We start from the raw sequence: 57,671 nt of genomic DNA, 5'->3' as shown, positions 1-57,671 counted from the left end.
GCTTCAAAAATAACCTTGTTGAGGTTATCGAAGCAGAAGATATCGGTAAATTACCAGACCAGAACTTAGCAGAAGTGCTTGAGAACATTACGGGTATTCAGATTACTCGTGAAGCGGGTGTTGGTACAGGCGTACAAATTCGTGGTACCGATGCTAACCGAACAGAAATAAACGGTGTTTCAACAGTTGGTTCTGGTGCAGGTCGAAGCGGTATTGACTTTGAAGACGTATCAGCCGCTATTATTGCTGGTTTGGAAGTGACTAAGTCGCCAGACGCAAAAACTATTGAAGGCTCAGTGGGTGGTACGATTAACCTGAAGACAATTCGCCCCTTACAGCTTAATGAACAGCTTGCAGCGTTTCGAGTTCAAGGCGAGAACAGTAGCTTAACAACTGATAGCAACTTTCAACCTCGTATCTCGGGGACGTTTGGCGATAACTGGGATACCGACCACGGTACCATTGGTGTTGTAATAAGTGGTAGTTATGCCCAGCAAGACGTAACGGCATTTCGTCCTCGCGCAGATAGAGATAATATAGTGCGCTCTGATAGCGATTTTCAAAGTGCGCAGTCTTTCGACTTTTTGCCTATCCAATTCTTTGTTCAAGACTACGATAACTTTGAATACGAAACTAAAAACCTAGTGGGTACTATTGAATGGGCGCCGAACGACAACACTAAGTTTTTCTTTGACGCCATTATTAATGATCAAGAACGTCTGCAAGAAAGTTCTCGTGTTCAAGCTTCTGGTGTAAGTAATCTACGTCAAATTTCGGTTCCAGATGAATTTGAAACGATTGATTTTGGCTCTTTAGGTGGCACCGATCTGGGGTCAATAGAAGCAGCGCTACGTGGTGTCATACCGGTCAACTTAGACCATGACGACGACGATCCAAATTTACGCTTTTCAAGTGATACTAATTCACGTGTAACAAAAAGCGAAATTTTTCGCTTAGGTGGTGAATGGCAAGGCGAAAAGTGGAGTGTATTTGCGGAAGTGGCATCCACAACATCGGATACAACAACGCCAAGCTTTAATACAACGCTTAACTTTATCAACCCGAATGCGCCGTTAGATGCCGGTGGCGGTAACGATAACTCCGTTCCTTTTGCTTATGATCTTACCGGTGGCGCATTGACGTTTGGTATTGCTGAAGGCGCTGAGTATGCTCCAACTGTTGAACAATTACTTGATCCAAACAATGTAGTGCTTCGTGATGTGAATATTGGTCGTGATTCTACCGAAAACTTTGAAGATGCATTTCGCGTAGACTTCACTTATTTCGTAGACACCATGATAACGTCAGTCGATTTTGGTTACCGCTACAACAAATCAGGCAGCAAGCGTGAAGATATCGGTACCAGCGTTGGCTTGCGAACAATGGAAGACAGTCCTCGAGGCAGCTTGTTTAGCGACTTACTGGTTGCTGGGCCTGACAACTTCAACGATGCAGACGGACGTGAGCTTTATGTTAGCGACTTTTTGCTGATAGACCCAGAGCAAGTATCGTCTGACCCTGACGCAGTGCTAGCTACGCTTCAAGCTGCAATGGAAGCACATGGCTCGACACGCTCGTTAAGCGCGCCTACGGCGAGCTCTTCAGGCTTCTTTGATATTGAAGAGGAAACCCATGCATTATATGCACAGGCTAACTTTGAATATGAGATGTTCCGCGGTAACTTTGGTGTTCGTTATTTGCAAACAGATGTGACATCTGTGGGTAATTCAATAACCGAAGACGATGCAGGAAACGAGTTGGTTTCTCGTGTAACTAACACGGGTGATTACGACTTCATTCTTCCTCGCTTCAACTTGGTAGCAGATGTTACTGATGACGTAGTATTAAGATTTGGTGCCGGTAAAGATATTCGTCGTCCTGATTATAATGATTTATCAACCTCGGTAACTTACAGCACCAGTCCTAATCCATTCGTTGCAATTGGTAACCCAAACCTATCGCCTGAAGAAGTCATCTCATATGACTTAGCGGCTGAATGGTATTTCGCAGAAGCCAGTGTTTTTAGCGTAGGCATCTTTCATAAAACCCGTAAAGATCTGTTCGTAGATCAGATTGAGACTCCTGTTGAGGATCCTATAACAGGTTATCGCGACCTAACTGACCCTTGTGAGGGTGGCGGTATCTTCAATCCAATTGCTGATATCAATGTATTTGGTCCAGACCTTGGTACAGGTGTTTGTGTAGGTACAGAAACTAAAGTAAATGACACCGCCGAAACTACCCAGAAAGGTATCGAGTTCGCGGTTCAATATGATTTATCTGGCTTTGAAAGCGAGTTAGGGTGGGCTTCAGGTTTTGGTGTTCTTGCTAACTATACAATACAAGAGTTTTCTGGTGGAGAGCTGGAAAACACTGCCACTAATAGAGCTGGTCAAGTATTCGCTGCAACCACAGGAAGCGACGAAGAAGTTACTAGAGTTCAAGGCTTATTAAACCTTTCAGAGAACGCTTACAACATTACGCTTTACTACGAGAAGTTTGGTTTATCTGCTCGTATGCGCTACACATGGCGTGAAGCTTACCGCACTGATGACTTCGGTAGTACGTCTAGCTTCCCGTGGGGTTTCCCAGCGGTACAGGCTGACCGTGGTCAGTTGAACGCAAGTGTGACTTACGATGTTAACGAAAACCTTAATATTGGTGTTGAGGCGGTGAACATTACTGAGTCTGAAGTAGAGCAGTACTGTGTTAATGAAGGCTCGCTATTGTGTTTCCAAGGTCTGACTGACCGAAGAATCACTGTTGGTGCGAACTATCGTTTCTAAATTGTAAAACAACTGCCGTGACAAGCGGCAGTAACTACACCCTGGATCACAAAGTGTGGTTGTGATGTGTGCATTAGCCCTAACGCCAGTTAGGGCTTTTTTTGTTTTTAAAGCTCTTGCATAGCCCCTATTCACCTATTGTTAAACGCTTCATTCCGATTAGGTACCTGTTCAAAGAAGGTTTATTGGAAGTCTCATATTATTATTGAGTCAGGCGTTTTCAATACTTCATAAAAACCATAAGCTGTTGGTTGAGCATTCCAACATCCGCTTTAAGCTCTCTAGAGAACAGGCCCAACAAGCGCAAAGGTTTGCTAGGAGTATTGATACTTATCACATACAAAAAAGGCACCGCGAATTACGCTGGTGCCTTTCAATAAAGCTAGTTAAACCATATTTGGCTTAAGCTTATTGACCTTTAATTTCGGTAAGGCCATTATAAGTAGCAGCGTCACCTAGCGCTTCCTCTATGCGAAGAAGTTGGTTGTACTTAGCAACACGGTCAGAGCGACATAGTGAGCCTGTCTTAATTTGGCCCGCCGCTGTACCTACTGCTAGGTCAGCAATAGTAGCATCTTCAGTTTCGCCAGAACGGTGAGAGATTACCGCTGTAAAGCCAGCGTCCTTCGCCATTTTAATTGCGTTAAGGGTTTCAGTAAGTGAACCGATTTGGTTGAACTTGATAAGGATTGAGTTACCAATACCGTTATCGATACCGCGCTTAAGAATCTTAGTGTTAGTAACAAATAAGTCGTCGCCAACTAGCTGTACTTTGTCACCAATCTTCTTAGTTAGGCTTGCCCAGCCGTCCCAGTCGCTTTCGTCTAGGCCGTCTTCAATTGATACAATTGGGTACTGTGCAGAAAGGTCTGCAAGATAGTCGCCAAACGCTTCTGAATCGAAGCTCTTGTCTTCGCCAGATAATACGTATTTGCCATCTTTGTAGAATTCAGACGCCGCACAGTCTAGTGCTAGCGTGATGTCTTCATTCATTTTGTAGCCAGCATTTTCAACGGCTTCAACGATAACAGCAAGCGCTTCAGCGTTTGAGCTAAGGTTAGGGGCAAAACCACCTTCGTCGCCAACTGCTGTGTTAAGGCCTTTAGCAGAAAGTACTTTCTTAAGAGCGTGGAAGATTTCAGCGCCCATACGTAGTGCTTCTTTGAAGCTCTTCGCGCCAACTGGCTGCACCATGAACTCTTGAATATCTACGTTGTTGTCAGCGTGCTCACCACCGTTGATGATGTTCATCATAGGTACTGGCATAGAGTATTGGCCAGATGTACCGTTTAGGTCTGCAATGTGCTCATAAAGCGCTACGCCTTTTTCCGCCGCAGCCGCTTTAGCTACAGCAAGAGATACTGCAAGAATTGCGTTTGCACCAAGTGTTTCTTTGTTTTCTGTGCCATCAAGGTCAATCATGATGCCGTCGATATCAGCTTGTGCTAGAGCATCTTTGCCGATAAGTGCAGGCGCGATGGTATCGTTAACTGCTGCAACTGCCTTTGTTACACCTTTACCTAGGTAACGAGACTTGTCGCCGTCGCGTAGTTCTAGTGCTTCGCGGCTACCAGTAGAGGCACCAGATGGTGCAGCAGCTCGGCCCATTACGCCCGATTCTAAATATACGTCTGCTTCTACAGTAGGGTTACCGCGTGAATCTAAGATTTCGCGTCCGATAATGCGACTAATTTTCGCCATGTTTTTTCCTCAACAATTGAATGGGGCGCAACGGGAGAGAGCGCCCCTTTTATTAGAAATTAGTGATTTTCTTTCTGGTATTTTCCTGCCGCAGCAACGAAACCAGTAAACAGTGGGTGTCCATCCCGAGGAGTTGATGTGAACTCAGGGTGGAATTGGCCCGCAATGAACCATGGATGATCAGGGATTTCCACCACTTCTACAAGTCGCTTGTCAGTGGACAAACCACTTACCTTTAATCCCGCCGCTTCAATTTGGTCGCGCAGGTTGTTATTTACTTCGTAACGGTGACGGTGACGCTCATAAATCTCGGCATTGCCGTACATCTCGTGAACTTTTGTACCTTCGATAAGGTGGCAAAGCTGGCTACCTAAGCGCATAGTGCCGCCCAAATCAGACGTTTCGGTACGTACTTCAGTGGTACCCGCAGCGTCTAACCACTCGGTAATAAGACCCACAACAGGATAAGGTGTGTCTGGATTAAATTCAGTACTGTTCGCGTTTTCCATACCTGCCACATTACGTGCATATTCGATAAGCGCGACTTGCATACCTAAACAAATGCCTAAGTAAGGCACCTTGTTTTCACGGGCATAACGGGCTGCTGCGATTTTACCTTCAATACCGCGTTCACCGAAGCCGCCAGGTACTAAGATAGCATCTAACTGCTCTAGGATTTGTGTACCTTTGCTTTCCACATCTTGTGAGTCGATGTGATGAATGTTCACGGTAAGACGGTTTTTAAGACCAGCGTGCTTAAGCGCTTCATTAACCGACTTATAAGCGTCTGGCAATTCAACGTACTTGCCGATCATTCCGATATTTACTTCAGCCGTTGGGTTAGACTCTGCGTAAAGTACTTGTTCCCATTCTGATAGATCGGCTTCATTGCACTCAAGACCAAAGCGGTCTACAACCAGCTGGTCCATACCTTGCGCTTTAAGTGCAGCAGGAATACGGTAAATGCTGTCTACGTCTTTTAGTGAAATAACGGCTTTATCAGCAACGTTTGTGAACAGCGCTATTTTAGAACGTTCGCTGGCTGGTAATGCACCTACTGAACGGCACACAAGAATGTCTGGCTGAATACCAATAGAACGCAACTCTTTTACCGAGTGCTGCGTAGGCTTAGTTTTGACTTCGCCTGACGCTGGCATATAGGGCACTAGCGTTAAATGCATGAACATAGCGCGTTCACGGCCCACTTCTGTACCAAGCTGGCGAATTGCTTCCAAGAACGGTTGTGACTCGATGTCACCAACGGTTCCGCCCACTTCAACGATAGCTACATCATGACCTTCAGCGCCTTCAATTACGCGGCGCTTAATTTCGTTTGTGATGTGAGGGATCACCTGAATAGTCGCACCTAAGTAATCACCGCGACGTTCGCGCTTAAGTACTTCTTCATACACACGACCAGTAGTGAAGTTGTTGCGCTTTGTCATGCGAGTGCGAATAAAACGCTCGTAGTGACCAAGATCCAGATCGGTCTCGGCGCCGTCATCAGTAACAAATACTTCACCATGCTGGATAGGGCTCATAGTGCCAGGATCGACATTGATGTAAGGGTCGAGTTTTAACATGGTTACGGTGAGACCGCGAGCTTCCAGAATTGCGGCCAGCGATGCTGCAGCAATACCTTTACCTAGCGATGAAACTACACCACCTGTGACGAAAATATAATTTGTCATGCGAAACCTAGAACGTTTGGGTTGTATGGTAAATATAGGCTGAGTTTAGAACAAAACCAGCTACACTTTGGACGGGGCGATAGTATACGCAAAATCATGTGGGCAGACAATCAATTTGCCCACATGATGCGCAATTTATACGCGCTTAAGCTTGGTTTAAGACTGGCTTAGGCGCTTAAGTGTGTAAATAAGGTCTAGCGCTTGGCGCGGTGATAGCTCATCGGGCGATAAGTTTTCAAGTGTCTCTACTACTGGATGCGGTTTATCGGGAAATAGCATTTCTGCTTGGCCTTTAGTATTTGACGTGGCATTACCTGAGACGCTGGTTTTACTTAAACCTTTTGACGAACTCTTTGGTATAGAAGACTCACCGTTGGCTTTCTCTGACCCACTTTCGGTGCTGGTCATAAGATGTGAAGATTCTAATACGGCAAGCTTCTGCTGCGCTGCTTTTATTACCGCTTTAGGAACGCCTGCAAGCTGGGCGACCTGTAAACCGAAGCTTTTGCTCGCTGCGCCCTCTGATACCGTATGCATAAAGCGAATAGTATCTTCAAATTCCATCGCATCTAAATGCACGTTTACCACGCCACTTTGCGTTTCTGGGAGTTCAGTCAGTTCGAAATAATGTGTAGCAAAAAGCGTATAAGCGTTTAGCTGCTTTGCCAAGTAACTTGCGCAGGCCCAAGCTAGTGATAATCCATCATAGGTACTTGTGCCGCGACCAATCTCATCCATTAATACTAGCGAGTTTTCAGTGGCATTGTTTAGAATGTTCGCTGTTTCTGTCATCTCAACCATAAAGGTAGAGCGGCCTGAGGCTAAGTCATCTGATGCACCAATTCGGGTGAAGATGCGATCCAGCTTGCCAATGTGGGCGTTTTCTGCAGGCACAAAACTGCCAATACAGGCCAATAATGCAATGAGCGCGGTTTGGCGCATGTAGGTCGATTTACCGCCCATGTTCGGGCCGGTAATAATCAGCATGCGGCGCTCAGTGTCTAGCTGAAGCGGGTTGGCGATGAAAGGGTCTTTCATTACGTTCTCAACCACAGGGTGGCGACCAGCTTCATAAGTAAGCGCGCATTCTTGGCTTAAATGAGGTCGATACCAATCAAGGGAGACTGCACGTTCGGCAAAACAGCACAGCACGTCAAGCTTGGCAAGCGCTGCGGCGGTTTCAATTAAATTATTCAAGTGCGGTGCAAAGTTGTCGAATAAGGCTTCATAAAGCTGCTTTTCAAGAGCAAGCGCAGCGCCTTGGCTGCTTAATACTTTATCTTCGTGCTCTTTAAGTTCGGGCGTAATATAACGTTCAGTGTTTTTAAGCGTTTGTCTTCGAATATATTCAGCGGGCGCTAGAGCACTGTTCGCCCGGCTAATTTCAATAAAGAACCCGTGAACTTTGTTATAGCCCACTTTTAGCGTAGAAATGCCCGTGCGCTCGCGCTCACGTTGCTCCATCGCGTCTAGGTAGTCAGTAGCGCCTTGTGATAACTTGCGCAATTCATCAAGTTCGGCGTTATAGCCCTCGGCAATCACGCCGCCATCCCGTATTACCACTGGCGGATTATCGATAATGGCATCGTTTAATAAGGCTTGAAGCTCTGGGTAAGTGCCAATGGTTTCGCTGATACTTCTAATTTGCCCTGTATCGAACCGAGCTAAGGCATCTTGTAAATCAGGCAGCGCGTTAAATGCATTTTTCAGGCGAGCAAAGTCACGAGGGCGCGCAGAACGAAGGGCTAAGCGGGCCATAATACGCTCTATATCACCAATGTGTTTTAGCGCTAGTCGAATATCTTCAGGGTCGTCGATAATGAAAGTTTCAACAGCATCAAGACGGCTGTGCAGTTCATGCTGATCGGTTAAAGGCGAATGAATAACGCGCTGTAGCATACGGCTACCCATGGCGGTGGTAGTGGTATCCATCACGCTGAACAGGGTATTTTCCTGTCCACCCGATAAATTATGAGTAAGCTCTAAATTTTTGCGGGTGGCGGCATCAAGCTGCACACGGCTATCTTGCTGCTCGGTTTGAATGCGTCGTATATGTGGCAATGCCATGCGCTGAGTATCTTTGACATACTGTAAAACACATCCTGCTGCGCCTAGGCCTTTTGTTATACCTTTTACTCCAAAGCCGTCTAACGTTTTGGTTTCAAACTGAGCATTTAGCTGTTCGGTGGCAGTATCGATGTCGAATTCCCACTCAGGGCGGCGTCTAAGCCCTTTACGATTTTCAACCAGAGCTAAACTTTCAAACCCTTCAGGGTAAAGGAGTTCTGCCGGGCTAACGCGCTGAATCTCTGCCAATAGGCCTTCATCACTATCACTTTCGAAAATAACGAACCTGCCACTGGTGACATCTAATGTGGCTAAACCATAATGCATACTATGACCGCACACCGCCGCAAGAATATTGTCGCGACGCTCTTCTAGCAGCGCTTCGTCGGTTACTGTACCAGGCGTAACAATGCGCTGTACCGCGCGTTCCACAGGGCCTTTACTAGTAGCAGGGTCGCCAACCTGTTCACAAATGGCAACCGACTCGCCCATTTTGACTAAGCGCGAGAGGTAGCTCTCCACTGCATGGTAGGGCACACCTGCCATAGGGATAGGCTCGCCGCCAGACTTCCCTCTTGCGGTTAGCGATATATCCAGTAATTCCGCAGCTTTTTTGGCATCGTCGTAAAACAACTCGTAAAAGTCGCCCATGCGATAAAATAATAAAATATTCGGATGCTGCGCCTTAATAGTTAGGTACTGGCGCATCATAGGAGTATGTGATTCCAAAAAATGCCTCTGCGAATTTGTTGCTGGGTTTAATGCCTGTTGAGGGGAATAGATGATAAACTCACGCCCACTAAGATCAAGCGAAGATCTGATAAAGCACAACAGGTGTAACTAGGTATATCCAAATGAGCACAACATTTTCAACTGATTCGACGGTAAACACCAGCCCTTTAGCGCTTGATAGCGCATTATCTGTGCAAGTTCAGGCACTCGGAGATGCACTTAGAGCAAAAGGTTGGAGTGTATCTAGCGCTGAATCGTGCACCGGTGGTGGTATTGCCTTTGCTTTCACCAGTGTTTCGGGAAGCTCTGACTGGTTTAATCAATCATGGGTGACGTACTCAAATGATGCGAAGCAAAGCCTACTAGGCGTTACCGATCAAACGCTTTTAAAGCATGGTGCAGTGTCGAAGCAAACGGTAAAAGAAATGGCAGACGGTGTGCACCGCAATAGTGGCGCACAGCTAGTTGTGACGGTGAGCGGAATTGCCGGTCCTGGCGGTGGCAGCGAAGAAAAGCCAGTGGGTACTGTGTGGTTTGGCTTTTTATGTGATCAGCAAGAAGAACAAATTAAAAAGGTGTTTAGTGGTGATAGAGACGAAGTGCGAGAGCATGCTATTACTTTTGCCATAACGCACTTAGTTAGAATGTTGAGCGAAATTTAAAAACACTGGTTGAAACTGTATGCTTGTACAGTATAGAATGTGATCATTATTTGGTAATTTCATTTAATAAATGGAAGACATCAAAAAAGAATTTAACCGCAAATCCTAGAGGATACATACGTGGACGATAACAAATCAAAAGCTTTAACCGCCGCAGTTGGTCAAATTGAAAAGCAATTTGGTAAAGGCGCAATTATGCGCTTGGGCGACAACCAAGCCATGGATATTGAAGCGATTTCTACTGGCTCACTAACCATTGATATCGCTCTAGGTATAGGTGGTTTACCTTGTGGCCGTGTAGTCGAAATTTACGGTCCTGAATCATCAGGTAAAACAACGCTAACGCTTCAGGTTATTGCTGAAGCTCAGAAGAAGGGTAAAACCTGTGCCTTCGTAGATGCCGAGCACGCCCTAGACCCTGTTTACGCTGAAAAACTAGGCGTAAACATTGACGAACTATTAGTTTCTCAGCCTGACACAGGTGAGCAAGCACTAGAGATTTGCGACATGCTAGTACGTTCAGGTGCGGTAGACGTTGTTATTGTTGACTCGGTAGCAGCGCTTACACCTAAAGCGGAAATTGAAGGTGACATGGGTGATTCTCACGTTGGTCTTCAGGCCCGTCTAATGTCACAAGCACTGCGTAAGCTTACAGGTAATATCAAGCGCTCAAATACACTGTGTATCTTCATTAACCAAATTCGTATGAAAATTGGTGTAATGTTTGGTAACCCAGAAACCACAACTGGTGGTAACGCACTTAAGTTCTACTCATCTGTTCGTCTAGACATCCGCCGTATTGGCGCAGTTAAAGAAGGCGATGAGGTAGTCGGTAATGAAACTCGCGTGAAAGTAGTGAAGAACAAAGTCGCGCCTCCGTTTAAGCAAGCTGAGTTTATGATCCGCTATGGTGAAGGTATCAGTAAAGAAGCTGAGCTAATCGACCTTGGTGTTAAGCAGAAGCTTGTTGATAAAGCCGGTGCTTGGTACAGCTACAAGGGTGATCGTATTGGTCAAGGTAAAGCAAACGTAATGAAGTACCTTAAAGAACACCCTGAAACAGCTAATGAGATCGAAGCAAAAATCCGTCAAGAATTATTGCTTTCTAAAACCATGCAGGCTGAAGAAGCATTGCCACAGGGCGAAGACGACGTACTTCCTGAATAAGATAGCTTCTACAAGCATGCTAAAAACCCACCGAGAGGTGGGTTTTTTTATGTCTTTGCTAAGGGTTATATTAAGAAATATTCACTAACACTTAATATCCGGTTGAAACTTGTACAAAAAATAAAAACAGGGAATGCTGTAATAAAGTACGATAAGCGAAGACTACAAAGAAAGGTTGGCTTTTGGTGTATTTCCAAGGTTCAACGTTTTGGAATATAAAAAAGGCAAATTTGCGGCTACAGCAAAGTAAGCCTCAAACAATAATTAATATTGATAATAGCTTACAACAAGAGGGAAAGGGAATGATTGAAATATCAGGTCTCGCTAAACGCTTTACGGTGGAAAACCCGAAAAAGCTTAGCGAACAAGAGAAGAAGGACCCGCGTTTAAAAGGGCGTTATTTTCAGTCAGTAAGGGATGTGTCTTTTACTTGCGAAAAAGGTCAGGTTCTTGGACTGTTAGGGCCTAACGGCGCAGGTAAAACCACTACATTGCGTATGCTTTCAACAGCGCTTAAACCTGACAGCGGTAAAGTGCTTATAGGTGGCGAGGACGTACTTTCTAACCCCAATATTGCACGAAAGAAAATTGGTTTCCTTTCCAGTTCAACAGGTCTCTATGGCCGTTTAAGTGGGCGTGAGAATATTAGCTACTTCGGTGAGCTACATGGCATTTCAAAAAATGTGATTAATGCACGTATTGAAGAGTTAGCTGACTTGCTCGATATGCAAACCTTCCTTGATAGAAGAGCTGAGAATTTCTCATCAGGCATGAAACAAAAAGTGTCGATTGCCCGTGCGGTTATTCACGAGCCAGAGTTGGTTGTTCTCGATGAGCCCACAACTGGCCTCGATATTATGGCCACTAGTACGGTTATGGAGTTCATTCAACGTCTTAAGAATAAAGGTACACCGGTAATTTTCTCTACCCACCACCTCGACGAAGTACAAGCTCTTTGTGACAAAGTAACAGTCATTAATCAAGGAGAAACAGTATTTAACGATTCACTGGCTGCCTTTAGTGCACTTTCTGGTAATGGCGGAGAGGCTGGACAAATGCATAAGAGCTTCCTAAAAACACTTTCAATGGATTCTGAGGAGATGGGCAATGTGGTTAATCTTTAAAAAGGAGTTCAAAGAGCTATTACGGGATAAAAAAACCATCATATTTATGATTGGTTTACCACTTTTATTATTCCCTGCCATCTTTGGGGTGGCATTCTTTTTTATGAGTTCAGCGGCGGACAAAGCGGAAAACGCGGTGTTGAAATACGCGATTGTTGGCGAAACCTATGCACCGGAAATTGTACAGTCTTTTAATGATGCCTCTGATAAATTCGAGCCAGTTACGATTGGCGATGAGACTGACTATGCCAAACTCATTAAAGACGAAACGTTAGACTTCGTGTTGGTTATACCAGAGAGTTTTGACAGTGACGTATTAAATTCAGGGCAACATAAGATTCAGCTTTATTTAAACGATGCAGGCCTTAACAAAGTTATGGGGCGTGTTTCCGACATAATTGATGAATATACCGATGCATTTCAGCAAAGTGCGTTTGCACAGCTAAACCTCGATGAAACTCAGCAGGAGGCTTTACTAAAGCCAATCAAAATAGAAAAGCAAAATGTGGCGGATGATCGCGAAGTGTGGGGTGAACGCTTAGGCGGTATGTTGCCCTACTTCATTTTTATTTTGTGTTTACAGGGCGCAATGGCACCAGCAGCAGATTTAGGAGCAGGTGAAAAAGAACGTGGTACTTTAGAAACCCTGCTTATATCGCCAATGGATCGTCACAAGTTGGTATTAGGTAAGTTCTTTACGGTAGCCACCGCAGGCATTGTTACCGCGCTAATAACGGTGTCTTCCATGGCCATATGGGGTCTAGTGCTATCCCAAGGCATGGCTGTTGAATTTGTCGTTGAAATTATGTCAATGATAGGTCTTGTAGACTTCTTGCTAATTTTCTTGATGTTAGTACCTGTAGTGGCAGTTTTTGCGGCAGTATTATTATCGCTATCGATCTACGCTCGCTCATTTAAAGAAGCGCAAAGCTACATGGGGTCACTAATTATGGTAGTTATTTTCCCTGTAATCATTGCGATGATGCCGGGGGTAGAGCTTAAAGGAGGCTGGGTTTGGGTACCGCTTACTAACGTTGCCCTTGCCATGAAAGAGCTGTTCAAAGGCACCATGGACTACTTTGCACTATTTGGCATATTCACGTCTACGGCGGTGATTGCGACAGGTCTAATTTTCTTTTGTATCCATTGGTTCAATAAAGAAAAAGTCCTGTTTAGATAAGCTCACAAACATCAATTTAATACCAAAAGAGCTCGCTTAAATCGGGCTCTTTTATTTTAAAGAGGAACGGTGCACAGTAATGAACTTACCTTTAACAATCACTTATGAAAAAGAAAAGGGCAGTTTGGCGATATAAATGGTTGTTTTTTATCCTCACACTTCAAAATCCACTCGTTTGATAATACCTTCCCACCCAGGGGGGATTTTCCCCTGCAATACATATGAGTAAGCAAGAAGTTCAGCAATGACGAAATACAGTGACTCGGGTATGTCTTGCCCTACATCTAACGTGGTAAGAACTTCACTTAAATACGGGTCTTCATGAATAAGTATCCCAGTTTCTTCAGCCATGGCGATTATCGCCTCAGCTAAGTCTCCATAGCCTTTAGATACTACTTTCGGCGCGTTTTTCTTGTCACCGCCATCGTATTTTAGGCCAATAGCGCGTTTTGTCTTTTGAGAATCAGTCATACACCTTCTACCTAAACCCTAGTTTCAAATATCTGGTGAGGGCGTGTGTTTAACGTTTCAGGGATATGGCCTCGCTGGTAACTTGTATTTTCAACCACAAGCCCGAGAGAGGAAAGGCGCTTATGCAGATAGGGTAGCGTATCACCAATACGCCTAAGCACTTCATCGTTCGATGCGTATAAATCTAAAGTAATCGTGCTTTTATCAATCTTTGACTTCGCCAATACTTGCCCGCTATCTCCAATGTCCAGCTTCATCGTGATATTCCAAAGCGAGCGTTGGCCCGCCTTTGCTTGTTTATCGTTTTGCCCACCCTGGTCACGCTTTATTAAGAGCTCGGGCGGACTGTGGTGTTGTGAAAGCGACGGTAAAACGTAATAGAAACTATCTTGTCCTTGAATGCGAGAGTCGACACTTGCTACTTTGCTTTGCTGATGACTGCTAAGCAAGGTTTTAAGTTGAGAAAGCAACTGCTGGCGCCCGTCTAACTGGTTCATGTCTTGGCTAACGCGACTTGGTTGCGTGGTCACTCCCATATTCGATAGCGTTTTTGAAACGATAGAGTTGGGAGCATCTATTTGGGTTTTTAAGCTAGGCTGTTTTTGCATGGCTCGGCCTGCTAACGCCAACTGAACTAACGCAACCATGCCTTGTACGAAGCTTGATGAACTTACAGGCGACGTTAAATTAATCGGAGTAGTTACCAAGGCTTGTGTTGAGATAAGCTGCTGCAAGCGTTGAGATAAACCCTGGTCGTTCATGTCTTGTGAGAGTTTTTTAGGTCCGTTATTAACGTCGTTGGTAGCATTTACGCTCTCTCCCATGAAGCTTTCGCTTGCTTTAACGCCAGCAAGAGGCTTATCGGTGTCTGAAATAATAGGGGGAGCATCTGCGCCCTTACTTTGAATTGCCGTCAACTGCTGAGCAAAACTACTTAGTAAATTATTTGATAACCCTTTTGCTTGTGCGCTTAGAGACTGAGCTAGGGAGGCGAGTGATACAAAGGATGGCTTACTTCCACTATCCCTTCCTTGCATTCCCATCGTTTCTTCTGACCCATTGGTCTTAGATTGTTTAGCCGCTTTTGCCGCCGCCATCAATTGCTCTATAGTAGGCTTGGGAGGCCCGATAAAGTCACCATTAACCGCTCTGGCTTGCGAAGGTTTGGCGTTAAGCGCATCAAGGCCTTTTAGCTGCTGCAATATCTTATCAATATGCTGTACTTCAGGTGTCTTGGTCGCACGGGCATCTTGCAATAACTTTCCGTTCTCAACAATAGTGACAAGTTGGCTTAACGCTTGGTTTGTATTGCCCGTTTGACTGAGTAAGACTCGAGAAAGGGCGGTGATTGCCCTGTGCACATCCGAGCCTTTTAGTGATGTGGGGGCTTCTTTATCAATATGTGCGCCAGTAGATGTAATACTACCAGCACCTCTATCTAATCCTGTTTCTGTCCCTTTTGCGGTTACTGTGGGAAGTTGTGACAGATCGAATTTGTTTACCTGTTCTGCCTTTAAAGAAGGAATAGATATAGAAGGCGCGCTGCTCTGAGGCAAGTTTATTTGGACTAGCGGGCTTTGTTGCGCTGTACGTATCGAAAGCTTGTTATCAATCAAGGTTAGCGCAGATACAGCTTTTAGAGCGTCCGGTTTGGTATCTGAACTTTTTATTACAGCATTAAGGCTTGGAGGGTTATTGGAATTGCGCTCAATTGCCACGCCACCTTGTTTAATCGAACTCGCAATAACCTGCTGTTGTAAATTTGCACTTACATTTTTATGTGTAATAGTGGCTAAATTACTGGCGTTAACTCTTGGAGCATTGCCTGATTTTGAGAGTTCCTGAGAAATCTGGAGTGTGATACCGCCATTACTTTCTCGATTTAGCCTTAAGACAACTTGCTGTCCAAGCAACTTTTGCAGTGCGGTTTTAGCTGCACTATCAAGCTTTTCAGTGCTTATGTCGCTAAGTGGCAGGACGTCGTTTTTTGAAGTAGTAAGTAGAAGCTGCCCGAAGTTCTCGCTTTTTGTTGAAATAGCGAGTTCTCCTTTAAGGGTCACTGCAGCATTATTTGCAGCGAGCGCCTTTGCAACAGCACTGAACAAATCTGCTTTATCCGGGGCCGTTAATACCACGTTCTGTTGCGACAAACTTGTGGTAAGCAACACAGCACGCTGAGCACCAGGTTTTTCGGCCAGAGTACTTTGAGGTAAAAGAGCAAGCTGCGCATTGCTAATTGCTTGCTTTGACAGTTTTGCATCTATCTCGGCAGGTAGGGCAACATTAAGTGCTTGTGCAGCTGAAGTTGCGCTACTTGATGAGTTGCTATTTACCGGGGCGCTTATTGCTAATACCCGTTCGGGCAAACGTTCAACTATTACTTTAGCGGCATTATCTAACGCGGCTGCCTGAGACAATGCGGCATTAGTAATAGCGGGAGACGAACTTCCTTTTTGCCCTTGAGCCGCAGCGTTTACACTTCCTGCTTGTGATAAGGATGCAGAACCAGAGCCTGAAGGTGGATTCGAAGCGGCTGCCAATAGTGATGATAATGGTGTTGTCATGATTGTGATATCGGCACGGTGGCGCTTTTCCTTACTATTTTAAGTATAGCAAAGCTATTAAGGGCTGTTTTCCTATTAACGCAGGAGCACCAATAGCACAGAGAAAAACTCCCCATTAAAGGCAAGATAACCTAAGTGAAAATGCCTTTGTCGTTGAAGTAAATCATATTTAATTGGAATTCGCGACTGCGAAAAAGCGTTCATGTGGTAGACTAGCGCCATTTTTTATAACCTCTTCTGAACGTTGGAGTAGCTAGGCAGTGTTAGAGGCGCGCGGGTTAACATGCAGCAAACGAGACAGGACCCTATTTGAAGGGCTTTCACTGGTTGTCGATTCCAGTGAGTTGCTGTATTTACGCGGGTCTAACGGTGCAGGGAAAACCAGCTTGCTGCGAATTTTAACAGGGCTGAGTTCGCCCGATGCAGGCGCAGTACTGTACAACGGAGTGGACATTTCAGAGGACAAGGCAGGCTACTACCACGACCTTTTTTATCTCGGTCACAAAAGCGGTACTAACGGCAGCCTTTCTGCCTTAGATAATCTATCGTTCTGGTTAGCTCAGCACAAGGTTTCGGTGCCTGATAACACGCTTTTTGACGTGTTAGAGAAAGTGGGATTGGTTGGACTTGAAGATGTGCCTGTAAGGTACTTATCGGCCGGTCAGCAGCGTCGTGTGGCGCTATCAAGACTATGGCTAAAACCAGCAAAGGTGTGGATATTGGATGAACCGTTTACAGCGCTTGATGTAAAAGGGGTTAACTTACTTGAAACGAGTATGAAAGAGCACGTGAGTAACGGCGGTCTTATTATCACTACGTCACATCAATCTTTGTCGAACGCAGCTGGCGAACACCGTGTATTCGATTTGGAGTACCGCTTTTAATGTCACTTTACAAAGGTATTTTTAAGCGCGACATGCACATCGCTTTTAAGCAAAAAGCGGAATTGGTGCAGCCACTCATGTTTTTAACCATGGTAGTGACTTTGTTTCCGTTAGGCGTTAGCCCGTCTCCCGATACCCTACAGCGCATAGGGCCAGGGGTAATTTGGATTGCCGCCATACTGTCCTCTTTAATGGCGATGGAAAGGCTTTTTCGCGATGACTTTCAAGACGGTTCGTTAGAGCAATACATGCTTTCTGGCATGGCGTTACCGGCGGTAAGCGCGGTAAAAGTAACCGTACACTGGTTGGTTAGTTTCGTGCCCTTATTTTTGCTTTCGCCCTTATTAGCGATGTTTTTAAATTTGACAGTGGATATGTATATCGCGCTTGTTTTAACTTTGCTGCTGGGCACGCCGCTACTTTCTTTGATTGGCGCGATTGCGGTAGGACTTACCGTTGGATTGCAGAAGGGCGGAGTACTTTTAGCGCTGTTACTGATCCCTGTCTTCATTCCTTTACTGATATTTGCCACGTCGGCTGTTGATTCTGCCGCACTGCAATTACCTTATCATGCGCAACTTGCTATTATTGCCGCCATGCTTTTATTGGCTGCGGCATTGGCACCGTTTGCCATCGCGTATTCTTTAAAAGTGAGTCAAAACTAATGTGGAAGTGGTTACACCCCTACGCAAAAACAGAGCGTGCTTACCAGCTTTGTTTAACTTTACAGCCTTGGTTTTGGGTTGGTGCTTTAGTGTGCTTGAGCATAGGCACTGTATGGGGGCTTGCCTTTGCGCCCCAAGATTATCAGCAAGGTGATTCGTTTCGTATTATTTACATCCATGTACCAAGCGCTATTTTGTCTATGGGAACCTATGTTGCTATGGCAATTGCAGCCCTGGTAGGTATGGTTTGGCAGTGGCGTACTGCTTATATGAGCATGATTGCCATGGCGCCCATTGGTGCAGTGATGACCTTTATCGCTCTGTTCACCGGTGCGGCTTGGGGTAAACCCATGTGGGGAGCTTGGTGGGTGTGGGATGCACGCTTGACGTCAGAGCTTATTCTACTTTTCTTGTACATGGGGGTTATTGCCCTTTACGGTGCATTTGAGGACAAACAGCAGGCTGGTAAAGCCGCAGGTGTAATGGCACTTGTTGGCGTTGTAAATATTCCCATTATTCACTACTCAGTAGAGTGGTGGAACACGTTACATCAAGGTGCGACAATCAGTAAGTTTGACAACCCTTCGATTGCGCCTGAAATGTTGTGGCCGCTGTTAATTAGCTTACTGGGTTTTGCTTTCTTTATTGGTGCTGTAACCACAGTGCGTTTACGTAATGAAATTGTATTACGAGAAATGCACAGGCCTTGGGTACAAGCGTTGGCAATGAAAGCAATGTCAAAGCAGCAAAGCGATGCGGCAAGTACATTTGTGAAAGAGGGCAATTAAGATGCAGTTTGAGTCTTTTGCCGATTTTTTAGCTATGGGTGGCTATGCGTTTTACGTATGGCTGTCGTTTGGCGTTACTTTTGTGGCAATGGCCATTATCGCCGTACAAAGTTTCATTAAGCACCGCGGCCTTTTAAAGCAAGTGGTGGTAGAAAAAGAACGCAAAGCGCGCATTAAAAAAGCGCGACAGCAACAGCAAGACAATGCCTAGTTTAACGTTAAGAGTGAACTTAGCATTTATTTGCGTTTTTATCGTTTATTAGTTTTTCGAAGTGAGAGTTGCATGAACCCGAGACGAAAGCAGCGATTGACCGTAGTAGGAATTATCGGTTTTTTAGTAGTAAGTGCAATTGGATTGATGCTTTACGCTCTAAACGACAGTATTGACCTTTTTTATACGCCTAGCGAAATTATTGAAGGCAAAAATGGACAAAAACCACAAGTAGGCCAGCGTCTTCGTATAGGCGGTATGGTGGTTCCTGGCAGTGTGAAACGGGATCAGGAAAGCTTAGCGGTGAGCTTCGACTTAATCGATACCGGTCCAACGGTTACCGTGACTTACAACGGAATTCTGCCTGATTTGTTCCGCGAAGGGCAGGGCATTGTGGCAACGGGGGTACTTACTGGAGAGAGCAGTATTAAAGCGCAGGAAGTACTAGCGAAACATGATGAAGAATACATGCCACCTGAATTGGCTGAAAAAATGAAAGGCATTAAACACGTTAAGCCAGACAATATGCCTTCCTACGAGTCGTCTAACGGCACTGGAGGCAAATAATCTATGGTGCCTGAGATTGGAAATATTGCGCTGACGCTTGCGCTAGTGCTCTCTATTTTATTGGCGGTTTATCCGTTATGGGGTGCTCACCGTCAGCATGAAACGTTAATGGCTACGGCCAAGCCGTTAGCCATTGGCCTGTTTACTTTTACACTTATTGCCTATGTCTGCTTGACCTATGCGTTCGTTACCGATGATTTCAGCGTGGCTTACGTTGCGCAGCATTCAAATAGCCGGCTTCCTATCTATTATAAAATTACCGCAGTGTGGGGCGGTCATGAAGGTTCATTCCTACTGTGGGTCTTGATGCTTTCAATCTGGACCGTGGCAGTGGCCATATTTAGTAAGGGAATACCTCTTGCTATGGTTGCTAGAGTACTGTCGGTATTAGGCATGGTAGGCATTGGTTTTTATTTATTTATGCTGCTTACCTCAAACCCTTTTAACAGCATGCTGCCGTTTTTCCCTGTAGACGGGCGAGATCTTAATCCGCTGCTGCAAGATTTTGGTATGATCATTCACCCGCCTATGCTCTATATGGGCTATGTAGGCTTTTCTGTCGCTTTCGCTTTTGCTATTTCAGCACTTATCTCGGGTCAGTTAGATTCAACCTGGGCGCGTTGGTCAAGGCCGTGGGTGATCTCAGCGTGGGCGTTTCTGACTGTAGGCATTGCGTTAGGGAGCTGGTGGGCGTATTACGAACTTGGCTGGGGCGGCTGGTGGTTCTGGGACCCAGTAGAGAATGCTTCTTTCATGCCTTGGTTGGTAGGTACGGCCCATATGCACTCGCTGGCAGTGACCGAAAAGCGAAAGGCGTTTAAATCTTGGACAGTGCTGCTTGCAATTGCCGCATTTAGTTTGAGTTTATTAGGTACCTTTTTAGTACGTTCTGGGGTCATCGTTTCGGTGCACTCGTTTGCAAGCGATCCTACTCGAGGCTTGTTCATTTTAGGCATATTGATTGTACTTAGCGGTTTTGGATTGCTGCTTTATGCCATGCGCGCGGCTTCGCTTAAAAGCCCAGGACGTTACCAAGCTTTTTCTCGTGAAGTGCTGTTAATGGGCAACAATGTTTTTCTGTGTGCAGCAACATTGGTTGTTCTTCTTGGTACGCTACTGCCTCTTGTTCACAAAGAGTTAGGCTTAGGCAGTATCTCCGTAGGCGCCCCGTTCTTTAACCAAATGTTCACCTTATTGATTGTGCCCTTTGTATTGATACTAGGGCTTGGTCCACTAACGCGCTGGAAGCAGCAAAAAGCCAGCGAACTGCAAAAACAACTGTTGGTTGCAGGTGGAATAGCACTAAGTGCAGGTGTACTAGTGAACTTTGCCTACGACGAACCAACTTACATGGGTATGTTGGGTATGGTGTTGGTGTTTTGGATCCTCGTCACCACAGTGCAAGAAGTGATGCAGCGTTTAACAGCTATGCCTTCACGTAATGCTGATAATGCGTCAGTAATAGCTAAACTTCGCAAGCTTACGCCAAGCCACTGGGGCATGGTGTTAGGGCATGTGGGCTTCGCTATTTGTATCATTGGTATTACTCTTGTTTCAAACTACGAAATGGAGCGGGATGTGCGCATGGATATTGGCGATACCGTTTCTCTAGGTGGTTATGATTTTAACTTCAAAGACGTACGTAAAGTGCAAGGGCCGAATTTTGAAGCGGACAAAGGCGTATTCGACGTTTATCAAGACGGCGAATTAATAGCGCATCTAGAGCCTGAGAAACGTTTGTACATTGTGCAGCGCATGCCGATGACGGAAGCGGCTATTCATTCAAACCTAGCACGAGACTTATTTATTGCTATGGGGGAACCGTTAGATAACGGTGCTTGGGCCATTCGTATTTACATTAAACCGTTTGTTATCTGGCTATGGGCTGGCGCGGTAGTAATGGCGATAGGCGGCATTTTCTCCATTAGTGACAAGCGTTATCGTATGGCTAAAATTAAGAAGATCAAACGTGTATTCGTTGGTAAAAATGACAATGATGCAGTGCAGTCTCACGGTCAAGTATCAGATACACCAAACTCGTCAGTGAAAGGAGGCGCATAATGAAAAAAGCTCCACTTGTTGCCATTCCATTGGTGCTGTTTTCTTTACTGGTTATTTTCCTGTTTAAAGGGCTTTTTTCTGACCCTAGAGAGTTAGACTCTCAGGTTCAAGACAAAACGTTACCTTCATTCTCACTGCCAGACCTCATGCAGCCAGATGTAACCTATACCCCAGAAGATTTAAAAGGAAAGGTGACTATCTTAAATGTATGGGGGGTATGGTGTGTGACTTGCGCTGTCGAAATGCCGTACCTTACTCAGCTTAAGAATGAGCAAAATGTTCACATTGTAGGGTTGTATTTCGACCAAGATTTAGACCCAGACTTTGGCACAAAAACACTCAGTCGCGTTCAGCAAGAAGTCACCGACATGCTCAGCCGCTATGGCAACCCTTACGCTTACAATATTTTCGATGTTTATCGCGATACCTCCCTTGACCTTGGCGTTACCGGTGCGCCTGAGCACTTTGTGATTGATGCTGAGGGCATTATTCGCATGCACCACATAGGCGACATTAATGAGCGCGTGTGGAACTCAAAAGTTGGGCCGCTTTATAACAAGCTAGTTGCTGAAGCATCTGGCAAAGTAAGTGAAGATAGAAAAGTGGACGTCGATGCTGTAATGAGTGATGTCCAAAGTGTTCAAGGAGGAGAGTGATAATGTTACCTAGAAATGCTACTCATCTTCGTTGTAGAGCCTATAGCGCTAGTACAGATGAGCGTAGTGCTCACGGTAAAACTTTCAACTTTTCCGTTTTCAAAACGCTAGTGGCTAGAGTTCTTGCCTTTTTGCTGATACTTGGCGCTTTCTCGGTACACGCCGCTGAAGATAAATTTACCTTCGATACTTCAGCACAACGTGAGAGCTTTTTAAAACTTACCGCTGAACTGCGTTGCCCAATGTGTCAAAACCAAAATATTGCAGATAGCGACGCCATGATTGCCCACGACATGCGCCGAAAAGTATACACCCTACTCAAACAGGGCAAAACGGAGCAGGAAGTCATTGAATTCATGAAGTCGCGCTATGGCGACTTTGTGCATTACCAACCGCCTGTTACGGCTGCGACATTGTGGCTTTGGGCTGGCCCAGTATTGTTTATTTTCATTGCCTTGTTGGTTGTAATTCGCCGAAAATCGGTAACGCCACCTGAAGATATGGCCGCTAAGTTAGCCAAAGCGGATGAAATGTTGGAGCGAGAGAAAGAATGAGTTGGTCTGAGTTTTATATTATTGTTTCAGGCTTAATCACGCTTGTTCTTTTAATTGTCGCTTTCCCATGGCTGCGCAATAAAAATCATGCAAAACAAGACAGTTTGAGCAATACGCAAATTGTGAAGCAGCGCCTTGCCGAACTTGACCGCGAGGTGCAAGAAGGGCTTATTAGTGAGCACGACAAGCGCCAGGCGGTTGATGAACTTAAACTGGCACTTGTGGATGAAAGTGCATTTCACCAACACAAAACCGGTAACGCTAAATTGCCACTGTTAATAGGTGGTCTACTTGCAGTTGTATGCGGAACAATTGTGTATTCGCAAGTGAACCAGATGGAGCGTGTGGCTCAGGCAAATGAAGCAATTGAAGCGCTACCCGAGCTAAGTCAACAGCTTGCTAGCGGTAACGCGAATAACCTGACCCAACGAGATATTGCTAGTCTTGCTCTTGCCATACGCCAGCGCTTGAGAGAAGAGCCCGAAGACGATACTGGCTGGATGTATTTCGGCAGATTGATGTTGAGTGTTGGGCAAGAAGTGCAGGCTATTGAAGCTATAGATAAAGCAGTTAGTTTGGCGCCTACTAATTCAGGTAACCGCATTACGCTAGCTCAAGCTTTGATGACCACGGGTGATGTAAATAACTTGGAACGCGCGCAATCTATCTTATTAGGCTTGCTTAATGATAACCCTGAGAATGATAATCTCGCGCTTATGATGGCAGTGGTTTCTGCTCAACTTGGTGATCTTAATAATACTCGTCGTTTTTATCAGCAAGTTGAAGGCAAACTGCCAGCAGATAGCGATATGGCCCAGCGTTTAATTGCGCGTATAAAAGAGCTAGAGGGAAATACCAGCGAAATGGTAGCGATACAACGCTCTGATGCAGAACCTGTGGATGATACAGGTGCACAGGGCGATATCAAGGAAGCCGTTGCTGGTTTTACTATTACCGTTAATTTGTCTGATGACGCCAAAGCTAGCGCGCCTAAAGAAGGCTTTTTAATTGTGTTTGCTCAAGATGCTAACTCAGATAATAGAATGCCCGCTGCAGTGGCTAAGTTGCCAATAGAAGACTTTCCGGTTTCTGTAACATTAACTACCGAGAACGCTATGATGCCGCAATTTACACTTGCTGCGCTTTCTGATGTAGTGGTTACCGCAAGGCTATCGAAAGATGGCAATGTGGCGGTAGCTCAAGGGGAATGGCAAGGTAGTGTAAATTCGAGTGTTATTGCCAATGAAATTTCTTCACTAAGCATTATTATTGATAAGGAATTATAAGTATGGATTTGTCTAAATCGCTCGCTACTGGGTTGATTATTGCCGCAAGTTTTTTAGGTGGCTGTGCGAGCAACCATGCTCAGGAGCAGGCGCAGTCTCAATCGCAAAATTCTAGGACAAATGCTGCTGTAGTAGATACATCCGATCCACGAGATCCGCTTGAACCAGTAAACCGCGAGATTTGGGATTTTAACTGGGATGTATTGGATGCATATATTCTTCGTCCTATTACAGTTACTTATGTAACCGTAATGCCTCAGCCTGCACGCACCGGCTTAGTCAACATTACGGATAACCTTCAAGAGCCTGCAAACTTTTTAAATAATATGTTTCAAGGCAAGGTAGATGATGGTCTAGACAGCCTAGCTCGTTTCCTGATTAATACTACGGTGGGCTTAGTCGGCACCTTCGACGTCGCATCAAAAATCGGTATTGAACGTAAGCGGGAACAATTTGGTGAAACCCTAGCCGTGTGGGGCTTAGATACTGGGCCTTTCTTAATGTTGCCATTTTTAGGCCCAAGCGATCTGCGAAGCTTCACCGGTGACTATGTTGACGGTTTTGCATTTCCAATGTCGCTACTTGAAGGCTCTGTAAACTTCGCTCGTATTGGTATTTCAGTACTTGAAACAAGAGCTCAATTACTTGATCAAGAAGCACAGCTTGAGCAATCCGTTGACGATTATGCGTTCGTTAAAAATGCTTATTTTGAGAATCTTGAATTTCGCGTTACTGACGGAAAAAGTGGTGACAAAGCGCTAGATGAAGAGCAGTTAGATGATTTTGCAGATTTCGAAGCTATGCTGGAAGGCAACGATTTTGATAGCTATGAAGAGCCGTCTGAAGAGTTAGACGATGAAGCTGCTGATGACGCTACCAAGCTAAACGATGCGCCGGTTGAAAGTGATGAAAAACCTCAGGACACGAAAGAAGCGGGTAAATCAAAAGACGGTAACTAGTTTAAACAGGCTTAAGGATTGAGAGTATCTTTAGCGTTATTTTTCAATAGAGCCTATATTACTATTACAAAAAAGCCATGCTTTCACAGCATGGCTTTTTTTTGCCTTTTACGTTATTTGGCTACGTGCCTGTAAAGGACAAGGCTTATAAAAGGCTAATTAGTCCTTAGGGTAACCCATCGGGTTTTGTGACTGCCAGTTCCATGTGTCTGCACACATGTCTTCTAAGCCCTTTTCAGCATGCCAGTTAAGCTCTGTGGCTGCTTTAGTAGGGTCGGCGTAACAGGCGGCGACATCGCCGCTTCTGCGAGGAGCTATTTTATAAGGAACAGTTTTGCCCGAGCCTTTTTCAAACGCCTTAATCATTTCGATAACTGAATAGCCCTGTCCTGTACCTAGGTTGTACTTATCCAAGCCCATATTAAGGTTCAGTCGATCAAGTGCTTTTAAGTGACCGTTGGCAAGATCTACTACATGGATGTAGTCGCGTACGCCTGTACCGTCGACAGTATCGTAGTCGTCACCAAATACGCTTAGCTGTTCGAGTTTACCGGTAGCTACCTGAGAAATATAAGGCATTAGGTTGTTTGGAATACCATTAGGATCTTCACCAATTTGGCCCGACTCGTGCGCGCCAACCGGGTTAAAGTAGCGTAGTAAAACAATGTTCCAGTCACTATCCGATACATAAAGATCGCTAAGCATATGTTCAACCATAAGCTTAGACATACCGTAAGGGTTAGTCGGTTGACCTGTCGCCATATCTTCTTGTAGCGGAAGCGATGCTGGGTCGCCGTAAACCGTAGCAGATGAGCTAAACACAATATTCTTTACGTTGTGCTTCTGCATAGCTTTACATAGCGTTAGCGTTCCGTACACGTTGTTTTCGTAATACGAAAGTGGTTTTTGCACAGACTCACCTACCGCTTTTAGGCCGGCAAAGTGAATGACTGCAGAAACACTGTGCTCGCTGAAAATATCATCTAGCACTGCGGTATCGCGAATATCGCCTTGTACAAAAGTAACCGATTTACCTGTTAGCGCTTCAACGCGACGCAGTGATTCAGCACTTGAATTGGCTAGGTTATCCAGTACGACAACGCCGTAGTTTTGTTCAAGTAACTGTAGAACTGTGTGGCTACCTATATAGCCTGCACCACCAGTGACTAAGATGGTCTTCATGCATTCTCCTTGCTAGACGGTTGCGCAATGTATTTAGCGCAGATGGAATATTGAAAAGGTTTTATAACCAATGGATAAACTAAAAATACCACAAAAGCCCACAGTAACGAGGTCCAATTAGACGCGGTTTGAAGAATAAGGGCAAATACGGGAACAATAACGAGTAACTTTAGAACATTCAGTAAAGTCTTCTCTGGAACAGAAAGTCGTTTAGCTGCCTGGTCGAGCAATTTAACACGCTCTGTTAAGGGAAGACCTTGTAAGGCAGGAATGTCTCTAGTAGAAAAATAAAACTTCATAGGTTTACTCAAAGCCCTTATTACGAAACCTTTAATAAAAAACCGCCGGAACGTCACGTTGCGGCGGTTATTGTAGGGTAATTGGTCAGCACTTAAAACATGCTAACAATAAATTACGCCTTTTCTTCAATGCCTGCTTTTTCCCAGAAACGAGACTTAAAGCTCATTAAACCAATGACGATAGCAATAGCAATGCTAAATAGGGCAATTTGAAGATACAGGTCAGGCATTTGCTCAACCTTCTCAGGGTCGAAGTTACCTGAAAGTAGGCCAGCAATGATGTTACCGATAGAGTAAGTTAGAACGAATACGCCCATCATTTGACCTGCAAAACGCTTAGGCGAAAGTTTGCTTACTGCACTTAATGCTACTGGGCTCAAGCACAGTTCACCAACCGTGTGCAAGAAGTAAGTAGTAACAAGCCACATAGGCGCCACTTTAAGGCCTTGAGCAGCGTATTGCGACGCCATAAACATTACCAAGAAACCCGATGCCATAATAACGATACCTATGGCACATTTGATGGTGTACGACGGGTCAATCATTCGCTTAGCAAGGTTAATCCATAGTGCCGCGAAGAAAGGCGACAAAATGATAATAAATAGCGAGTTAGAAAGTTGGAACCATACGGTAGGGATTGCGTTGACACCGAATATTGATGTAATCAGAGAGCCGCTTTCAAGCACACGGTCTGTGTAATTCTGCGCAAAAAGGTTTAGTGAAGAGCCTGCTTGCTCAAAACCAGACCAGAAACATGCAGATGCAACACACACTAAAAACAGCGCCCACATGCGCTTTTTCTCGTTGTCGCTTAATTGTCCTTTGAAATAAATAAAACCAAAGTAAGCGAAGAAAATAACGGTAAATACAACGGCAACTTGTTGAGCAAGAGCTACAGGCTCAATAACAATGGTGCCCATATGCGCTAGCACAATAACCACGACTGCTATCGCAACAACTGCCCATACGCCCATCCATGCGCGCTGCTTAGCCGCACCTTGATAAGGGTTCGCAGGGGCAATAGAGTCGGCCGACAACGAACGGTTGCTGAAGTAATATTGAATTAGGCCGATTGCCATACCAATAGCAGCGGCGCCAAACGCATAGTGCCAGCCTGCATTTTCTCTTAAAATTCCAGTAACAAAGTAGGCAATAAGAGAACCGATGTTGATGCCCATATAGTATAGTGCGTAGCCACTATCGCGACGGTCATCGTCCTCACCATATTGTTGGCCTACCATGGCTGAAATGTTGGGTTTAAGTAAACCGGTACCTGTAGCAACTAAAATAAGTCCTACAAAGAACAAGTTTTGAAGGTCAATCGCTAGTACGACGTGACCTAGAAATATAATAATACCGCCGTACCATACGGCGCTTCTGCCACCAATTAGACGGTCAGCTAACCAACCGCCAGGTAAACCTAAAAAGTATACCGCACCTGTGTATAGGCCGTAGATCGCGCCAGCAGTTGCGACGGTTAAGCCCAAACCTTGTGTTTGTAAACTCGCAGTCATAAAAAGAACAAGTAGCGCGCGCATACCGTAGTAACTCATGCGCTCCCACATTTCTGTAAAGAATAGCGTTCTTAGGCCCCCTGGATGGCCGAAAAAGCTAGTATCGTTAGATGGTTTCATAATTATATTTTAATTCCATATTGCTTATGGTTGTTATTGTAGAGCACTTATAGGATAGGCTCTTTGATATTAGTCCGTAAGGCGGATAGCTTCTTATACTAGAGCTTGCTTAAAGACACAAGATTTGGGCGACAAACTTCATTAAAGCAGTGTCAATCGACTAAGCCTTGAACGACTTAGCCAATTGAACTATTAACGTACTTAGATTACCGAAGCGCTATAACTCGCGGATGGTAGCAACGACAATTCTGACAATTCCATATATCAATAATAGCGAAACGCCAAATAAAACGAGGTTGTAAATAACCGTGGGGTAAGCATTATCATCCGGAAGGGTAGGCGACTCTACCGTGACCAAATGTTGTAGCTTTTGGTACGCTTCTACGCGGGCATTTTCTAGAGTAATAAGCGATGAAGAATACGCTTGAATAGCAAGCTGGAGCTGTACTTGGAGATTACTGTATTGCGCCATAAGTTCACTTACTGAAAGAGCTTCACTTTCCCCTTCGGCAGTGCTAATTCGTTCTTTCTGCTTTTCTACTTCTTTTTGCAGTGCGGCTATTTCACGTTTGATGTTAATAACTTCAGGTGCAACGTTAGACATCATGGTGGACATAGTGCTTAGCTCAGCTTTTTTCTGAGCTAGTGTAGCTTGGAGCGAAAATGCTATCTGTTGAAAAGCAGCACCTTCAGCAGTCGGGTCTAGAACATTGTATTCAGCCTGAAAACCCAAAATTTCAGTCTTGGCTTGTTGAAGCTTTTGTTCAACAATTTCATGTTCGCCTTTAGCAAAGGTAAGCTTTGATTTCGCCAAATTATTATTGATGTTATTAATAAACTCTTCTGCTTTATCAACAATAGCTTGGTTGATTATTTGCGCATATTCGGCGTCAAAGGCACGGGTTCGCAAACTAATTACAGAAGACGCTGAGTCTACGCTAACTTCAATATGGTCCAAATAAAACTGATAAAAATCTTCCTGTTTGTGTGACGACGATAGGCCACTAAACATATCGGCTTTGTCTGACATGTAATGCTCTCGAAGGCCGATGGTTTTATCGAGATATTTAATCATGTCTGCTGATTGGATATAGGCTTCCACTAGCTGACTTTCTGTACCTCCTGATGCGCCAGATACTCCGGCTGCCATCAATAGAGAAGACGGGTCAAAACTGCTGCCACCATCGCTAGATTTAACAATAAGCTGGCTTTTACTTTCGTATTGAGGCGCAGCCCATAAGACAAGATACGCGGCGTAAAGCACCCACGGAAGTACAAGCAACAGCATTTTGTGTTTGCTTAGAAGGGCATTGAGCTGTGTAAGAGATTTTTCCACTGTGATTTGAACCTATTTAAGTGATTTCTTATTGTCTGCATCCTGCGTATAAACGTCGATGCCTTCTTCGAGATCGTGATAATAAGTGAGTTTACCATCGTCAATGATGACGGCAGAGGTACAGAACTCGCGAATTTGGTCAAGCTCATGGCTAACCATAATAACGCCTGCCTGCTCACTTTTTTCCTTAAGCGATAAACGCGCTTTCTTTCTAAAAAGCGGATCGCCAACAGAGGTCGCTTCATCGATAAGGTAAATATCGAAATTTATATTCATACAGCACGCAAATACTAACTTGGCTCGCATACCTGAAGAGTAGGTGCGCACAGGAAGGTCAAAGCGTTTACCTAACTCAGCAAATTGCTGAACCTTTTCTTCATATTCAAGGAGGGATTTAACGTTATTGATCCGTCCCACAAAGCGCGTGTTTTCACGCCCGGTCATTTGCGGGTGCACACCCGTTTGCAGAGCCACCGGCCATGACATAGATTTGTTTGTTAAAACCCGGCCTTTGTCCGGGTATTCACTTTTGGCCAGCATGCGAAATAGGGTGGACTTACCCGCGCCATTTTTACCTAGAATCGCGACATTATTCTCGGTTGGAAAATCAAAGTTTAGATTTTTAAAAATATACTGAGGTCCCATTTTACTGGGATAGCTCTTGGTTAAATTTTCAATTCTGATCATCGAGATAGCACCTTCTTCCAAGTGATGTGGTACATCGAAAGGCTAAGGAATAAGGCAACCGTTGTTACTTCTAAAATATAGCTCAACTCAACACCATGTTGTCCGTATGATTCGAAGCAGGCGAACCTTGCTAGTTCGTTAAAATGGACTAAAGGGTTCCAAGTTAGATAAGGCCATACCTCTTCAGGTACATCTCGTAGGCTGAAAAATACGCAGGAAATGAATAGTAGAGGCCTAGAGAGCATAGATTTAATTTTATCTACCTCGGGAACAAATGCGCTAGCGATGGCAAATATTATTCCAACGGCAACACCGAAAATCCATAGTAATGTGAAGAGAAATATGAGGAGCAATGGATCATTGAGCACAAATGTTTCATCTAGTAGATATAGAGCAATGTACAAAAGAAAAATAACTGTAGTTTTTATAATTAATTCTAGAAACCCTGCTGTTAAAATTGCAGCAAAGGGCTGCACTTGCCTGAAAGCGTAGAGTGGTTTATTTCTTCTTATTGAAGTAGACACTCCATTCATACAGGACGTAAAAGTTTGCAGCCCCATCAATCCAATCATCATAAATATAAAAAGTGGGATTGAGTGAACATCTCCGTCGTGTAAAAGGCTTCGAAAAAATGAAAGAGCAAATATGAAAATGAAAGGCTCGAGGAATGCCCACCCCAAACCAAACTTATCGTTAAATTTACTTTGAAGTTCGCGCAGGAAAAGCGCAAAAATTACGCCTCTCCATGCATAGAGCTGGTCTTTAAAGGTTACCATGCTTAGTCAGTAGCTACGTTAGCTGCAATGGCAATTTGATAAACAATTTGGGTAATGTCTTTAACCGCTTGTAATAGCTTGGTATCAATTGCCGGCAGTACGATGATTTGGTCCCCTGGCTCAAGCTTGCTGTCATCGCTTGAAAGGAACGAATCACCCAAACTAGTGAAGGTAACGTTACCGTTTTTACGAACAATAAGAATACGTTCGTCTTCAGCGCGCTCAGTAAAGCCGCCAGCCCAAGCTACGTAATCTTCTGTTGTAGCATCAGGGTTAAATACCACAGATTGAGGCAGCAGTACTTCACCACCTACATGTATCAAATCAGTCACTTCAGGAATAACGATAGTGTCGTTAGGCTCAAGAAGAATATTTGCTATATCACCATTTTCGGATACAACAACACGGCCTTGAGGCTCAACTTGCCTTGCACGAGCAATAAAGTCTGCGACAAGTTGCGCTTCTTGTGCGCGTATAGCGCCTTCACCAGTCGAGCTTATTGGTGCGGTATACATGCTTCTCTCAAGACGCTGCAAACCTTCTTCAATAATTTCTTTTTGCTTAACCGCAACACTTTCTCTTAGTAGATAGATATTTTGTGTATCGGAAAGCGTAGTGTCTGCTTCAATATGATCAAGCACATCGAGTAGGCGCGCACCTTTATCAACCATAATTTGCGATGCGCCAGCGAAGGCGCCAGCAACATTAATTCGATAAATCTGCGGTTCGTGATCGGCAATGTACTCAACAGTATCGCCTGGGCTTAGTTCTAAAGACGCGAACTCTTTTAAATCTAAATAACGAGCGAACTGCTTATTATTGCGAACACCTGATACAGACGCATGTGATGCGAACTCTCCGGGGCGTGCAAAGTAACTAACCACACCACCGTTTAATTCTTCATTTAAAAATTCAAAGGTAAAACTGTTACGCGCTCCGGTTTCAACTACAATAGTGTTGCCAATTGGGTGCACTAGAATGGTGTCTCCGTCTTTGAAGGATACTTCAGGAAGCTTTCCACTTCTAAAAAAAGCATATAAATCTGATGTCGCTACAACTTTGCCGTTGCGAACAACATCTATTTGTCTAAAGCTACCACGTTGAAAGTCGATGCCGCCTGCGCGTTTCAAATAATACAACACGCTATCTGAGGCGAGGCCTGCGTACTGTCCTGGACGTAATACTGGACCAGACACAAAAATAGACACAGGTGTTGAAGTGAGAAGGTTCACGTAAACATTCACATCGTTAGTGTAGACCTGTCTAATTTTGGCGGTAACTGTTTGGTTTACGCTGCCTGCTGGTGTATTAGCTACGCGGATAGGGCCGATATTTGGTATAAAAATATTGCCTTGGTTGTCTACCGTTACTACATCAGAAAAGTTAACCGCTCCCCACAGCCAAATGTTTATTTTATCGCCCGGGGCCACTAAGTAATTGTCGTTCAAGCCTGAACTACGCTCAGATTCAAAACCACCAATAAACAAATTCGCTGCAAATGGCGGGTTTTCCATTGGGGCCTGCGCCGGAAAAACCGTCTCGATAGTTGGCTCTCCAGGCAAATTCACTCCATTTCTTGGTTGAGTAGAAAATTGTCCCATAGAACTAGCGGAGCCTGTTGCGCCAGGTAAAGTTCGTTGTGTTGAGATGCTTAGGGGAGAGACTGATTGAGCAACCCCTCCGCTTTGTGATTGTTGAGCCCTTTCTCTAAGCTGTTGTAGTTGCTCAACACTTTGAGCGGAAACTGGCTGTAAAAGCAGGCTACCAATTATTGCAGTGCATGCTGTCAGCGACAGAGTTTTTAATGTGTTTTTTACGTCCATAAACTTCATTTAATTATTCACCTTGCGCGGTAGCGGAAACAACAAGAGGAGAAACTACTCTCCATTGACCATCCCGCTGGCAAGTTGTTACTTTACGCTGTGCTACATCGGAAACGGAGTCACCGTCTTGTAAAGAAAAGCGAATACACTTGTTGCCGGTTGCAGAAACATAGTGCTTGATGGCTTCGTATTCATAACCATCAAAACGTATAGAAAAAGATTCCTTAGTATTGAAATAGATATTGGCTTTTGGAATATTTATTGCAAGCTCTTTATCTGGCGCTAAAGAATAGGCAAGAGAAGAATGTACTAAGGGTATGTCAGCTTTAGTTTCTGTGGGTGAGTTAGTGCACCCGGCTGCGCTCACGGTTAGTACGAACGGCAAAATTAGACGTGTGAATTGTTTGAACATTAGCTTTCATATCCATATAGCAATTTCGCGCTAGGATAACATAAGTTTAAAAAAAAGCATGTCTGCTATCGTAGAAGCGACATGGTTTGAGACATCAAACTGACCGTTTTTTTAATTGCAGGTTCAAAATTATTAGGAATTTTATAATTCACTGGAATAAAGATGGGCGCTGTTCGTTAAATTTCGGTATTTCGGTTTGTAGGCTGGTTGAAACGTATTCACTCAATGAAATTCGTATTAATCGCACTTAAGAAATGTTTTGCAACGTTATTTTTTATGATTAGGCTGGTTACTTAAACAAATGTTTTATATCATATGGTGGTTTTCTACCCGCATAATTATAACAAGAAGCCCTCACCGCGCAGGAAGAAATGGAAGTTGTAAAAAAATGGAATCAACATTGAGCTTTTTAAACAAATTTACAAGTGCATCGGTTATGCTCAAGAATCAAAGAGCGCTAGTAACCGGTGACAAGAGGTTGAGTGTTTTATGCTAGCGTACTTGCAGTTCGTCCCTCTTTTTACTGCATTTTTCGTAGCCCTGATTCTTTTAGTGGTGATGACGCCTTTAGCGCATCAGTTCGGCCTGGTTGATCAACCAACATCTAGAAAACGTCATGCCGGAATAGTCCCTCTAACTGGTGGTGTAGCGATATTCATGGCGGTACTTGTGGCTAGTGTTGCCACTGACGTATGGATGAAAAATAACCCTTTGTTTTTTACTGCGTCGGCTTTTGTGGTCTTGCTCGGCATGCTCGACGATCGTTTTGATCTAAGCGCGAAAGGTCGCCTTATGTGCCAATTTGGGGTGGCAGCTATTATGGCGTGGAGCGCGCAAAATTATATTACCTCGTTAGGTAACATCTTCGGCACTGGCGAGGTTCTGCTAGATCTTGGCGGTTATTTCTTTACTATCATTTGTGTAGTTGGTGTTATCAATGCCTTTAACATGATTGATGGTATTGACGGCCTCGCAGGTGGTATGAGCCTAGTTATACTGCTCACTGTGGCTGGTTTTCTGATTGCCACGGGTAACGGCGCATCAATTATGGAGCCGCTTATTATTGTTGCCGCTATCGTTCCTTTCCTTGCTTTTAATTTGAGTTGGAAAGGGTTTAAAGGTAACAAAATATTCATGGGTGATGCAGGGAGTATGTTCGTCGGCCTTACCATCGTATGGCTACTCGTTGACCATACTCAAGGTGAGACAGCTGCATTTAGGCCCATTACGGCGGTGTGGCTAGTTGGGCTTCCATTAATGGATATGGCCGCAATCATGTATCGCCGAGCCCGTAAAGGACAGTCAATGCTGAAACCTGACAGACAGCACCTTCACAACATCTTCATGCGAGCTGGATTAAGCAGCAGAAAGTCTCTGGTTGCCATATTGTGCCTTGGTGCGTGTTATTGCTTGATTGGTATTTTAGGCGAAGTTTATCAAGTCCCTGAAGCGCTCATGTTTTATGGCTTCATAGCGCTTTTGGTTGTTTATAGTCTTGTGATTCAACACATATGGAGTGTACTTCGCTTCATTAAACGGATAACGTCTTAGATTAGTCAAAATCCGTAGCAGGTTGATTAAAATCTCTGTAACATACATCCTAAAATAGAGGCGCATAAGAGCGCTTTTATTTTCTCTGTTACTTTATTTGCTGGTAAAATTCTTGATAAATCAATTCTCTATTCTTCACAACAAAAACAAAAAAAAGCACGTTGAATCGATTGTTGCAATGGCGGTTTATCAAGCGGACAATGCAAATTGGCTTAAAGAGTCTATTGAAAGTATAACGAGCCAAACCTATTCCAATTTTCTTTTCGTGATTGTTATTGACGGGCCCGTTCCGGACTCTATTACGCGAGCACTTCAAGACGCGGCGAAAAGCGATGATAGGATTGTAATAGCGCAAAATAGCCAAAATATCGGGCTTGCAAGTAGTATGAATTCTGCCATTGATTTTGGCATTCAGTACAACCCCTCTTTTTTTGTAAGAATGGACGCAGACGATATCTCTGAAGCTCATCGCCTTTTGCGTCAAATTACTTACTTAAAAAAACATAGCAATATCTCTGTACTTGGCTCGGCACTTACCGAAATAAATGAAAGCGGGAAAAAGGTTGGAGCGCGAGTAATGCCGGCGTCGCACAGGCAAATCACGCGAATATTGCCTAGGCGATGCTCACTTAATCATCCGACGGTGGTAATTCGTTATAACGTGTTTCATGATGGTCACAGATACGACGGCGAGTTACTTAACACACAAGACTATTTTTTCTGGATTACGCTTGCTTCTCAGGGGTACATATTCAGAAACTTGAAAGATCGCTTATTAAAGTTCAGAAGAGTAAACAACTTCTATAAGCGTCGCGGCCTAAGTAAGTCTCTCAATGAATTTAAGGCACGAATTTATGCGATAACCAAGCTCAAGCAGTTTTCGCTATATAATTTTTTCTATGCTTGCGGTGTATTAATGTTGCGCATAATGCCGGGGAAAATGGTTAAGCTCGCTTATAAACTCGACCGACATTTGTTAGAGAGGTTTGGTAAGCATTGAATACAGGTATTGTCATAATACTTTATAATCCAGATGCAAGGCACGTTTGTGAACTAGTAAAGGCTTTCCGTGCCCCTAATTGGCATATGGTATTAGTTGATAACTCTGCCGTTCCTGACGAGCGTTTTAGCTCGGCTGATACAACTTATATTCATTGTGAAATGAATGTGGGTATTGCTAAAGCCCAAAACTTAGGTTTAAAAACGCTTTTTGATAAGGACATTGAATACGCTTTTTTACTAGACCAAGATAGTTTGTTTTCACCTGCCATTGCTGATGAACTACTAAAGCAGTTCATTACCTTGGAAAAAAAACACCCAATCGCTGCTATAGGTCCATCTATTTACTGCCAATTTTCCGATTGTATTGATCAAGGCGTCCTGCAAAAAGGTAAGAAGGTCTCCGATAATTTAAAGGAAGTAAAACAAATTATTGCTTCTGGCATGCTCCTGTCTAGGCATGCTTTCGAGCGAGTAGGGGAAAAAGAGAGCGCACTTTTTATCGATGGCGTCGATCACGAATGGTGTTGGCGAGCACGCTCAAAAGGTATGGTCATTTATCAGTCTTTAAGCGCATGCATGCCTCACCGTCAAGGTGATGACAGGGTGAAAGTTTGTGGCATTACCTTTAAACAAGGCGCTCCCATTAGGCTTTACTATCAGTTTCGAAACGTACTGATTCTTGCGCGACGTCGTTATGTTCCGCTTTATTGGAAGCTTCGTCATCTTTGTGCAATACCCTTGAGGTATGCTGTAAATCGCTTTTGTTTTCAGCAAGGAAGTCAAAGAGGGCAGTATATGCGGGCAGGGCTTAAAGATGGTGTTATGTGTCGCTTTGGTTCCATACAACGAGATAAAGACGTCTAAGAGCGTCGGTCATTAGCAACGTTTAGCTCGGTAAAGTGAGTGCGATGTTAAAAAAACTGCGTTTAGCTATTTCACTACTTTGGTGCGTTGGATATTATTTATCCCAAATTTTGTGCATTAATAAGTAAAAAATAGCTCTAATGCCCATTTATAAGACATAAATGCTCTAAAAGGGTAATTGGAACATCGATTGCATTACTCTTTTGTATAACAGCAAATATAGATAAGCTTAAGAAATAACTGACGGCAAGACGCCGACTTGAGCAAGAAACTAGGATTTTAAAAAAGGATATTAACTTATGAGTCAGGTTAAAAAAGCGGTAATTCCTGTAGCTGGTCTTGGAACGAGAATGCTTCCGGCAACGAAAGCTATCCCTAAAGAGATGTTGCCTGTGGTTGATAAGCCACTAATTCAATACGTTGTTAGCGAATGTGTTGCAGCTGGTTTGAAAGAAATTATCTTAGTAACCCATGCTAGTAAGAACAGCATTGAAAATCACTTTGATACTTCATTTGAGCTTGAAGCAACGTTAGAAAAACGTGTGAAACGTCAGCTTTTAGAAGAAGTTCAGTCTATTTGTCCAAAAGACGTAACCATTATGCATATCCGTCAAGGTGTCGCGAATGGTCTTGGGCACGCCGTACTTTGTGCGCGTCCGCTCATTGGTGATGCCCCGTTTGCTGTAGTACTTCCTGACGTAATTATTGATGATGCAGCAAGTAACCCCAAGAAAGACAATCTTGCTGACATGGTTGCGAAGTTCAACACAAGCCGCGTGAGCCAAGTTATGGTTGAACAGGTGCCAGATGAAGATATCTCTAAGTTTGGTATTGCTGATCTTGACGGAGCGGCTATTGCACCAGGTGACTCAGCGAAGATTCACAAAATGGTTGAGAAGCCTCCTCGCGAAGAAGCGCCATCAGATTTAGCTGTAGTAGGTAGATACGTACTTTCTGAGAAGATCTGGGACCTTTTAGAATTTACCCCTCCAGGTGCTGGTGGTGAAGTTCAGCTGACTGATGCGATTGACGCACTAATGAAGCTTGAACAGGTAGATGCTTATTATATGAAAGGTAAGAGCCATGATTGTGGAAGCAAGCTAGGTTATATGAAGGCCAATGTAGAATACGCATTGCGTCACCCTTCTTTAGGTGATGAATTCAAAGAATATTTAGCGTCTGTAGTTAAATAGACTCGTATTGAAAGAGCCACTGTAATTAGCTCTTAAACGAATAAAAAATGCGCCAAAAGGCGCATTTTTTGTGTTCATGTTTTTATAATTTCTATGGAACTCTGCAAACTAGCGATAACTTCTCTAGAGGTGCAGAGTTAAAATAAAAAGCATTTATTTAACCAGCACAAAACTCTCTATCTTTTTTAACATCTTCTCACCAATGCCTTTTACTTGGGTCAGTTGTGCGACTTCAAGAAATGGACCTACTTCTTCGCGATAATTAATTATAGCTGTCGCCTTAGACTGCCCCACGCCGGGTAGTGAGACTAACTGCTCTACAGTAGCTGTATTTAAATCGATACGCTGTTGTAGGTGCGTAGCTTCGCTACTTTGAGTGCTTTTTGCACCTGTAGCTTCAGCATTAACGGCTGGGGCTTGGATGGTTAATGCCGATAGAACGAGTAAGCCAGAGATTAATTTTTTCATCATCTTTCCTTGTATGTGTTGCTAAATACGCCATCAACGTTGATGGCGGTAAGTTTTAGCTAATTAGGGTTTAATTGGTGTACCCAAAGCACGCTGATTTCTTTTAATCCAAATACTATTGAAACTTACCTGTCACTACAGGTGAGATTCCCTACCTTAAGGCATGGGTTAGAAAAGTCAGCTCACTTCAACGTGTACATACAAGATAATAAATGCGAGTTAAAAAAGGGGTAGTCCAGTTTTAGTACAGTTTTTCGTAATGGTCGTTAAAAATGACAAATAAAAAAACGGGCTAAAAAGCCCGTTTTGAGGTGATTACTGCGTTAAAGCTTAATCTTAAAGACGGTCAAGAAGCGCCTGAGTAAACTCAGTTGTACCTGCTTCACCACCAAGATCACGCGTTGTGCGATCGCCAGACTCAATAACATCTTTCAATGCCGAGCGAATTTTCTCTGCTTTATCGCCCATGTTTAGGTATTCGAGCATTTGTGCTGCTGCAAGGACTACAGACGTAGGGTTTGCAAGGTTTTTACCAGCGATGTCAGGGGCAGAACCGTGAACTGCTTCAAAGATTGCACAGTCTTCACCGATGTTCGCACCTGGTGCCATACCTAGACCACCAACAAGACCTGCACACAGGTCAGAAAGGATGTCACCGAAAAGGTTTGTCGTTACGATAACGTCAAACTGATGCGGGTTCATGACAAGCTGCATACAGCAGTTATCAACAATCATCTCAGTTGATTCAATATCTGGGTAACGCTCGCCAACTTCACGGGCAACTTTTAGGAATAAACCTGAAGTCGACTTAAGGATGTTAGCTTTATGTACCGCTGTTACCTTCTTGCGACCTTCACGACGAGCTAACTCATAGGCAAAAGTTACGATTTTTTCAGCGCCATCACGAGTGATTTTACTCATTGCTTCAGCTTCGTTACCGTCTTCTGAAACAACTTGCCCAAGACCAGAGTACATACCTTGCGTGTTTTCACGAACGGTGATGATATCAATGTCTTCGTAGCGTGCTTTTGTTCCTTTGAATGACATCACTGGACGAAGGTTTGCGTACAGTTTGAACTGCTTGCGAAGGCTAACGTTAATCGATGTGAAGCCTTCACCCACTGGTGTTGTTAAAGGACCCTTAAGCGCAACTTTATTTTTTGCAATTAGGTCTAATGTTTCTTGAGGTAGAAGCTCGCCATGTTCTTCCAGTGCAACTAAGCCAGCATCGGCATAGTCATAGGCAAAGTCACAGCCAACCTTATCTAGAATTTTTGTGGTCGCATCGATAATGTCCGGGCCAATGCCGTCACCGCGAATGACTGTAATACGTTGCTGAGTCATGTGGAGGGATCCTCTGGTAATTCTGTTATCAAAATCGTTAGGTTTATTTAATTTTTAGTTTGGCGCGTGAAGTGCCAAATTCTGCCTGCTTACTTAGTATAATGGAAAATGTAGGGAAAAAGGTTAAAGCACTGCAAAACTCGGTGTATTTTATACGATAGAAGGCGCAAGTTATAGCCATTCGTAAAGATTTATTGGAAAGGAAAGTCTTTAAATTTAGCTATAAGTACGGGGTAGTAGTTTTATCTGGTAGAAGCGAGGGCTAGGGTTTGGTTGGTGGAATGCTCGTATTTTAAACTTGTTGTACTTACCTGATCTTTCCTATTGAACATTGAAGTAATCTATCTATGTAAAAGTTAAAGGTGTAATGCCTTATAAAGGCAGGGGACAGAACAGTAACTGTCCGTTGGATTCCAGCGCAGAAAATACGTCATCGCGTTGCACTCCTAGAATATTTAACAGCGTTTTTATCTTAATATCTTGAAGCAAGGAATAAACGTCTTGGTTAAACAAGCAGGCTTTCGCGAGGGTAAAGCTTAACACCAGAATTGCTTGCTCTTTTTGAATTGATTTTGGGACGTCGGTGCTCGCTTTTCCACATTGATGTATCACAGCGCGCCATGTTGAGCTTTGATGCCAACTTCCAGCGAGCTCAGAAGCTATCGCAAGCCAAGGCGTATCAGACTTCACTTTAAATGCATTATTGATAGATACCGTTTTGGTAAGGTCGACTGGCAACGACCGGGACACCTTGAAACCGGGAAGAGTAAATAGAGGCGTGCAGACAAAGGTCATTGTTAAGGCTGCCGATTGTGGCGTAAACTTTGAGTCAACGTTTTGGGAAAAGTAGCTCGCGAGTGAACACGCCAGCAAAGTTATTTGCTTACACATTCCCATAAGAGGAAATTGATTTTGTGTTAGACGCTCCAACAGGGCGAACTGAATAAGCATGTCGCCTACTCGTTCTATACCATAAGTTAACACTGCCTGTTTTAAGCTTTTTACAGGAAGCTGTAGTCTATTGTCCTGACTCGCAGTGTGCATCAAAAAGTGATTAAAAGAGGGCGCTTTTTCAATTTTCTCGCATAGCTGTTCAATAACCACATCTGGCTTTTGCAATTCGTCAATTATAGTAATAAGAGCCTTAGGCGGATTTTGAATTGAAAAAGTTGACGGCAGAAATGGTGTGCCTCCTTGATTTGCTCTTGCGTTAGCCGTGTCTGTATATAGTGCGACAAAGTGTTCGAATGGCAGTGATAACGGAACTGGCGTGCGAATAGACGATAAGGGAAGCCACTTACCATCATCGTTATCTTTGCTGAGCATAAACACATAACCATGACTTTGTTGAATATCGACTAATGCGCCCGGTACACCTTCAGCGTATACTTTTGTACCGGGAAGAGTACCTCCGAACAATGTAATGAGCGGCGAAATATGGTGTCGGTGGTGTGCAGGTAAGCGGCTTACAATTTGAGAAAATACCACATTGTAGTTTGCTTTTTTTGCTCTGATTGAAAAAACACCAGAGATAAGACAAAGCCTTTGAGCTAAATTGAGTCGGTTATCTGCAACGTAGTTAAGCTGCTTTTCAACCTGAAAGGCTTTTTGCAACTTTATAATATCTAACCAAATAGACAGATTGTGTTTGCGTAAAAAGCGAAGTAAGTCAGGTATCTTATTATTAGATGTATTTTTACTAGATAACCAAAGAGTAGCGAGCAAGGATGCGAGAATATGTTGTAAGTAATGGTCGTTGAATCGACATAACTTACCAAAAAGCGCAAGTAACATAAGTTGCTGTGTGTCTTTTGGTAAATCATTTTCAATGTGCAGAGTCGCGGCGGCAAGTGCTGGATTTGCATTAACTAACGTCAATATTCGCTTGGCGTTTTTTAACCAGTGATTAATACGCTGTTCGACCGAAAGCTCAGTCCCGCCGTTATGAACAAGGCGTTTAAGCGTGGAAATGATGTTGGTCACTCCCCATCCTTTTAACTTTTTTGATAGCTGGAGTAGGCCCCTTCACCCCACGCAATAAGCTTATCGTTTTCGAATAGCAAAGGCGTACATTCATCTTGGGTGGTCAGCCCGTCAGCGCGCACGTGCTGGGTTCTAAAAAACATAACCTGAATCGCTGTGGCACCTTGTCGTTTAGCTTCTGTAATATCAGGAGAGCCCAGTAGAGCCAATACTTCTTCTCGAGTACTGCCCAATTTTAATTTGGTAATTTGGACGCGGTTGTATTCTTCACGGTCTTTCCAATCCATATTTTCTGGTTTATCGGGATAAAACGCGATAACCATAAAAACAAACACCGTGTACAACGCGATGCCAGCTAAAATTAGACGAATAACCTTGGTGTTCATGACCGATACTTCTCGTTTTTTATACTTAAATGTTGGTGAGAGACACTAGCGCCAAAAGGTACGAGTGTAGAGCAAGGAATACTCTTCACAAGTAACATTTCTAGGTTTAACAAAACTATAGGCTAGTGTACATCAAAACGCCTATCGAACATAAGTAGTAAACGTAAGCAAATGCTTCATATCACGTTCGAGTGATCTCATTTGTTCTTCACTATATAACAAGGCTCGTACGCACTACCGGGTAGTTTCATTCTATGCTGCTCTACAAACGACTTTAGCAACATATCGATTTCATTCATCAATGCACTGTCACCGGTCAGCTCAAACGGGCCATGTTTTTTTATTTGAGCAATGCCTTCTGCTTTAACGTTCCCCGCAACGATGCCCGAAAAGGCTTTGCGTAAATTTGAAGCAAGGTCACTTTTACTTTGCTCCCAATGAAGCTGAAGTGTCGCCATAGTCTCATGAGTCGGAATGAAGGGCTTTTGGAAATCTTGTTCAATTTTCAAAGACCAGTTAAAGCTAAAAGCATCTCCCATTGCACCTCTGAATTTCCGCACTTTTTCGAGGCGTTTACTCATGGTACGTGCTACTTCTTCTGGGTCGTCCACAATAATTTGGTATTTTGACTGTGCTTCTTGCCCAAGCGTAGCTCCTATAAAGGCGTCAATGGCTTCAAAATACTCTTCGCTACCGGCAGGCCCTGTTAAAATAAAGGGAAATGGCTGTTGTGCATTTCGCTCATTCATTAAAATACCAAGCATGTAGAGTAGTTCTTCAGCTGTTCCTACACCACCTGGGAATACAATGATACCGTGGCCGAGTCTAACGAAGGCTTCGAGACGCTTTTCGATATCAGGCATAATGATAAGTTCGTTTACAATGGCGTTGGGGGGCTCGGCCGCAATAATGCTTGGTTCAGAAATACCGATATAGCGGCCGGTTTTATGGCGTTGTTTTGCATGACCAATAGCTGCTCCCTTCATCGGGCCTTTCATTGCGCCAGGACCGCATCCGGTACAAATATTCATATCGCGCAGGCCTAGTTGATAGCCTACTTCTTTAGTGTATTTGTACTCAACCTGGTTAATAGAGTGGCCGCCCCAGCAAACAATTGTGTTTACGCCGTCGTTGCCCTCAAGTGCCTTGGCATGGCGCAGCATGTCAAACACCATATCCGTAATTTCGTTGCCTGCAGCCGGTGCAGTTTGATGAAGAAATGCATATTTATTTCCCATGTAGAGCAAGTCGCGAAGTACAGCGAATAGGTGTTCATGTACTCCACGCACGAGATTTTCGTCTACGAAAGCCACTTCCGGTGGATTAACCAGTTCAATCTTTACGCCTCTTTCGCGACGAATGAGCTTTATTTCAAAGTTCTCATAGGGAGCAAAAAGCGCTTCAAAATTATCTTCATCGACGCCGCTGTTTAGCACTGCAAGACAGCAGTTTCTAAACATTGTAAAGAGCTCGCTATCAGTTGCGTCTTGAAGGCGTGAGACTTCGGCTTGTGATAGTTGGCTCATCCAACCAACAGGGTTGAGCTGCACTTTCTTCATACATTACTTCCTACAAATCAGTGCTTAAATCAGTAACTACAAGATTACGGCCATTGCGTTTCGCTTTATACAGGTATTCATCGGCGCGTTCGAAAACGGTTTCTGTGGTGTCATTGTCATCGAAGCTAGTAGCGCCAAATGAAGCGGTGATTTTTACTTTTTCTTGCTTAAATTTAAAGGGCATAGCTGCAAGCTTAGTTTTAACTTCATTAAGCTTTTTATCTATATCTACCATTTTTGCTTGAGGAAGCAGCATAACGAACTCTTCTCCTCCCCATCTTGCAATAAAATCGTTGTCAGACAGGCTTTGTTTTAAGAACTTACTCACCACTTGCAGGGTTTTATCGCCTGCTGCGTGACCAAATCTATCGTTAATTGATTTGAAATGGTCGATATCTACAACCGCGACTGCGAGTAATTCTCCATTTGCCTTAAAGTGATTAAAAGCTGCTTCTAGTTTCTCGTTATAAGCTTGCCTGTTTGGGAGGCGAGTAAGTGGGTCGGTGCGGCTTTGAATGGCTTGTTCAGCCAGTTTCTTTTTATAAACGCTGGTTTGCTGCTGCAATGTGTCTATACGCGATTGCATGGACGATAGCAGTGCCATAAGTGCCTCTTGACCCTGCTGGTCATTATCTTGCTGTTCGCTTAACGTTTCCATGAGTTTTTCTACGCGAAGCTGTGTTTGCTCTTTTAGTGACTCTAACGACTCACTTTCTGACATAGTTTCTTCGATATCATTAATATGGCGTTTAAGCTGTTCGTTGCTCACTTTGCGCTGTTCAAACTGGGCTTGGCTATCTTCTATCGTCGTACTCACGTCATTGCTAACTTCGCCAAGAGAGCGGTGAAGACTTTGTATAACTTTACCCGTCAAACTCGCTTCCGACATAGCGTCTTGCACAATCATTCTCAATATCACTACGCAACTTTTAAGTAGCTGGTCTTCATCCATGCCTTCATCAAGGCGTAGCTTTATGTCGTTGAGTTGCTGATCGTTGGGCTTTTTCTGCGCATAAGAAGCGATCAAATGATTGAGTTCGACTAAGATAGAACGGTAATGAGGGTTATGATCTTTAAGTGAGTGGGTTGGCGATCCTTCTTGCTCGCAAGTCGAGCTTTCTACTGTATTGGTTGGTTCGAGCCCAATCATATTCTTGTTCAACGCAATGCGGTGAAGAGCAATCGCTTTTGAGTAAAGCTTGTAAATGCTAAAAATATCGCCCACCGGTTGATTTAACTTGATCAACTCTTGTGTTGTAAGTCCTTTTAAGTCCTCGTCTTCAAATACAATTTTCTGCAACTGTTTCATAGCATCTTCTAATGACGACACTGTATCAACGCTGTATTTTCTAAGAGTTATCTCTTGATGCTGAAGAGATTTATTAAGCTTTTCAATACTCACCGCGGCAAGACTAAAATTAGGAGAGCCAGAAAGGTGGCCTCGCAATATCTTTAGTTCAGTATCTATCTTATCTGAAAAGCCCTCATAAAATGCTGAGAGCTTCACAATAAACTGACAAAGAAGCGTGTTATTTTGTTTTAGCGTTTGTAGTTGTTTGGCTTCCATAATCTCGTCTTTGTTCTAATTCGCTGTTACCGCCGGGGTTTAGTTAGCCTTGTTAAGTATACTTCACCGTTTAATTACTGACGTGCTTGACGATGATTGGCATAGGGTGCTTCATAATTCGAACGAAAAGGGTTGATATCTAAACCTCCTCGTCGAGTGTAACGAGCACATACGGTTAACTTTTCTGGCCGACAATGCTGCATGATGTCGTTGTAGATACGTTCGACACACTGCTCATGAAATTCGTTGTGTTGCCTAAAGCTAATCAAATATTTTAAAAGCCCTTCATGTTCAATAGCTTTTCCTTCATATCTTATTTGAATACTAGCCCAATCTGGCTGACTTGTGATTAAACAATTAGATTTAAGTAAATGAGAAACTAGGGTCTCTTTAACTTGGCCTTCATTTTTGGCAACAGTCAGATATTGAGTGTTAGGGGAATATTGCTCGATTTCCACGTCAAGAGTGTCTAACAAGGTCCCGTTAAATTCTTGGAATTGCAGCGAAGAAAATTGCTGCGGAAGAATTAGTTTTACTTCAACTTGTTCTTCTGCACACACTGACAAATCGGTTTGTAACACTTTTTGTACGTCTTCTGCCGAAGCAAACTTTGTTTGGTTGAAGCTATTTAAATACAATTTGAACGATTTCGATTCAATTAAGTTTTTTGAGGTAATTGGAACGTGGCACTCCAAAATTGCAACGTTAGGCTTCCCTTTTTCATTTAGCCACGAAAGTTCATATCCCGTCCATGTGTCTATACCATCAAAAGGTAATACAGAATCGGTCAGTGCTAGCGTATCTCGGCTTAAACTGCGTGGTACCCCTTGCAATAAGCTTGGGTTGTATTTAAATTCATAGTCAACCTGTTTACCTAGCGATAGGTCGTCAGGAGCAGAAATAATAATTTTTTGAGACGAATTGTCAGTCGACATAAGAACCTTTCATCTATCTACTTGGAGTGCTAAAAGAAGTTCTGCAAAAGCGCATTTTTCTAAAGTGCACCTCAAACATGCAGTACAGCCAGAACTACCCCAATATTGACTTAACTATTTAGTTGTATAGTGTACCCCAAAAATACGAAGGTAACGTCATTATGGCTCTAACAATTTCTGCACAATTAGATAAATTTGTATCGTCTTATATCAAACACGCAGAGGGTGATGGATTAAAAATCGCCTATGATAGCGAATGGCCATCGCCGTGCTATGAAACGACGGCACAAGATGGGGAGCTCGTTAACTGGTCTCCTGTGCTGCAATCTCCTCCATTATCTTTCAGCAATGTTGAAGAAGCTTTGTCTCTTGAACTTAATTCCGATTATTGTCGTTATTTTACCCGATATTTTAGTGATAACTTAAAATCTATGGCCCCGCAAGGTCGTTGTGAATTGCTTCAAGTTTTTAATAGTGAGGATTTCGATCGACTACAACAAAACTTAATTGGTCATTTGTTGATGAAGGAAAGACTTAAGCAGGCACCAACGTTGTTTTTTGGGCTGACAGACGAAGAAGATTTTATATTAACGGTTATCAATGAAAGCGGTGAAGTTGCATTAGAGCAAGTAGGCAGAGAACCGTCCAAAATTCTTGCTCCATCGCTTTCGACGTTTCTTGAGCAACTCACCCCTACTGCATAGAGCAAATGTCTGGTTATACGTTGACTGAGTTGGAGTTCATGTTGCTATAGGTGCTTGCGGCTATTTAGCGCTCACAATCTCATGTAGCGCTTTTTTAAGCTCTGCTACTTCTTTTTCTAGCGTATCTACCCGCGCTTGTAAGCTGTCTGCTTGATGTGTACTTAAAGGAAAGTTTTGCTGAGCGGCTTTTTCTTCGATAGAGGCGTCTAGCTTGGGCTTGTTGGCGTTGAAGCGTTTAATTGCTTCTATAGCTTCTGTAACAGAAGTCTTAAAAGGAGCCTTGGCCCTTAAAATACCTACCGATGGTGTTTTGCCTTCTTGATGCATATGAAGGCATAAAGCGTGAAGCTGTTGTAAGTTTGAATTAGTCATGATCAAGAAATGATGTAAAGTCGTCAATATCATCAGTGTAGCTTGTTAACCTAGTCAATTTCACTAATAAGTTATTGATTTCACTATTTTTGAAAAATCCAAAAAACACCTTTTCATAAAAAGTTCATAAAATTCATGGGGATGCGTGATTGGCCCCAATCTTGTTTATCTAACATTAAATTACATCATTTTACGTAAATGCCGCGACTGGGGTTAAGCAGCGCTATTTCTATTCAGTGTCGATTCACAAAGTGGGCGTAGTATCCTGTTTACGGTTTAGCTTAAACACTTTTGCAACGGTAAGTTTTAAGTGTAAAGCCAGTAGGCACTTAATTAACAAAATAAAAAACACATAAATTACTAAGGAATTCACATGAAAACAGTTCTTCTTTCTATCGCTTTAGCATCTTCAGTTTTACTTTCTGGCTGTGTCGTATCTGTAGGTAGTGGTTCTGATGGTCACTACGGTGCTGACTGGGAGGATAGAGAGTTTAACAATCGCAAACATATTGCGAATCTTGAAACGGGTACCAGTTACGAAAGCGTTTTAAGGAAAATGGGCGTAGCAGATTTTAATGAACTGTTTGAAAAGCAAGACGGTACATATCGCGTACTTTATTATCGTACTCAAAAGACAATGGGCGACGGCATTACAACAAAAGATGAGTGTACACCGCTTGTTTTCAGAAATGGCAATTTAGTAGGCTGGGGCGACAGTGCATATAGTTTAATGCATTAATTTACTTGTCGTTTCGATGATGAAATAGCAAAAGCTGAATTTGTCACACTTTATGTGTGTTAATAAAAAGTTAACATTGTAGGGGTTTTCGAGTAGGCTAAAAGTTGAGCAGTTACCATGGGCGTGTGATCTAATGTAAGAACGAGCGCCCTTTCGTTTATTGAAAGCGGTCGAGAGGGTCAGGTCTACTTAGCATGGCCAGTGCAACCGCTTCATTGAAACGAACACTTACAAGTCATCAACTTTGCGTACAAGGAGCCCTTTATGATTACCGATGCACAGAATAATGCGTTGGCCCCCTCGCAAGATGCTGTTAAAGCTATTTACCTTACTGTAGATGACCTCAAAGTTGCAGCTTCGATTCTTTACAATGCTTACGTTGATGACCCCTTATTCATTGACATTTTTCGTGCTGAAAAAGAAGGTTATGAAAGCCGTCTTCGTTCTGCTATTCGTGAAGAGCTAAACGCATTTTGGGTGGCTGAGCAGCCCATGGTTGGTTTGTTTGAGGAAGAGCGGTTGATTGCAGTGGCGTGTTTGACTGCACCTGACGCAGCATTCGGTTCAGGCCGTTACTGGCATTGGAGATTACGAATGTTGTTAACAGCGGGTCTATTTGGCACCAAGCAAATGCTAGAAAAAGAAGAAAAAGTAAGAGCGCTAGTACCAGCTGATGATTTTCATATGTTGAGCTTTATCGCAGTTCATCCAGATTACCAACATCATGGCTTTGGGCGCCTATTGTTAGGTGCCATTGATAGCGTTATAGAAGAAGACGAGAAAAGCGAAGGAGTTGCAGTATTTGTGACCGTTGATAAACATCGGACTTTTTTTAATGATGATAACTATCAGGTTGTTGGGCAGTTAAGCCTTTCTCACGTAAACGGTGAGGTGATGTTTAGACAAAAGTGACTCATTTTTATTCAATTTCATCTTGCCGCTTAAATATCGTTCAGCAAAATCTTCACCTTTACACCAAATTTACTACAGCGTTTGTAAGATATGTCCTACAAACGCTGTGAGTGATCTTACCTAATTTTTGAAAGATCAATTTATACTAAAGTATGAAGTCTTTGATTTTATTGGATTATTTTTAATTTAGACAAAAGTCGTACAAAGAGCTTTCTTAAATGTTTGTAATTCAATATGGCGGTAACAATTGGAAGGGATACTATAAACATGTCACAAGGAAACACGACGAGTCACGGATTGAGTCAGGACTTTTTCAAAGGAACAACCTAGGACAACTTAAGGAAGAGATTCTCACAAGGCTGTGGGTGAAGGGAAAGGAAAGCAGTTGGGAACTGCACAACACGGACGTTATAAAGGATTTTAAGGAAGCGAAGGGAATTCATGGACGGCAGTGTGATAGGAACATCACAGACAGGACGTAGCATGGAAAGGGATAATGCTAGCAAGGAGCTTGAGGCATGGAGCCAAGGGTAGGATGCCAGTAAGGAATTTAAGTTTGCATGGACGAGCAAACCAGGGAAGAACAAAGGACATGCTAAAGGATTAGCAAAGCTGTAGCAGGATGTGCAGCGAAAAAAGGACGAAGGAAGGGAAGGTCAGCGGAGCCTGACAAGGACAGCCTCAGGATGAGGAACGCTGCATGCAGGATGTGTAGTATCAAAGGACAAAAGGAAAGGGACCTACGCATGGAAGGGTAGCTCGCACAGGAAGTCGCGAGAGTAGATGGAAAGGGGCGTATACGGATTTTAATCGGGAAGATTTTAGTCGCAAAGGATCGCGGAGAAGGATACTCAAAATTCCAGGAAAAAGGGGAGCCATCAGGTTCCCCTTTTTTTTGGCGTTTCTCAGAAAGGTATTTTTAGTTATTAAAGGAATACGTCTCAGTACTATATTGAGCTGCGAAGCGCGGTAAAGCTACTCAAACTCTATGCGGTGGTACTTCGGTTCGCATAACCCTTACACCTATTAACTCAACTTCGCCGGTATATCTGTCTTCACCATTACTTGAAAACTCAAAATTGAATAAGCTGTGCCAGTCAGGCTTGCCATATTTGAACGAGAATCGCGTTTTGGCTCTTGCCACACTCAACAACTGTAAACCATGTTTATCGCAGTATTGCTTTAGATATCCGTTTGTTCGCTCGGAAATAGCTCGAATACGCCAAAATTGATAGCCGGTAAATCCAATAATTAACCATACGACTAATTCAAGTAACGTCATCTACTTTCTCGCCTGCACAAACAATTGCTGAAATGCGTTGCTCAGAATGTCTGAGTTGGCATTAGAATGCAGAAGGGTAAGCACTTGTCGGCGCAATTTTGGTATTTGCACTAAATCTGAGAAAAAGCCTGCAAATAAAGCCCCTTGATGACCGTCTTTCTTATCAACTATCGCAGTCTGTTCTAAAAAGGTACTAAGTAGCAACGGCTCCATTTGCTCGAAATGACGTGCGGCAATAACGCTTAAAATATCCAGCCGCTGAGATTGTTCGCTTTTCAACAAATCTAATAGTTTGCTATTTATCGCAGGGTTGAAATCACTTTCTGAGGTTCCTCTCAGTGCCGCTAAATTTATATCCCCACTTTTATCTATTTCACTCAAATACACTGCTGATAAACTTTCGGGCAATGAAACACTCTCGCTCATTTCCATCAAGGTGTTAAGAAAAACATCGGAGTAGAGCGATGTGTTGGTTTTAATCACCCCTTCTAGAGTGTCTCGTTTGGCGTTCGCGCTGAAGTGATGTACAAAATCAGCTACGCTTTGCATCGAAATTTGTTGCCAGTCAACAAGTTGCGGCGCTTGAATGTAAGCCTCAACTTTCTGCGCTTCTTCATTTAACGGCTGGTTTAAAGTACGTTTAACCAAAGCATTGAACTGAGCAAGTTGCGATTGATTCGGAACGAAGGAATAAGGATTATCGGGGAGGGTTTGTGCTTTTTCCGTATCTTCGGCAACAGACTGCCCTAATGCATCAACAATAATCTCTAAAAAATGATTTCTAGTAGCGGCAACCACTAAGCCTTGTTCGTCAAGCGGCAGTTTAACGAACCAAATATAATGCTGTGTGGATGCATTTTTATTCCAAAAGACAATGCCAAACCAAGCGTGCTGTTGGCGAGGATAAGGCGCGTAAGCACTGCCATTTTCTATTTCTAAAAAGGTTTGGCTATCTGTAAGCTCAAGGCGACGACCAAGATCAAAAACTTGATACTCAGTGCCTGCGTGTAACAAAAACTCACTGATAGAATTAATACCGTTAGCGCTCATAACTCGTTCCAAAATACTGCTTTAATCAAAGTTTGCTAGAGGGTGTTCATCTCTATGAAAAACCGCTATCAAACTTAGTTAATGGTATCACAGCATAAGAATTTCAACGATAAGTCATGTTGACTTATGTTGAGCTTAACGCCCTGATATACTGCGCGCTTCAAAATTGAAGCGTTTTTTATGGCGGAGATGTTGTGAATAAAACGAATGGCGCCAGTCACATTGCTTTAAGTAAAGCTCTGGAACAATTGAAAGCAGTTATGCTGCAAGACGGTGTTTGGCCAAAACAATTGCCCAACGAAAAAGACCTTAAGAATGCTATGGGGAGTGAAGTGCCTTTCGCAGCTGACTGTTTTTCTTTTGAAGCTTGGTTAGCGTTTATTTTTATTCCCAAAATGCGCATTTTTTTAACCCAGGCGCACCCTATACCGGCTATGCAAATAACACCTGCTGCAGAGGTTTACTTATCACCCGGGAATCAACGTACTCTGTCTGTACTACAAAATATTGACGATATTGCTAGTGGAGACATTGGATGAATAACTCAGACCAAGCTCCAGGTGCTACCCCAAAGGATTTAAGAGACGATGTAAAAAGGCTCGAGGAAAAGCAGGCTTGTGAAGAAGTTGGGGGTGAAGGAAAAGCTTGCATAAAGGCTCTGCACTTGCCTGTTTTATACCAAGATGAGCATATCATTGCGATAAACAAGCCCCCAGGTCTCCTAGTACATAGGAGTCCTATAGATAGGCATGAAACCGTTTTTGCGGTGCAGACTCTCAGAGATCAAATTGGCAAGCACGTGTTTCCAGCTCATCGCTTAGATAGGCCTACATCAGGCGTCCTGGTGTTTAGTTTTAGCTCAGAAATTGCAGCGAAGCTCGGTCAGCAAATGATGGATAAGCAGGTGGTTAAGGTTTATCACGCTGTGGTTAGAGGCTTCGTCAACCACACCGGCTTTATTGATTATGCCCTTAAGTATCGCTATGACAAAATTGCAGACAAACATAAAAGGCCGCAGCAAGCACCTCAGCCAGCGTCTACCATGTACGAGTCACTAGCAAAGTATGAAATACCAGAGCCGGTAGGCAGATACCAAAGCGCTAGATATTCGTTAGTAAAACTTTCTCCTAGTACAGGGCGTAAACATCAGCTTCGAAGACACATGGTACACATTCGTCACCCAATTATCGGCGATACAACTCACGGCGATGGGAAGCAAAACAAATTCGCTAAACAGCACTTTAATTTTAACAATTTGGCCTTAAGTTGTACTCATATGGGCTTTTCTCATCCTGTTAGCGGAAAATGGATAACGATTAATGGTGAGATGCACTATGAAATGCAACAATTCGTAGACAGGTTAAAACCGTTTAGCTTGGTAAAATAGATATTCTTTCCGTCTGTTTAGATAGGCGGTGATCATGGTTTAAGAGGTAAAGATGGCAACATTGAAAATTATTGCGGGTACGGTTTACGGTAACGCGCAACACGTAGCTGAGCAGGTGGAAGAAAACTTAGCTGAACAAGGCGTGGATTGCTCACTAGAAAGCGACCCGTCGGTAGCGGATTTCACTGATGCTGACGCGCTCTTGATTATTACCTCTACAACAGGTCAGGGCGATGTGCCACCTAACTTAGAGTTTGTGTTTTCAGATTTAAAAGACGAATCGCCTATGTTAACTGGAAAGCCGTTTGCTGTTGCAGCGCTAGGGGATAGCAGCTATGGCGAAAGTTACTGTGGTGCTGGTAAACAATTTCAAGAATTACTCTGTGAACTGCAAGGTAACGCGGTTGCTGATATGCTAGAAGTTGATGCGATTGAAACCTTAGAGCCAGAAAAAGATGTGGTAGAGTGGGTTAATACCATTAAAGACAAGCTTTTGTCGTAAGTGCTGAAAAGACTTTATTGGCTATAAATATAAAGAGGCGCTGAAGCGCCTCTTTTGATATTTATTCGGCGCTTTATTCCACACCGCGAAGTAGAGCATTGATGCCTACTTTCGCGCGGGTCTTCGCGTCTACTTTTTTAACGATAATAGCAGCATAAAGACTGTATTTACCATCAGCGCTCGGTAAGTTACCCGACACTACTACAGAACCTGCAGGTACACGGCCGTAATGAACTTCACCGGTTTCACGATCATAAATACGCGTGCTTTGACCGATGTAAACGCCCATTGAAATAACAGAACCTTCTTCAACAATCACGCCTTCCACGATTTCTGAACGCGCACCGATAAAGCAGTTGTCTTCAATGATGGTTGGATTTGCTTGGAGTGGCTCTAGTACACCACCAATGCCCACGCCACCTGAAAGATGAACATTTTTACCGATTTGTGCACATGAGCCTACCGTTGCCCATGTATCTACCATAGTGCCTTCATCTACGAATGCACCAATATTGACATAAGAAGGCATAACAACGGCATTTTTGCCTACAAACGTACCTGTACGTACAGCAGCTGGTGGAACAATGCGCGCACCGTCAGCGGCAAATTGCTCAGCGGTGTAGTTGGTGTACTTAAGAGGAACCTTGTCGTAAAACTTGCTTTCTGCGCCTTCAATTACATCATTGTTGTGAAGGCGGAAGAAAAGGAGAACCGCTTTTTTCAGCCACTGGTGTACAACCCATTCGCCAGCAATTTTTTCTGCAACGCGGCCTTTACCGCTATTAAGTAGGTCGATAGCTTGCGCTACTGCATCTCTTACTTCATCAGGTGCTGATGACGGGCTAATACTGTCGCGATTTTCGAAGGCGTCTTCAATAATGGCTTTCAATTCATTCATGGTATTGTGATATCTTCAAGTTGGTCGAGTTTAAACAGGATGCGCTTTTTAAGGTTTACCTGTTGTTCTTGGGTTAATGCTGTGCCAGCTTCATTGCTGACGATAAAAATATCTTCGGCTCGCTCACCAATGGTGGCAATCTTTGCGAGCTTAAGTGTCATATTAGTATCAACGAATGCATGTCCAATTTTAGCTAAAATGCCCGGTGCGTCTAGAGCTTCTAACTCAATAAGTGTGGCTTCGTCGTTGATATTGAAAAAACGAACCTTAGTGGGCACGTCTAATTGCTTCATTTGTCGAGGCAACTTGCGCTTATTCTCGTGTGAGCGCCCTGGTTTTTCTAGCTGCTTGGAAATGGCTTGTTCTATAGATGCAATGCGAGATTCTGAACTTAAACGGTTACCGTCGTTTTCAAGAATAAGCATACTGTCAAATACATAGCCATCTCTGGTCACGGTTACGTGAGCATCGTGGATAGAGCAATTGCGACTATCTAAAACCGATGCTACTTGAGCGAACAAGGCCTTTCTATCTTTGCCATACACAAAAACTTCAGTGCCGCCTTTGGAGCTGTTGTCGTTCGCTTTTACCAATAGTCCGTTGTGTTCAGGTGTCAGCCATTCATCTTGTGCTTTAATAATTTCATCTGTATGCCACGCAATTTGAGTCGGCTTAAAGCGAACAAAATAGTCGTCATCAAAACGAGCCCACAGTGCATCTATTGCATTAGTATCGATAGCGCGCTCTTGCAGTATTTGTCGAGCTTGATGTTTGTGCGTGGCAACCCTTTCATTTAATGTCACTTGGCACTGTAAACCATTATCTAAGGCTTTTTGCGTCATTAAATAGAGCTCACGAAGTAGCGACGCTTTCCAATCGTTCCATAAATTGTCATTGGTTGCACGAATGTCTGCAAGAGTAAGAGTATAAAGCAAATTTAAGTGATTGTGGCTTCTTACCGCACTGGCGAATTCGCTAATAACGTCAGGATCGTAGATATCACGGCGTTGGGCAACGACTGACATAAGCAGATGGTTTTCTACTAGCCATGCAATTAATTCTGCATCTTTACTTGATACGTCGTGCTGTTCACAGAATTTAGCTACATCTTGCGCGCCTAGGGTTGAGTGGTCGCCATTACGACCTTTCGCGATATCATGGAAAATCGCCGCAATGTAAAGTATTTCAGGTTTGTCGAGGTTTCGGCAAATCCTGCCGCAGCGCGGAAAATCCTTGTTCTCTTTCGAGAAAAAATAGTTTACATGCTTCACTAATCGGTGAGTGTGTTCATCCACCGTGTAGGCGTGAAACAAGTCAAACTGCATCATGCCCACAATGGCATCCCACTGTGGAAGGTAGGCTTGTAAAATGCCGTACTGATGCATAATGTCCCAAGCAAAATTGAAAAACTCGGGCTGTTTCATTAAGCGCATGAACTTTTCTCGACATAAAGGGCGCTCTACGTAATATTCACTCTCAAAGGCTCTATGTGCGTTGCGCAGTTGACGAATGCAAATAGTACTTAGCCCTTGAACTTCTGGAGTATTAGCTACAAGGTGTAGAAAATCTAATATAGCTTCCGGCGATGAAAATACAGCTTCGTGGCGAGGAGAAATCATATTATCAAGAAGCTCAAAGTCTTCATTGATTATAAGGCTCTGCTGTACGCTTTGATTTAGCATATCGTACTTGAAGCGTTGAAGAAGCATCTGGTTTAGCTCAGAAACGCGAGCAACGGTGCGGAAAAAGTCCCGCATCATTTTTTCGACAGAAGACTTACCTTCCTCTCCGTAACCCATTACTTTTGCTACATCGGGTTGATAATCAAATAACAGGCGGTTTTCGCTTCGACCGGCCACTAAGTGAAGCGCACAGCGCATTTTCCAAAGGTGCATACGGCAGGCAATAAGTTCGCTGTGTTCTTGTTCGGTGAAATAGCCATGACCTACTAAATTCCAGCCGTCATATTCCTTAAAGTGTTTTTTCGCTACCCAGCCAATAGACTGAATATCTCGCAAACACCCGGGGTTTTCTTTGATATTAGGCTCAAGGTTGTAAGCGGTGCCGTTAAATTTAGCATGGCGCCTTTTCTGTTCATCATATTTAGCCGAGAAGAAAGCTTTACTCGACCATGAATTCCGACCGTTAACTTCATCCCACAATTTGTCGAAAGTGGTTTCACTTCCGCACAGTAACCGACTTTCAACCAAATTAGTGGCAATAGTGATATCGTCTTTGGCTAGCTTAACCGTTTCCTTAATCGTGCGAACAGATTGCCCTACATCCAACTTTATGTCCCATAAAAGGGTGATGAACATGCCAATTTTTTCTTGCACATCAGGCTTAAGTGTTTTTTTACTCACAATCAATAAATCGATATCTGAATGCGGCTGTAAGTGACCTCGGCCATAGCCGCCGACTGCACAAAGCGACAGCTCGTCTACCGTATCTAAACCATAAAGTTGCCAAAGGTGGCAAAGTAGTGCATCGACAAATTGCGCTCGACCGGTAACGAGTTGATTAACCGGTGTGGCATCGAAAGATTCAGTGATCCACTTATAACTCGCTTCCACGCACGACTTAATTGCTGGAATTTCATCAACAGAGGTTATGGTGTCGATATTCTTTATCAGTGATTGCAGCGTCAAAATACACCTTTGAAATAGACTTCTTTTTAGACGCTACGAACAATAACATGAATTGATAGCAGTTCGCAGTAGCAAATTACTGCATAAGTTAGGTTAGATTGTGAATATTTATGGTTTTTTGTTATAGGTGTGTAGCGTGTCAAATATAGGAAGAGTCGAGGGGCAAGCGAAGAGTTGAAAATGGAATTTTGAATAGAAAAAAGTGCTTTAAGAAAGCGACTGCTGATTAGACAGTCGCTTCTACGATGTTCGTAACGTTTCTATTCACAAAGTCATGAACTTAGTTAAGCACTACTTAGCCGTGTGAAATAACGCGCTCTATGGTTTCTTCTTCACGAAGCGTAAGTATTTCCACGCCTGTTTCAGTAACCAAAAGAGTATGTTCCCACTGAGCGCTCAAGCTTCTGTCTTTAGTTACTACAGTCCACTGGTCTGGCAGTACCTTTGAATAGCGCTTGCCCGCGTTTACCATAGGTTCAATGGTGAAACACATACCTGGCTCAAGGACATCACCCGTACCTGGCTTACCATAGTGAACAATTTGCGGCTCTTCGTGGAAGCTCGCTCCGATACCGTGTCCACAGTATTCACGCACAATTGAATAGTTATGCGCTTCAGCGTGGGTCTGACAAATATGACCAATATCACCAAGACGCATACCCGGCTTTACTTGTTCAATTGCTTTATATAGGCATTCTTGAGTAACGCGAATAAGGCGCTCGGCAAGAATAGATGGTTTACCTACAACGAACATCTTCGAAGTATCACCGTGATAACCGTCTTTTATAACAGTTACGTCGATGTTGATGGTGTCACCGTCTTTTAGTTTCTTGTCAGAAGGAATACCGTGACAAATACAGTGGTTTACTGACGTACAGATAGACTTTGGAAACGGTGGGTGGCCGTAATTTAAAGGCGCTGGTACCGCTTTTTGCTCGTTTACAATGTAGTCGTGGCAAATAGTATTTAGCTCATCAGTGGTAACGCCTTTCTTTACATAAGGCCCGATCATAGTAAGTACTTCGGCAGCCAGTTTACCGGCTACGCGCATTTTTTCGATTTCTTCTGGGGTTTTGATAATAGCTGTCACAGCGCCTCTCAAATCGTTTGAAACTAGTTTGGTGAAGAATTTATTTTACTTACACAGTATAACACTATTCATGTCATTCTTAGTAAGGTAATGATCTTTAGCGTTTTTATTTGTTGTTTTTACAAAGTGCAAATGTGTAATGCGACTAGACTAAGCGTTTTATATTTTTAATGAACGAAATACTTTAAATCTTGGCTTTTTTCCCTCAAAACTTGAGGCTTAGGTAGTATTGTGGTATAAAGCGCGCGCCCTGACGGAAAGCTCATTTTGCCATGTGCATTTTGAACCGTTTTATAGGGTAAATTTATTT

General features: G+C 43.5%; 51 protein-coding genes (1 of these 51 running past the window's edge). 25 read left to right on the top strand and 26 right to left on the bottom strand.

Annotated features, from left to right (window positions below; genetic code table 11):
* Positions 1-2,786, top strand: partial view of a TonB-dependent receptor gene (locus KL866_RS07020; protein WP_025254237.1) — the 3' portion only. It extends 169 nt beyond the left edge of the window; 2,786 of the gene's 2,955 nt are visible here — the last part of the coding sequence; its start codon lies off the left edge, out of view; it ends in the stop codon at positions 2,784-2,786.
* A gap of 408 nt (positions 2,787-3,194) precedes the next feature.
* Here the strand turns inward: KL866_RS07020 and eno are convergent, their stop codons facing one another.
* The 3 genes from eno to mutS all read right to left on the bottom strand — a co-directional run bounded on the left by eno (position 3,195) and on the right by mutS (position 8,956).
* A complete protein-coding gene (gene eno, locus KL866_RS07015; RefSeq protein ID WP_214994250.1) occupies positions 3,195-4,487 on the bottom strand; it encodes a phosphopyruvate hydratase in 1,293 nt (430 codons plus the stop codon).
* Between the two features lie 59 nt (positions 4,488-4,546).
* Entirely contained in the window at positions 4,547-6,178 is a 1,632-nt protein-coding gene (locus KL866_RS07010) for a CTP synthase (RefSeq protein WP_118490110.1), read from the bottom strand.
* Positions 6,179-6,334: 156 nt separating this feature from the next.
* Positions 6,335-8,956 (bottom strand): DNA mismatch repair protein MutS, encoded by a 2,622-nt coding sequence (gene mutS / locus KL866_RS07005; RefSeq protein WP_214994261.1) that lies wholly within the window; start codon positions 8,954-8,956, stop codon positions 6,335-6,337.
* A 143-nt stretch (positions 8,957-9,099) separates the two neighbouring features.
* Here mutS and KL866_RS07000 point away from each other — a divergent pair, with 143 nt between their 5' ends.
* The 4 genes from KL866_RS07000 to KL866_RS06985 all read left to right on the top strand — a co-directional run bounded on the left by KL866_RS07000 (position 9,100) and on the right by KL866_RS06985 (position 13,110).
* Positions 9,100-9,639 carry a CinA family protein gene (locus tag KL866_RS07000; protein WP_214994248.1) on the top strand — a complete coding sequence of 180 codons (540 nt, stop codon included), beginning with the start codon at positions 9,100-9,102 and terminating at the stop codon, positions 9,637-9,639.
* A 120-nt stretch (positions 9,640-9,759) separates the two neighbouring features.
* Positions 9,760-10,806 (top strand): recombinase RecA, encoded by a 1,047-nt coding sequence (gene recA, locus KL866_RS06995; RefSeq protein WP_025254242.1) that lies wholly within the window; start codon positions 9,760-9,762, stop codon positions 10,804-10,806.
* A 302-nt stretch (positions 10,807-11,108) separates the two neighbouring features.
* Positions 11,109-11,930 carry an ATP-binding cassette domain-containing protein gene (locus tag KL866_RS06990; protein ID WP_214994246.1) on the top strand — a complete coding sequence of 274 codons (822 nt, stop codon included), beginning with the start codon at positions 11,109-11,111 and terminating at the stop codon, positions 11,928-11,930.
* Positions 11,914-13,110 (top strand): ABC transporter permease, encoded by a 1,197-nt coding sequence (locus KL866_RS06985; RefSeq protein ID WP_214994240.1) that lies wholly within the window; start codon positions 11,914-11,916, stop codon positions 13,108-13,110. The genes KL866_RS06990 and KL866_RS06985 overlap by 17 nt, the downstream gene beginning before the upstream one ends.
* Before the next feature lie 153 nt (positions 13,111-13,263).
* Here KL866_RS06985 and KL866_RS06980 read toward each other — a convergent pair whose 3' ends face one another.
* Positions 13,264-13,581, bottom strand: a complete 318-nt coding sequence (locus KL866_RS06980) for an EscU/YscU/HrcU family type III secretion system export apparatus switch protein (protein ID WP_118490104.1) — start codon at positions 13,579-13,581, stop codon at positions 13,264-13,266.
* 11 nt (positions 13,582-13,592) lie between these two features.
* On the bottom strand, positions 13,593-16,145 hold the full coding sequence (locus KL866_RS06975) for a flagellar hook-length control protein FliK (protein WP_214994238.1): 2,553 nt from the start codon (positions 16,143-16,145) through the stop codon (positions 13,593-13,595).
* A gap of 260 nt (positions 16,146-16,405) precedes the next feature.
* On the opposite strand from KL866_RS06975, the gene ccmA reads away from it, so the two are divergent.
* The 10 genes from ccmA to KL866_RS06925 all read left to right on the top strand — a co-directional run bounded on the left by ccmA (position 16,406) and on the right by KL866_RS06925 (position 24,776).
* Positions 16,406-17,029 carry a cytochrome c biogenesis heme-transporting ATPase CcmA gene (ccmA, locus tag KL866_RS06970; RefSeq protein ID WP_025254247.1) on the top strand — a complete coding sequence of 208 codons (624 nt, stop codon included), beginning with the start codon at positions 16,406-16,408 and terminating at the stop codon, positions 17,027-17,029.
* On the top strand, positions 17,029-17,694 hold the full coding sequence (gene ccmB, locus KL866_RS06965; protein WP_025254248.1) for a heme exporter protein CcmB: 666 nt from the start codon (positions 17,029-17,031) through the stop codon (positions 17,692-17,694). The genes ccmA and ccmB overlap by 1 nt, the downstream gene beginning before the upstream one ends.
* On the top strand, positions 17,694-18,482 hold the full coding sequence (locus KL866_RS06960) for a heme ABC transporter permease (protein WP_025254249.1): 789 nt from the start codon (positions 17,694-17,696) through the stop codon (positions 18,480-18,482). Before ccmB ends, KL866_RS06960 begins: the two co-directional genes overlap by 1 nt.
* Before the next feature lies 1 nt (position 18,483).
* The gene (gene ccmD, locus KL866_RS06955) at positions 18,484-18,693 is read left to right on the top strand and encodes a heme exporter protein CcmD (RefSeq protein ID WP_214994237.1); all 210 of its coding nucleotides are present in this window, start codon (positions 18,484-18,486) and stop codon (positions 18,691-18,693) included.
* Positions 18,694-18,765: 72 nt separating this feature from the next.
* The gene (ccmE, locus tag KL866_RS06950) at positions 18,766-19,260 is read left to right on the top strand and encodes a cytochrome c maturation protein CcmE (protein WP_214994235.1); all 495 of its coding nucleotides are present in this window, start codon (positions 18,766-18,768) and stop codon (positions 19,258-19,260) included.
* 3 nt (positions 19,261-19,263) lie between these two features.
* Entirely contained in the window at positions 19,264-21,321 is a 2,058-nt protein-coding gene (locus tag KL866_RS06945) for a heme lyase CcmF/NrfE family subunit (protein ID WP_214994228.1), read from the top strand.
* On the top strand, positions 21,321-21,977 hold the full coding sequence (locus tag KL866_RS06940) for a redoxin family protein (protein ID WP_214994226.1): 657 nt from the start codon (positions 21,321-21,323) through the stop codon (positions 21,975-21,977). Before KL866_RS06945 ends, KL866_RS06940 begins: the two co-directional genes overlap by 1 nt.
* Positions 21,978-21,979: 2 nt before the next feature.
* Positions 21,980-22,531: a cytochrome c-type biogenesis protein gene (locus KL866_RS06935; protein ID WP_251139889.1), complete on the top strand. Its 552-nt coding sequence runs from the start codon at positions 21,980-21,982 to the stop codon at positions 22,529-22,531.
* The gene (gene ccmI / locus KL866_RS06930; RefSeq protein WP_214994224.1) at positions 22,528-23,817 is read left to right on the top strand and encodes a c-type cytochrome biogenesis protein CcmI; all 1,290 of its coding nucleotides are present in this window, start codon (positions 22,528-22,530) and stop codon (positions 23,815-23,817) included. The genes KL866_RS06935 and ccmI overlap by 4 nt, the downstream gene beginning before the upstream one ends.
* A gap of 2 nt (positions 23,818-23,819) precedes the next feature.
* The gene (locus KL866_RS06925; protein WP_214994218.1) at positions 23,820-24,776 is read left to right on the top strand and encodes a VacJ family lipoprotein; all 957 of its coding nucleotides are present in this window, start codon (positions 23,820-23,822) and stop codon (positions 24,774-24,776) included.
* Between the two features lie 159 nt (positions 24,777-24,935).
* Here the strand turns inward: KL866_RS06925 and galE are convergent, their stop codons facing one another.
* The 8 genes from galE to KL866_RS06885 all read right to left on the bottom strand — a co-directional run bounded on the left by galE (position 24,936) and on the right by KL866_RS06885 (position 32,925).
* Entirely contained in the window at positions 24,936-25,958 is a 1,023-nt protein-coding gene (gene galE, locus KL866_RS06920) for a UDP-glucose 4-epimerase GalE (RefSeq protein WP_025254257.1), read from the bottom strand.
* Entirely contained in the window at positions 25,955-26,257 is a 303-nt protein-coding gene (locus KL866_RS06915) for a DUF6170 family protein (RefSeq protein ID WP_214994216.1), read from the bottom strand. The genes galE and KL866_RS06915 overlap by 4 nt, the downstream gene beginning before the upstream one ends.
* Positions 26,258-26,370: 113 nt before the next feature.
* On the bottom strand, positions 26,371-27,891 hold the full coding sequence (locus tag KL866_RS06910) for a peptide MFS transporter (RefSeq protein WP_025254259.1): 1,521 nt from the start codon (positions 27,889-27,891) through the stop codon (positions 26,371-26,373).
* A gap of 217 nt (positions 27,892-28,108) precedes the next feature.
* A complete protein-coding gene (locus KL866_RS06905) occupies positions 28,109-29,227 on the bottom strand; it encodes a capsule biosynthesis protein (protein ID WP_025254260.1) in 1,119 nt (372 codons plus the stop codon).
* Between the two features lie 12 nt (positions 29,228-29,239).
* Entirely contained in the window at positions 29,240-29,914 is a 675-nt protein-coding gene (locus tag KL866_RS06900; protein WP_214994214.1) for an ABC transporter ATP-binding protein, read from the bottom strand.
* Complete coding sequence (locus tag KL866_RS06895; protein WP_214994212.1) at positions 29,911-30,690, bottom strand: ABC transporter permease; 780 nt, start codon at positions 30,688-30,690, stop codon at positions 29,911-29,913. The genes KL866_RS06900 and KL866_RS06895 overlap by 4 nt, the downstream gene beginning before the upstream one ends.
* 2 nt (positions 30,691-30,692) lie before the next feature.
* On the bottom strand, positions 30,693-32,522 hold the full coding sequence (locus KL866_RS06890) for a polysaccharide biosynthesis/export family protein (protein WP_025254263.1): 1,830 nt from the start codon (positions 32,520-32,522) through the stop codon (positions 30,693-30,695).
* Between the two features lie 4 nt (positions 32,523-32,526).
* Positions 32,527-32,925 (bottom strand): hypothetical protein, encoded by a 399-nt coding sequence (locus tag KL866_RS06885; RefSeq protein ID WP_025254264.1) that lies wholly within the window; start codon positions 32,923-32,925, stop codon positions 32,527-32,529.
* Positions 32,926-33,414: 489 nt separating this feature from the next.
* Between KL866_RS06885 and wecA the strand changes: the two genes are divergently transcribed.
* From wecA to galU, 4 genes are all read left to right on the top strand, one after another.
* Entirely contained in the window at positions 33,415-34,476 is a 1,062-nt protein-coding gene (gene wecA, locus KL866_RS06880) for a UDP-N-acetylglucosamine--undecaprenyl-phosphate N-acetylglucosaminephosphotransferase (RefSeq protein ID WP_025254265.1), read from the top strand.
* 112 nt (positions 34,477-34,588) lie between these two features.
* On the top strand, positions 34,589-35,476 hold the full coding sequence (locus KL866_RS06875) for a glycosyltransferase (protein WP_025254266.1): 888 nt from the start codon (positions 34,589-34,591) through the stop codon (positions 35,474-35,476).
* Entirely contained in the window at positions 35,473-36,342 is an 870-nt protein-coding gene (locus tag KL866_RS06870; protein ID WP_214994208.1) for a glycosyltransferase family 2 protein, read from the top strand. Before KL866_RS06875 ends, KL866_RS06870 begins: the two co-directional genes overlap by 4 nt.
* Before the next feature lie 299 nt (positions 36,343-36,641).
* A complete protein-coding gene (galU, locus tag KL866_RS06865; protein ID WP_025254268.1) occupies positions 36,642-37,535 on the top strand; it encodes a UTP--glucose-1-phosphate uridylyltransferase GalU in 894 nt (297 codons plus the stop codon).
* A 153-nt stretch (positions 37,536-37,688) separates the two neighbouring features.
* Here the strand turns inward: galU and KL866_RS06860 are convergent, their stop codons facing one another.
* From KL866_RS06860 to queF, 7 genes are all read right to left on the bottom strand, one after another.
* On the bottom strand, positions 37,689-38,003 hold the full coding sequence (locus tag KL866_RS06860) for a helix-hairpin-helix domain-containing protein (RefSeq protein ID WP_025254269.1): 315 nt from the start codon (positions 38,001-38,003) through the stop codon (positions 37,689-37,691).
* Positions 38,004-38,339: 336 nt separating this feature from the next.
* Positions 38,340-39,347, bottom strand: coding sequence for an isocitrate dehydrogenase (locus tag KL866_RS06855; RefSeq protein WP_025254270.1), 1,008 nt, complete (start codon positions 39,345-39,347; stop codon positions 38,340-38,342).
* 372 nt (positions 39,348-39,719) lie between these two features.
* Positions 39,720-41,330: a hypothetical protein gene (locus KL866_RS06850; protein WP_025254271.1), complete on the bottom strand. Its 1,611-nt coding sequence runs from the start codon at positions 41,328-41,330 to the stop codon at positions 39,720-39,722.
* An 11-nt stretch (positions 41,331-41,341) separates the two neighbouring features.
* On the bottom strand, positions 41,342-41,716 hold the full coding sequence (locus KL866_RS06845) for a DUF3192 domain-containing protein (RefSeq protein WP_025254272.1): 375 nt from the start codon (positions 41,714-41,716) through the stop codon (positions 41,342-41,344).
* A gap of 197 nt (positions 41,717-41,913) precedes the next feature.
* The gene (gene ppnN, locus KL866_RS06840) at positions 41,914-43,275 is read right to left on the bottom strand and encodes a nucleotide 5'-monophosphate nucleosidase PpnN (RefSeq protein WP_025254273.1); all 1,362 of its coding nucleotides are present in this window, start codon (positions 43,273-43,275) and stop codon (positions 41,914-41,916) included.
* Positions 43,276-43,285: 10 nt separating this feature from the next.
* Complete coding sequence (locus KL866_RS06835) at positions 43,286-44,842, bottom strand: GGDEF domain-containing protein (protein WP_025254274.1); 1,557 nt, start codon at positions 44,840-44,842, stop codon at positions 43,286-43,288.
* Between the two features lie 74 nt (positions 44,843-44,916).
* A complete protein-coding gene (queF, locus tag KL866_RS06830; protein ID WP_025254275.1) occupies positions 44,917-45,777 on the bottom strand; it encodes an NADPH-dependent 7-cyano-7-deazaguanine reductase QueF in 861 nt (286 codons plus the stop codon).
* 161 nt (positions 45,778-45,938) lie between these two features.
* Between queF and syd the strand changes: the two genes are divergently transcribed.
* Positions 45,939-46,481, top strand: a complete 543-nt coding sequence (gene syd / locus KL866_RS06825; protein ID WP_214994206.1) for a SecY-interacting protein — start codon at positions 45,939-45,941, stop codon at positions 46,479-46,481.
* A gap of 60 nt (positions 46,482-46,541) precedes the next feature.
* Here syd and KL866_RS06820 read toward each other — a convergent pair whose 3' ends face one another.
* The gene (locus KL866_RS06820) at positions 46,542-46,886 is read right to left on the bottom strand and encodes a hypothetical protein (protein ID WP_251139888.1); all 345 of its coding nucleotides are present in this window, start codon (positions 46,884-46,886) and stop codon (positions 46,542-46,544) included.
* 340 nt (positions 46,887-47,226) lie between these two features.
* On the opposite strand from KL866_RS06820, the gene KL866_RS06815 reads away from it, so the two are divergent.
* Positions 47,227-47,592: a DUF3192 domain-containing protein gene (locus tag KL866_RS06815; protein ID WP_025254278.1), complete on the top strand. Its 366-nt coding sequence runs from the start codon at positions 47,227-47,229 to the stop codon at positions 47,590-47,592.
* A 264-nt stretch (positions 47,593-47,856) separates the two neighbouring features.
* Entirely contained in the window at positions 47,857-48,504 is a 648-nt protein-coding gene (locus KL866_RS06810) for a GNAT family N-acetyltransferase (RefSeq protein ID WP_025254279.1), read from the top strand.
* Positions 48,505-49,483: 979 nt separating this feature from the next.
* On the opposite strand, the gene KL866_RS06805 is transcribed toward KL866_RS06810, so the two are convergent.
* Together KL866_RS06805 and KL866_RS06800 are read right to left on the bottom strand one after the other, a co-directional pair.
* Positions 49,484-49,786 carry a DUF3301 domain-containing protein gene (locus tag KL866_RS06805; protein ID WP_025254281.1) on the bottom strand — a complete coding sequence of 101 codons (303 nt, stop codon included), beginning with the start codon at positions 49,784-49,786 and terminating at the stop codon, positions 49,484-49,486.
* A complete protein-coding gene (locus tag KL866_RS06800) occupies positions 49,787-50,836 on the bottom strand; it encodes a DUF3549 family protein (RefSeq protein WP_025254282.1) in 1,050 nt (349 codons plus the stop codon).
* Positions 50,837-51,030: 194 nt separating this feature from the next.
* Between KL866_RS06800 and KL866_RS06795 the strand changes: the two genes are divergently transcribed.
* From KL866_RS06795 to KL866_RS06785, 3 genes are read left to right on the top strand one after another with little or no spacing between them, the layout of a single operon-like run.
* A complete protein-coding gene (locus tag KL866_RS06795) occupies positions 51,031-51,375 on the top strand; it encodes a YqcC family protein (protein WP_311236126.1) in 345 nt (114 codons plus the stop codon).
* A complete protein-coding gene (gene truC / locus KL866_RS06790) occupies positions 51,372-52,223 on the top strand; it encodes a tRNA pseudouridine(65) synthase TruC (protein WP_214994198.1) in 852 nt (283 codons plus the stop codon). Before KL866_RS06795 ends, truC begins: the two co-directional genes overlap by 4 nt.
* Before the next feature lie 52 nt (positions 52,224-52,275).
* Complete coding sequence (locus KL866_RS06785; protein WP_214994197.1) at positions 52,276-52,725, top strand: flavodoxin domain-containing protein; 450 nt, start codon at positions 52,276-52,278, stop codon at positions 52,723-52,725.
* A 73-nt stretch (positions 52,726-52,798) separates the two neighbouring features.
* On the opposite strand, the gene dapD is transcribed toward KL866_RS06785, so the two are convergent.
* From dapD to map, 3 genes are all read right to left on the bottom strand, one after another.
* Positions 52,799-53,623 carry a 2,3,4,5-tetrahydropyridine-2,6-dicarboxylate N-succinyltransferase gene (gene dapD, locus KL866_RS06780; protein WP_025254286.1) on the bottom strand — a complete coding sequence of 275 codons (825 nt, stop codon included), beginning with the start codon at positions 53,621-53,623 and terminating at the stop codon, positions 52,799-52,801.
* Positions 53,620-56,271 carry a [protein-PII] uridylyltransferase gene (gene glnD, locus KL866_RS06775; RefSeq protein WP_025254287.1) on the bottom strand — a complete coding sequence of 884 codons (2,652 nt, stop codon included), beginning with the start codon at positions 56,269-56,271 and terminating at the stop codon, positions 53,620-53,622. The genes dapD and glnD overlap by 4 nt, the downstream gene beginning before the upstream one ends.
* A 295-nt stretch (positions 56,272-56,566) precedes the next feature.
* On the bottom strand, positions 56,567-57,361 hold the full coding sequence (map, locus tag KL866_RS06770; RefSeq protein ID WP_025254288.1) for a type I methionyl aminopeptidase: 795 nt from the start codon (positions 57,359-57,361) through the stop codon (positions 56,567-56,569).
* Between the last annotated feature and the right edge of the window lie 310 nt (positions 57,362-57,671).

Origin of the sequence: Alteromonas sp. ALT199 (genome assembly GCF_018619335.1) — a bacterium.
Lineage (GTDB): Bacteria > Pseudomonadota > Gammaproteobacteria > Enterobacterales > Alteromonadaceae > Alteromonas.
This window is presented reverse-complemented; position numbering and strand designations above follow the sequence as displayed.

Excerpts from the sequence above, each read along its gene's own strand:
- KL866_RS06915 (WP_214994216.1), bottom strand. The coding sequence starts at position 26,257 with ATGAAGTTTTATTTTTCTACTAGAGACATTCCTGCCTTACAAGGTCTT.
- KL866_RS06785 (WP_214994197.1), top strand. The coding sequence starts at position 52,276 with ATGGCAACATTGAAAATTATTGCGGGTACGGTTTACGGTAACGCGCAA.
- wecA (WP_025254265.1), top strand. The coding sequence starts at position 33,415 with ATGCTAGCGTACTTGCAGTTCGTCCCTCTTTTTACTGCATTTTTCGTA.
- KL866_RS06845 (WP_025254272.1), bottom strand. The coding sequence starts at position 41,716 with ATGAACACCAAGGTTATTCGTCTAATTTTAGCTGGCATCGCGTTGTAC.
- dapD (WP_025254286.1), bottom strand. The coding sequence starts at position 53,623 with ATGAATGAATTGAAAGCCATTATTGAAGACGCCTTCGAAAATCGCGAC.
- KL866_RS06940 (WP_214994226.1), top strand. The coding sequence starts at position 21,321 with ATGAAAAAAGCTCCACTTGTTGCCATTCCATTGGTGCTGTTTTCTTTA.
- mutS (WP_214994261.1), bottom strand. The coding sequence starts at position 8,956 with ATGATGCGCCAGTACCTAACTATTAAGGCGCAGCATCCGAATATTTTA.
- KL866_RS06925 (WP_214994218.1), top strand. The coding sequence starts at position 23,820 with ATGGATTTGTCTAAATCGCTCGCTACTGGGTTGATTATTGCCGCAAGT.
- KL866_RS06855 (WP_025254270.1), bottom strand. The coding sequence starts at position 39,347 with ATGACTCAGCAACGTATTACAGTCATTCGCGGTGACGGCATTGGCCCG.
- KL866_RS06900 (WP_214994214.1), bottom strand. The coding sequence starts at position 29,914 with ATGATCAGAATTGAAAATTTAACCAAGAGCTATCCCAGTAAAATGGGA.
- KL866_RS06945 (WP_214994228.1), top strand. The coding sequence starts at position 19,264 with ATGGTGCCTGAGATTGGAAATATTGCGCTGACGCTTGCGCTAGTGCTC.
- KL866_RS06895 (WP_214994212.1), bottom strand. The coding sequence starts at position 30,690 with ATGGTAACCTTTAAAGACCAGCTCTATGCATGGAGAGGCGTAATTTTT.
- ccmI (WP_214994224.1), top strand. The coding sequence starts at position 22,528 with ATGAGTTGGTCTGAGTTTTATATTATTGTTTCAGGCTTAATCACGCTT.
- KL866_RS06985 (WP_214994240.1), top strand. The coding sequence starts at position 11,914 with ATGTGGTTAATCTTTAAAAAGGAGTTCAAAGAGCTATTACGGGATAAA.
- KL866_RS06910 (WP_025254259.1), bottom strand. The coding sequence starts at position 27,891 with ATGAAACCATCTAACGATACTAGCTTTTTCGGCCATCCAGGGGGCCTA.
- KL866_RS06805 (WP_025254281.1), bottom strand. The coding sequence starts at position 49,786 with ATGACGTTACTTGAATTAGTCGTATGGTTAATTATTGGATTTACCGGC.
- ccmD (WP_214994237.1), top strand. The coding sequence starts at position 18,484 with ATGCAGTTTGAGTCTTTTGCCGATTTTTTAGCTATGGGTGGCTATGCG.
- KL866_RS07000 (WP_214994248.1), top strand. The coding sequence starts at position 9,100 with ATGAGCACAACATTTTCAACTGATTCGACGGTAAACACCAGCCCTTTA.
- queF (WP_025254275.1), bottom strand. The coding sequence starts at position 45,777 with ATGTCGACTGACAATTCGTCTCAAAAAATTATTATTTCTGCTCCTGAC.
- KL866_RS06860 (WP_025254269.1), bottom strand. The coding sequence starts at position 38,003 with ATGAAAAAATTAATCTCTGGCTTACTCGTTCTATCGGCATTAACCATC.
- galU (WP_025254268.1), top strand. The coding sequence starts at position 36,642 with ATGAGTCAGGTTAAAAAAGCGGTAATTCCTGTAGCTGGTCTTGGAACG.
- galE (WP_025254257.1), bottom strand. The coding sequence starts at position 25,958 with ATGAAGACCATCTTAGTCACTGGTGGTGCAGGCTATATAGGTAGCCAC.
- KL866_RS06820 (WP_251139888.1), bottom strand. The coding sequence starts at position 46,886 with ATGATATTGACGACTTTACATCATTTCTTGATCATGACTAATTCAAAC.
- syd (WP_214994206.1), top strand. The coding sequence starts at position 45,939 with ATGGCTCTAACAATTTCTGCACAATTAGATAAATTTGTATCGTCTTAT.
- ppnN (WP_025254273.1), bottom strand. The coding sequence starts at position 43,275 with ATGAAGAAAGTGCAGCTCAACCCTGTTGGTTGGATGAGCCAACTATCA.
- KL866_RS06815 (WP_025254278.1), top strand. The coding sequence starts at position 47,227 with ATGAAAACAGTTCTTCTTTCTATCGCTTTAGCATCTTCAGTTTTACTT.
- eno (WP_214994250.1), bottom strand. The coding sequence starts at position 4,487 with ATGGCGAAAATTAGTCGCATTATCGGACGCGAAATCTTAGATTCACGC.
- KL866_RS06960 (WP_025254249.1), top strand. The coding sequence starts at position 17,694 with ATGTGGAAGTGGTTACACCCCTACGCAAAAACAGAGCGTGCTTACCAG.
- ccmE (WP_214994235.1), top strand. The coding sequence starts at position 18,766 with ATGAACCCGAGACGAAAGCAGCGATTGACCGTAGTAGGAATTATCGGT.
- ccmB (WP_025254248.1), top strand. The coding sequence starts at position 17,029 with ATGTCACTTTACAAAGGTATTTTTAAGCGCGACATGCACATCGCTTTT.
- KL866_RS06890 (WP_025254263.1), bottom strand. The coding sequence starts at position 32,522 with ATGAAGTTTATGGACGTAAAAAACACATTAAAAACTCTGTCGCTGACA.
- KL866_RS06800 (WP_025254282.1), bottom strand. The coding sequence starts at position 50,836 with ATGAGCGCTAACGGTATTAATTCTATCAGTGAGTTTTTGTTACACGCA.
- KL866_RS06935 (WP_251139889.1), top strand. The coding sequence starts at position 21,980 with ATGTTACCTAGAAATGCTACTCATCTTCGTTGTAGAGCCTATAGCGCT.
- KL866_RS06990 (WP_214994246.1), top strand. The coding sequence starts at position 11,109 with ATGATTGAAATATCAGGTCTCGCTAAACGCTTTACGGTGGAAAACCCG.
- KL866_RS06810 (WP_025254279.1), top strand. The coding sequence starts at position 47,857 with ATGATTACCGATGCACAGAATAATGCGTTGGCCCCCTCGCAAGATGCT.
- KL866_RS07010 (WP_118490110.1), bottom strand. The coding sequence starts at position 6,178 with ATGACAAATTATATTTTCGTCACAGGTGGTGTAGTTTCATCGCTAGGT.
- KL866_RS06835 (WP_025254274.1), bottom strand. The coding sequence starts at position 44,842 with ATGGAAGCCAAACAACTACAAACGCTAAAACAAAATAACACGCTTCTT.
- KL866_RS06980 (WP_118490104.1), bottom strand. The coding sequence starts at position 13,581 with ATGACTGATTCTCAAAAGACAAAACGCGCTATTGGCCTAAAATACGAT.
- KL866_RS06885 (WP_025254264.1), bottom strand. The coding sequence starts at position 32,925 with ATGTTCAAACAATTCACACGTCTAATTTTGCCGTTCGTACTAACCGTG.
- truC (WP_214994198.1), top strand. The coding sequence starts at position 51,372 with ATGAATAACTCAGACCAAGCTCCAGGTGCTACCCCAAAGGATTTAAGA.
- KL866_RS06975 (WP_214994238.1), bottom strand. The coding sequence starts at position 16,145 with ATGACAACACCATTATCATCACTATTGGCAGCCGCTTCGAATCCACCT.